Annotated in this window: 39 protein-coding genes and 4 pseudogenes; 24 read left to right on the forward strand and 19 right to left on the reverse strand. The window is 53.6% G+C overall.

All coding sequences use genetic code 11. The features are described 5' to 3' along the window. Nucleotides 1-158: 158 nt before the first annotated feature. Nucleotides 159-536: a TfoX/Sxy family protein gene (locus AC1RMF_RS24705; RefSeq protein WP_493145076.1), complete on the reverse strand. Its 378-nt coding sequence runs from the start codon at nt 534-536 to the stop codon at nt 159-161. A 273-nt stretch (nt 537-809) separates the two neighbouring features. Here AC1RMF_RS24705 and AC1RMF_RS24710 point away from each other — a divergent pair. Together AC1RMF_RS24710 and AC1RMF_RS24715 are read left to right on the forward strand one after the other, a co-directional pair. Continuing rightward, a pseudogene (locus AC1RMF_RS24710) lies at nt 810-1,422 on the forward strand (TMEM165/GDT1 family protein). Beyond that, nucleotides 1,392-2,495, forward strand: coding sequence for an MFS transporter (locus AC1RMF_RS24715; protein WP_493145078.1), 1,104 nt, complete (start codon nt 1,392-1,394; stop codon nt 2,493-2,495). The pseudogene AC1RMF_RS24710 and the gene AC1RMF_RS24715 overlap by 31 nt, the downstream one beginning before the upstream one ends. 183 nt (nt 2,496-2,678) lie before the next feature. Here AC1RMF_RS24715 and AC1RMF_RS24720 read toward each other — a convergent pair whose 3' ends face one another. Further along, nucleotides 2,679-3,845, reverse strand: a complete 1,167-nt coding sequence (locus AC1RMF_RS24720) for a DUF4346 domain-containing protein (RefSeq protein ID WP_493145080.1) — start codon at nt 3,843-3,845, stop codon at nt 2,679-2,681. A gap of 482 nt (nt 3,846-4,327) precedes the next feature. Between AC1RMF_RS24720 and AC1RMF_RS24725 the strand changes: the two genes are divergently transcribed. Beyond that, the gene (locus tag AC1RMF_RS24725) at nt 4,328-4,732 is read left to right on the forward strand and encodes a Cd(II)/Pb(II)-responsive transcriptional regulator (RefSeq protein ID WP_493145082.1); all 405 of its coding nucleotides are present in this window, start codon (nt 4,328-4,330) and stop codon (nt 4,730-4,732) included. 101 nt (nt 4,733-4,833) lie between these two features. On the opposite strand, the gene AC1RMF_RS24730 is transcribed toward AC1RMF_RS24725, so the two are convergent. The 3 genes from AC1RMF_RS24730 to AC1RMF_RS24740 form a co-directional block, all read right to left on the reverse strand. Beyond that, nucleotides 4,834-5,640 (reverse strand): cation efflux transmembrane domain-containing protein, encoded by an 807-nt coding sequence (locus AC1RMF_RS24730; RefSeq protein WP_493145084.1) that lies wholly within the window; start codon nt 5,638-5,640, stop codon nt 4,834-4,836. Nucleotides 5,641-5,701: 61 nt separating this feature from the next. Next, entirely contained in the window at nt 5,702-6,436 is a 735-nt protein-coding gene (locus AC1RMF_RS24735) for a DUF6969 family protein (protein ID WP_493145086.1), read from the reverse strand. Then, nucleotides 6,406-6,612, reverse strand: a complete 207-nt coding sequence (locus tag AC1RMF_RS24740; RefSeq protein WP_493145088.1) for a hypothetical protein — start codon at nt 6,610-6,612, stop codon at nt 6,406-6,408. The genes AC1RMF_RS24735 and AC1RMF_RS24740 overlap by 31 nt, the downstream gene beginning before the upstream one ends. Nucleotides 6,613-6,878: 266 nt before the next feature. Here AC1RMF_RS24740 and AC1RMF_RS24745 point away from each other — a divergent pair, with 266 nt between their 5' ends. The 8 genes from AC1RMF_RS24745 to AC1RMF_RS24780 all read left to right on the forward strand — a co-directional run bounded on the left by AC1RMF_RS24745 (nt 6,879) and on the right by AC1RMF_RS24780 (nt 10,775). Then, nucleotides 6,879-7,304, forward strand: coding sequence for a c-type cytochrome (locus AC1RMF_RS24745; protein ID WP_493145090.1), 426 nt, complete (start codon nt 6,879-6,881; stop codon nt 7,302-7,304). Nucleotides 7,305-7,322: 18 nt separating this feature from the next. Further along, nucleotides 7,323-7,709 (forward strand): thioredoxin family protein, encoded by a 387-nt coding sequence (locus AC1RMF_RS24750; RefSeq protein ID WP_493145092.1) that lies wholly within the window; start codon nt 7,323-7,325, stop codon nt 7,707-7,709. Continuing rightward, on the forward strand, nt 7,709-8,437 hold the full coding sequence (locus AC1RMF_RS24755; RefSeq protein ID WP_493145094.1) for a cytochrome c biogenesis CcdA family protein: 729 nt from the start codon (nt 7,709-7,711) through the stop codon (nt 8,435-8,437). Before AC1RMF_RS24750 ends, AC1RMF_RS24755 begins: the two co-directional genes overlap by 1 nt. Before the next feature lie 34 nt (nt 8,438-8,471). Next, the gene (locus AC1RMF_RS24760) at nt 8,472-8,990 is read left to right on the forward strand and encodes a hypothetical protein (RefSeq protein ID WP_493145096.1); all 519 of its coding nucleotides are present in this window, start codon (nt 8,472-8,474) and stop codon (nt 8,988-8,990) included. Nucleotides 8,991-9,101: 111 nt separating this feature from the next. Continuing rightward, entirely contained in the window at nt 9,102-9,308 is a 207-nt protein-coding gene (locus tag AC1RMF_RS24765) for a YgaP family membrane protein (RefSeq protein ID WP_493145098.1), read from the forward strand. A 2-nt stretch (nt 9,309-9,310) separates the two neighbouring features. Next, nucleotides 9,311-9,877, forward strand: coding sequence for an RNA polymerase sigma factor (locus AC1RMF_RS24770; RefSeq protein ID WP_493145099.1), 567 nt, complete (start codon nt 9,311-9,313; stop codon nt 9,875-9,877). 32 nt (nt 9,878-9,909) lie between these two features. After that, entirely contained in the window at nt 9,910-10,527 is a 618-nt protein-coding gene (locus tag AC1RMF_RS24775) for a class I SAM-dependent methyltransferase (RefSeq protein WP_493145101.1), read from the forward strand. 5 nt (nt 10,528-10,532) lie between these two features. After that, the gene (locus AC1RMF_RS24780) at nt 10,533-10,775 is read left to right on the forward strand and encodes a GDCCVxC domain-containing (seleno)protein (RefSeq protein ID WP_493145102.1); all 243 of its coding nucleotides are present in this window, start codon (nt 10,533-10,535) and stop codon (nt 10,773-10,775) included. 37 nt (nt 10,776-10,812) lie between these two features. Here the strand turns inward: AC1RMF_RS24780 and AC1RMF_RS24785 are convergent, their stop codons facing one another. From AC1RMF_RS24785 to AC1RMF_RS24805, 5 genes are all read right to left on the reverse strand, one after another. After that, entirely contained in the window at nt 10,813-11,940 is a 1,128-nt protein-coding gene (locus AC1RMF_RS24785; RefSeq protein ID WP_493145104.1) for a transporter substrate-binding domain-containing protein, read from the reverse strand. 11 nt (nt 11,941-11,951) lie between these two features. Further along, nucleotides 11,952-12,812, reverse strand: coding sequence for a hypothetical protein (locus AC1RMF_RS24790; protein WP_342616776.1), 861 nt, complete (start codon nt 12,810-12,812; stop codon nt 11,952-11,954). An 18-nt stretch (nt 12,813-12,830) separates the two neighbouring features. Further along, nucleotides 12,831-13,199 (reverse strand): type II toxin-antitoxin system PemK/MazF family toxin, encoded by a 369-nt coding sequence (locus AC1RMF_RS24795; RefSeq protein ID WP_493145106.1) that lies wholly within the window; start codon nt 13,197-13,199, stop codon nt 12,831-12,833. Beyond that, on the reverse strand, nt 13,199-13,459 hold the full coding sequence (locus tag AC1RMF_RS24800; protein WP_342616778.1) for an AbrB/MazE/SpoVT family DNA-binding domain-containing protein: 261 nt from the start codon (nt 13,457-13,459) through the stop codon (nt 13,199-13,201). Before AC1RMF_RS24800 ends, AC1RMF_RS24795 begins: the two co-directional genes overlap by 1 nt. 159 nt (nt 13,460-13,618) lie before the next feature. Continuing rightward, nucleotides 13,619-14,215: a hypothetical protein gene (locus AC1RMF_RS24805; RefSeq protein ID WP_493145108.1), complete on the reverse strand. Its 597-nt coding sequence runs from the start codon at nt 14,213-14,215 to the stop codon at nt 13,619-13,621. A 122-nt stretch (nt 14,216-14,337) separates the two neighbouring features. Between AC1RMF_RS24805 and AC1RMF_RS24810 the strand changes: the two genes are divergently transcribed. From AC1RMF_RS24810 to AC1RMF_RS24830, 5 genes and pseudogenes are all read left to right on the forward strand, one after another. Next, a complete protein-coding gene (locus AC1RMF_RS24810; protein WP_493145110.1) occupies nt 14,338-15,666 on the forward strand; it encodes an HD-GYP domain-containing protein in 1,329 nt (442 codons plus the stop codon). A gap of 285 nt (nt 15,667-15,951) precedes the next feature. Beyond that, nucleotides 15,952-16,518, forward strand: a pseudogene (locus tag AC1RMF_RS24815) (IS6 family transposase); the annotation flags it as partial. A gap of 565 nt (nt 16,519-17,083) precedes the next feature. After that, nucleotides 17,084-17,977: an EAL domain-containing protein gene (locus AC1RMF_RS24820; protein WP_342616781.1), complete on the forward strand. Its 894-nt coding sequence runs from the start codon at nt 17,084-17,086 to the stop codon at nt 17,975-17,977. Nucleotides 17,978-18,020: 43 nt separating this feature from the next. Further along, entirely contained in the window at nt 18,021-19,778 is a 1,758-nt protein-coding gene (locus tag AC1RMF_RS24825; protein WP_493145112.1) for a methyl-accepting chemotaxis protein, read from the forward strand. A gap of 29 nt (nt 19,779-19,807) precedes the next feature. Beyond that, nucleotides 19,808-20,020 (forward strand): hypothetical protein, encoded by a 213-nt coding sequence (locus AC1RMF_RS24830; protein WP_342616783.1) that lies wholly within the window; start codon nt 19,808-19,810, stop codon nt 20,018-20,020. 629 nt (nt 20,021-20,649) lie between these two features. Here AC1RMF_RS24830 and AC1RMF_RS24835 read toward each other — a convergent pair. Next, a complete protein-coding gene (locus AC1RMF_RS24835; RefSeq protein WP_493145113.1) occupies nt 20,650-21,246 on the reverse strand; it encodes an RBBP9/YdeN family alpha/beta hydrolase in 597 nt (198 codons plus the stop codon). Nucleotides 21,247-21,310: 64 nt separating this feature from the next. On the opposite strand from AC1RMF_RS24835, the gene AC1RMF_RS24840 reads away from it, so the two are divergent. Then, nucleotides 21,311-21,769: an Lrp/AsnC family transcriptional regulator gene (locus AC1RMF_RS24840; protein ID WP_493145116.1), complete on the forward strand. Its 459-nt coding sequence runs from the start codon at nt 21,311-21,313 to the stop codon at nt 21,767-21,769. Nucleotides 21,770-22,008: 239 nt separating this feature from the next. On the opposite strand, the pseudogene AC1RMF_RS24845 reads toward AC1RMF_RS24840, so the two are convergent. Next, a pseudogene (locus tag AC1RMF_RS24845) lies at nt 22,009-22,853 on the reverse strand (IS3 family transposase); the annotation flags it as partial. 106 nt (nt 22,854-22,959) lie between these two features. Between AC1RMF_RS24845 and AC1RMF_RS24850 the strand changes: the two are divergent. Then, nucleotides 22,960-24,018, forward strand: a complete 1,059-nt coding sequence (locus AC1RMF_RS24850) for an IS110 family RNA-guided transposase (RefSeq protein WP_493145117.1) — start codon at nt 22,960-22,962, stop codon at nt 24,016-24,018. Nucleotides 24,019-24,250: 232 nt separating this feature from the next. Here AC1RMF_RS24850 and AC1RMF_RS24855 read toward each other — a convergent pair. Both AC1RMF_RS24855 and AC1RMF_RS24860 read right to left on the reverse strand, forming a co-directional pair. Further along, a pseudogene (locus tag AC1RMF_RS24855) lies at nt 24,251-24,523 on the reverse strand (transposase); the annotation flags it as partial. Between the two features lie 212 nt (nt 24,524-24,735). Then, nucleotides 24,736-26,661: a bifunctional diguanylate cyclase/phosphodiesterase gene (locus AC1RMF_RS24860; RefSeq protein ID WP_493145118.1), complete on the reverse strand. Its 1,926-nt coding sequence runs from the start codon at nt 26,659-26,661 to the stop codon at nt 24,736-24,738. Nucleotides 26,662-26,952: 291 nt separating this feature from the next. On the opposite strand from AC1RMF_RS24860, the gene AC1RMF_RS24865 reads away from it, so the two are divergent. Both AC1RMF_RS24865 and AC1RMF_RS24870 read left to right on the forward strand, forming a co-directional pair. Further along, nucleotides 26,953-27,333 carry a hypothetical protein gene (locus tag AC1RMF_RS24865; RefSeq protein WP_493145119.1) on the forward strand — a complete coding sequence of 127 codons (381 nt, stop codon included), beginning with the start codon at nt 26,953-26,955 and terminating at the stop codon, nt 27,331-27,333. 50 nt (nt 27,334-27,383) lie between these two features. After that, a complete protein-coding gene (locus AC1RMF_RS24870) occupies nt 27,384-27,485 on the forward strand; it encodes a hypothetical protein (RefSeq protein ID WP_342616784.1) in 102 nt (33 codons plus the stop codon). 210 nt (nt 27,486-27,695) lie between these two features. Here the strand turns inward: AC1RMF_RS24870 and AC1RMF_RS24875 are convergent, their stop codons facing one another. Further along, nucleotides 27,696-28,103 (reverse strand): bacteriohemerythrin, encoded by a 408-nt coding sequence (locus AC1RMF_RS24875; RefSeq protein ID WP_493145121.1) that lies wholly within the window; start codon nt 28,101-28,103, stop codon nt 27,696-27,698. A 642-nt stretch (nt 28,104-28,745) separates the two neighbouring features. Between AC1RMF_RS24875 and AC1RMF_RS24880 the strand changes: the two genes are divergently transcribed. Beyond that, on the forward strand, nt 28,746-29,909 hold the full coding sequence (locus AC1RMF_RS24880; protein WP_493145122.1) for an FIST signal transduction protein: 1,164 nt from the start codon (nt 28,746-28,748) through the stop codon (nt 29,907-29,909). Next, nucleotides 29,910-32,018 (forward strand): EAL domain-containing protein, encoded by a 2,109-nt coding sequence (locus AC1RMF_RS24885; RefSeq protein ID WP_493145123.1) that lies wholly within the window; start codon nt 29,910-29,912, stop codon nt 32,016-32,018. 74 nt (nt 32,019-32,092) lie between these two features. On the opposite strand, the gene AC1RMF_RS24890 is transcribed toward AC1RMF_RS24885, so the two are convergent. From AC1RMF_RS24890 to AC1RMF_RS24905, 4 genes are all read right to left on the reverse strand, one after another. Continuing rightward, nucleotides 32,093-33,370 carry a diguanylate cyclase gene (locus tag AC1RMF_RS24890; RefSeq protein ID WP_493145125.1) on the reverse strand — a complete coding sequence of 426 codons (1,278 nt, stop codon included), beginning with the start codon at nt 33,368-33,370 and terminating at the stop codon, nt 32,093-32,095. A gap of 273 nt (nt 33,371-33,643) precedes the next feature. Further along, a protein-coding gene (locus AC1RMF_RS24895; RefSeq protein WP_493145127.1) for an IS3 family transposase occupies nt 33,644-34,776 on the reverse strand; the annotation gives its coding sequence in 2 pieces (ribosomal slippage) (nt 33,644-34,524 and nt 34,524-34,776; 1,134 coding nt in all). 39 nt (nt 34,777-34,815) lie between these two features. After that, nucleotides 34,816-35,217, reverse strand: coding sequence for a hypothetical protein (locus AC1RMF_RS24900; RefSeq protein WP_493145129.1), 402 nt, complete (start codon nt 35,215-35,217; stop codon nt 34,816-34,818). Nucleotides 35,218-35,561: 344 nt separating this feature from the next. Beyond that, complete coding sequence (locus AC1RMF_RS24905) at nt 35,562-35,954, reverse strand: response regulator (RefSeq protein ID WP_493145131.1); 393 nt, start codon at nt 35,952-35,954, stop codon at nt 35,562-35,564. Between the two features lie 528 nt (nt 35,955-36,482). On the opposite strand from AC1RMF_RS24905, the gene AC1RMF_RS24910 reads away from it, so the two are divergent. Together AC1RMF_RS24910 and AC1RMF_RS24915 are read left to right on the forward strand one after the other, a co-directional pair. After that, a complete protein-coding gene (locus AC1RMF_RS24910; RefSeq protein ID WP_493145133.1) occupies nt 36,483-38,066 on the forward strand; it encodes a methyl-accepting chemotaxis protein in 1,584 nt (527 codons plus the stop codon). A gap of 613 nt (nt 38,067-38,679) precedes the next feature. After that, a complete protein-coding gene (locus AC1RMF_RS24915) occupies nt 38,680-40,023 on the forward strand; it encodes a sensor histidine kinase (protein ID WP_493145135.1) in 1,344 nt (447 codons plus the stop codon). Nucleotides 40,024-40,421 lie beyond the last annotated feature (398 nt).

The raw sequence follows: 40,421 nt of genomic DNA on the forward strand, positions 1-40,421 counted from the left end.
CTACAAGCGGTATGCCGAGAAATACCTGCTGCCAGAACAAATCGATGGGGTGGATATAGGCGAATTTATCTAAGAGGGACGAACCAGATATGTACTGCGACCGCTGGATATGTGCACACATGCATAGGAACTGGCGATCTCGTCATGTAGAAAATCCATCACAGCTCTTTCCCTGGACTCTGCTTTTCCTTTCTGGCTGGCTTTGCAGCCTTGACAGGCACCTGAACGACGAAGCTCTTTCCCATATCGATCCATGACTTCAATTCGTTGTCCTCGCTCAGCCCAGGACTTTCGACGAAGACATAGCCCTTCATGGGCTTCCCTGTGAAATCCATTTCCCGAGCATGGGGCCTAGGTAAGGACGATTGATGGGCATCCGGTCCAACCCGCACCATAAGTTCGTCTTTGACCACCCCGCACATCATGTTTCCACGAAGGGTGAAGCACACGCCGCTGAACATTCGCTTTTCACCGACATCGGGCTCGCCAGCCAATACCTCCCGGATTCGTTCAACCAATCCTTCATTGCACGCCATGCCCACCTCCCAACAGTTGATATCTGTCTTTCGGAGACTGAGTGTTTTGATCCGATATGTCCCGCCGTCCGCCTGAGTTGAAGCTTTTCGTTTGATACCACGCCCAAGTCGTTGGGGGGTAGCCGCCCCCGGGTGCGAGAGGGCTTGCATCAACATACTTGCCCACCAAGCAAGGCGCTGGTGATTCCATGGTTTGGCAAGACCTTTGACCGATGCGCCTCCGCATGGCCGCAAAGGCGTTCGGTCATCGCGTTCTTCCGGCCCGGAGTTCCCATGCTGCACTCTTTCCTCGTATCCACCAGCGCCGTTGCCTTGGTCGAAATCGGCGACAAGACCCAACTGCTTTCACTGATCCTCGCCGCCCGTTATAGAATTCGCCCTCCCATCGTTCTTGGCGGTTTTGTCGCCACCTTTGCCATCCACGCGGGCGCTGGCGGCACTGGCACCCTGCTTGCGGAATGACGCATCCACTCCGGCGTGAACGGGATCGTCGTGGCGTCACTTGTTTCGAGAACGGGCTGGATTCTGGTGCCCGACAAGCTCGACGAAGGCGAAATCGCTATGCCTAAAAAGGCCATTGCGTGTTTGGCACCACAATCTTCGCCCTCTTCCTGGCAGAGATGGGCGAAAAGACGCAGATCGTCACCATCGCCTTGGCAGCCGGTTTGCCGATTGCCCGCACCACAAGGCCGTTCACATCGTGGTGACGTCCATCAATTTCGTCGTGCTTGGAGGCTTGGCGCTTCGCAATGCCCTCATGAACACCCCGCTCTTTTATTTAATAGCTTGTATGGCTCGCGCGACGCGGGCCATGCGTTCCCAGTGCCGAAATAAAAAGCGAACCGGAAGCGTACGATGCCAACCAGCTCGCTGCCGATGTTCATGAGCACCGTCCTCGGCACCAGCGCGTTCACCGTCGGGATCATCGAAGGGCTCGCCGAATTCACCGCCCTGATCGTCAAGGTGTTCTCCGGCGCGTTGAGCGACTATCTTGGCAAACGCAAGGGACTGGCCGTGTTCGGCTACGCCTTGGGCGCGTTGACCAAGCCCTTGTTCGCCATCGCATCGGGACCCGGCCTCATCGTCGCGGCGCGGCTTCTCGACAGGGTTGGCAAAGGTGCGCGCGGAGCTCCGCGAGACGCGCTGGTGGCCGACATCACGCCAAGCCATCTGCGTGGAGCGGCGTTCGGACTGCGCCAGGCCCTCGACACCGTGGGAGCCTTCACCGGCCCGCTTCTCGCCGTCGGATTGATGCTGCTGTGGTCCAACGACTTCCGGTTTGTGTTTTGGGTGGCCGTGATTCCGGGCATGCTCACGGTGGCGCTGCTGGCCTTCGGCGTGCGCGAACCCGAGCGCCATGTCGGCGAACGCCGGACCAATCCCATCCAACGATCGAATCTCGTCCGGCTTGGCAAGCCCTATTGGAGGGTCGTGGCCATCGGGTCGGTTGTCACGCTGGCGCGTTTCAGCGAAGCCTTTTTGGTGCTCAGGGCGCAGCAAAGCAGCGTGGCCATGGCGCTCGTCCCCTTTGTGATGGTCGCTATGAACCTAGTCTATTCGGCGTCCGCCTATCCCTTTGGCAAACTGTCCGACCGCGTGAGCCACGCCGCGCTGTTGGCCATGGGGTTGGCCGTCCTGGCCGCCTCCGACTTGGTGCTGGCCAGCAGCACCCATTGGACAACACTGCTTGCGGGCGTCGCTCTCTGGGGCATCCACATGGGCATGACGCAGGGGCTATTGGCCACCATGGTCGCCGACACGGCCCCCGCCGATTTGCGGGGGACCGCCTACGGCTTTTTCAATCTCGCGAGCGGCGTGGCGATGCTGGTGGCCAGCGGAGTCGCCGGTTGGCTGTGGGACGCGCATGGCGCGGCCACAACGTTTTTGGGCGGCGCGGCCTTTGCAACCATCGCGTTGTTTGGCCTGCTCTTTCGTCAGGCTTGGCCCAACACGGATTGATTGGACAGTTTCCCATTCATGTAGATCGACATCTCCAACAAGCAACCATCCATCATTGGGAGTGGCGGGGATGTATTTCGGGAAACCGGGCTTCCGGGCCACAATTCGCTTATGTGGCGTTTCGCGCATTTAAAACGCAAATGCCTGGACCTTGGCAGGGATGCCATGCCGCTAATGCACCGATCAGTGGCAACCCGTCGAACATCCGCACGACGAGGCGGCGGGCGGACTGGCTTCTTCATCGCTATTGCCCGGAGCCCTGTCTTGCACGTATTCGCCACCATCGTGCAACGCAGCTTCTGCTCGGCTCAGCTCGCGTCCAAGATAGGCCGCATGGTCAAGTCGGCTAATCAGCCCCGCCGCTATAGCCGACCCATAAAGCGCCGTCGAAGTTTTGCCTTCGAACACGCGGCTCAGCAATCCCGCGTTGGTGTAGTGTTCCAGCGCCAAGCGGTTTCTCAGGCGATCCACATGGACCACCAGATATCCTGCGGGGTCGGACACGAGTTTTTTTGACTCAACCGCCTGCTCCACCTCAATGCTCGTCGCGTCCTGCGCTGTTTGCGTATCCGCGCCAGGGTCCCTTGCGGCAGCCTCCGCAATGCTCGCGGCCAAGGTTTCGACGTTGGTCTCGCCGATCAAGTCGATGACCTCGATCCGGCGCCTAAAAGCATTCACATTTTCCGCGCTCACGTTCTTGATCATGGGGCGTTTGCCCGCGGCGCCAACAATCCGACCGTTCTCGTCAAGGCCGTTGTCCATGAGGCTCACCAGCGACTGCCCCGGCAAATGGCCTACGGCCTTGCGCGTGTCTTCGCCGCACACGAGGAGGAAGCGGATGTTCGGATTGGGCAGCAAGTTTCGAATGACGCGCTCGATGCCAAGATTTTCCGTATGCATCGCGCCAACGATGGCCACGCCAGGCGGACGCGCTGCGGCAAGTTGATCGGCCAGTTCGCCTGAATTCAGCGCGCACACTGCAACGGGCGCTTGGAAACGCAGAACCTGGTAGTCTCCCGGCAAAGGCGGCCACCCTTCCCGAAGGACCGGTTCGGCTGTCGCGCAATGGCTTGCTTCCGCCAGCTCGGGATCAATCTCCGCAGCGGCGTTGGACGCCACTGCCGGCCAGCAAACCTCACAACCGAGGCAGTCGTATCTGACAGGCTCGAACAGGGTCAATGCCTCTTCGACCAAACCGGGAAGCGCGGCCTTCAAAATGGACGAACCATTAAAGCTGCGGACCGCCTCCTGATAGCAACCACAACGGCGGCACTTGGGGTGTTCCATGGCGGCGAGAAGTTCCGCCTTTACGGTGCTGGCCGCCGTCGGTGCGACTTGTGTGTCATTCATCTTGACCATCCTTGTGTTCAAACGTGGCGATAGCTATTCCAAGTCCGTTCGCGCGCGCTGCGGCCACCCGCGACAGCGGATGCCACCGAAGAGGCGCGCCTCTTCTCGCAAAGACGCTTTTGCCCCTGGCGTGGCTAGGCACATTCCGGGCAATAGACGGACTTTTCGGTCTCGTGATCCTGGCTATTTTTTACCTCAGGCTCTTTGCAACCACAGCTTGGTTCGGAGCAACTGGATTTGCCTGCATCCGTTTGCGCATCTTGCTGCTTGGGTTTGCTGGCGCAGCAATGTGGACGTTGTTGAGTTGATCGCGTTTTGCATGACATGGCGGGTCTCCAAAAAAAGGTTGAGAGGCTGGCCAACCAAACACCGGTTTTGAGCGAAGTTCGCATTGCAATTCGAATGAATTTGACTTGCGCAATGCCGCTGCTTATATTGGTCAAGTAAACTGTAAACCCTGAAGCCACACGAGGGTCAACCCCATGCGCATCGGTGAACTGGCAAAGCAAGCGGGCGTCTCCGTGGAGACCATTCGCTACTATGAACAACAAGGTCTGTTGGAGAAGTCCGCGCGGTCCGATTCGAACTATCGGTGCTTCGGCCCGGACGCGGAAAAACGTTTGCGGTTCATCGTTCAATGCCGCGTGCTGGACATGAGCATGAAAGACGTTCAGAGCTTGCTTGCTCTGGCAGACACGCCCGAGGCCAATTGCGGCGACGTGGATGAAATGCTTGACGAGCATATTGCCAAGGTTCGCGAGCAACGGCGCAACTTGGCCAAATTGGAGCGATCGCTTTTGGCGCTGCGCTCCGATTGCCACCCCTCCATGAAAGTCAAAGGATGTGGACTGCTGCGCGACTCGGCGCTGCTCAAACCACAAGCATAAATTCAGATAATGTCATGCATGCCCTTTGACTTAGCAAGTAACCAATTCCGGACGGAATCAACGCCGCCCCAATCGCAGGGCGCGCATGGGCGAAGCGGCCATCACCCGTGGGTGACGCGCGCCAAGCGAAGGATTTTCAAAGCTCCGGCCAACACGATGGAGGCAATCCCTACTCCGACCAGCAAATCCGGAATCGGGGAACCCGTCACAAACACCAACGCCCCCGCCAAGACAACACCAAGGTTCGCCATCACGTCGGTGCTCGTGAATATCCAACTCGCTTGCATATGGACGCCGCCGCCTCGATGCTTTGAAATCAGGAACATCCCAAACACATTGGCGCACAAAGCCATCGCCGAGACGGCCGCCATCGCGATCCCCTCCGGATGGCTTCCAAAAGCAAAGCGCCTCAGCACTTCCGCGAAAACTCCAAGGGCCAGGGCCAATTGCACATAGCCGCTTACACGGGCCGCACGAGTTTGGAAAGACAACGCTTTCCCCACCGCCCAAAAACTGGTGGCATAGACGGCCGCGTCGGCAAACATGTCAAGAGAATCCGCGATGAGGCCGGTCGATTGCGAAGCAATTCCTGCGACTAACTCAACAAGGAACATAGCCGCGTTGATCGAAAACAAGACCCGCAATGTGGAGCGCTCGTCCGCTTCGGAAGACATCGGCATTGCCGACTCAGGTTTGAACTCGCCCGACTCGGCCACCTCGGCCCCGTATTTCAATGGCGCCAAGAGCTCCAAAATATTTTCAGGCGCGGACTCATGCAAAACTATCGCGCGCCGCTTGCTCAAATCGACATCCACGCTTTTGATCGCTTCCCCGGCCAGAGCCATCCTGACAAGGCGCTCCTCGGACACGCAGTCCATTCCGGGAATTGTAAAAACCGTCCGTTGCATTGACACCTCGATATGCGCCTCGATCAACGCATATTAGCTCGTGATCTCCCTTGCGCAATGGTCAGATTTGATTCGGCGCAGATTGAAAGGACAATTTCTCGTCCACATTGATCGCGATCTCCGATAGCAGTTCAAGTTGTTCGTCTGACAAGACGTTGTCACCTTTCCATCCGAACAGCGCCTTGTCACGCTGATTCAGCAAGTCGCCAACCTCCCTCCGATACAAACGGACCAACGATTCGATCACGGCATCGACAGCCTCGTTGCCTGTGTCGAGCTTCAAATCGGTCAGCAGTTCGGCCGTCAGGTCCGCGCTCAGAATCCGGTCTCCCGTCACCCAACTGTTGACTGTGAATAGAGTCGTCGGGATGCCCTTGGCGTCGAAGCCAATGCTCAGAAGATGGCGTGTGTTTTCGGTTGACGCTGGCTCGCCAGTCAACTTCGCAAAAGCTATCTCGCGGGATGACCTGAGCCTTCTCGCCCACAGTTTGCGCCGCGCGAACAAATGGATGTGGCCGTGCTCGGAGGCCCCCGGCCGATCTTCCGGGGAGTGCGAGTGGTAGAACCAATGAAACCCGCTTGCCTGGTCGATCGCGTCTTCTTCTGGATAGTGGCTCCACTGCTTTGGCATCTGCCCGCCAAGCAAATCCCCGAACAGGTGCGCGCCTCGCTCGGCCAATCCCGCGTAGGTTTCAAGCAGGCCCAGGCCAGCCGAGCGTTCTCCGCCGTCCCGTGACGGCAGGGTTCGACGACTGGCCCTGGCCATCAGTTCTTCGGAGCGCACTTCGGGGCGCATTTGGCCTTCTTCATGTCCTTGGCGCAGCACTTGCCCGAGCACTTCGCGCAGCACTTGGACATTCCGGCCTTGGACGCGCACTTGGCGCCGTCCTTCATGTCTTGGGCGGCTGCGGGCAAAGCGAGGGTTGCGGCGGTCAGGGCTGCCAGGGATGCCATCTTGAAACGTGTGTTCATATCGATTCCTTGGGTTCGTTGGTTTGGGTTGCGAGGTTGTGACCCTCGGAAGCTAAGAGGCGGTGACTGCGGCATCGGGTTCGCGGCCATGCAAAAAAAGTTTGAACCCGCACGGAAAACAGCAAAACGTCGGATGGAATGGACTGGCGCAGCTCAAATTTGTAAGGGAAACGCCGCCCGGCCGACAAACCTATAAATATTTCCGCCCCCCGCGAACCGTTTTGGCAAATTGCCGCCTCTTAGCAGGACAACCACCAAGGATCACCATGTCCAAACTACTGACCGCCTTGCTCGCCGCCGCCATTGCCACCCTCGCCATCCCGGCCGCATTTGCGGCGGGCGACCCCGGAGCCCAGATCACCCGACCTGCAGGCTACAAGCCGATGGCTGGGGACGCCGCCCTGGGCGAAAAGCTCTTCAATGACACCAAGCTCTCCACCAACGGCATGAGCTGCGCTTCCTGCCACACCGACCATGGCGCATCCCAGGCCAGCTTCGCCAAGCCCTATCCGCACTCCGTCGCCATGGCCACAGAACAACTGGGCCGCAAAACGGTCTATCTGGATGAAATGATCCAAGGCTGCATGGTCATGCCCATGGCGGCCATGCTATTGCCTTGGGACTCCAAGGAGCTGGCGGGCCTTACCGCCTACCTGCTGACCGTTCAAAAGACTTTCAAACCATCCCACTAACCTTCCAGGAGACTTTCCATGAAACTCATCAAAACCGCTGCCCTGCTTGCCTTGTCCTCGCTCATGTCGCTGGCCATGGCCGGGGATATCAAACCGTTCAACCAGACGGAGTTCGACAAGCTGACCCATGAGGGCAAGCCCGTGGTGCTCGACATCAGTGCCACGTGGTGCCCGACATGCAAGGAGCAAAAGCCCATCATTGACGGACTCATGAAGCAGCCCGCCTACAAGGACGTGACGCTTATGACCTTGGACTTCGACTCGGCCAAACCCACGCTCAAAAGGTTCAAGGTGACGATGCAAAGCACGTTGGTCGCGTTCAAGGGCGACAAGGAAGTGGGACGCTCTGTGGGCGACACCACGCCCGCAGGCCTTGAGGGCCTCATCAAGAAGACGGTCAACTGATGGAGTTCGGTTTAGGCTCCTACGGTTTCGGGCTTCTGGCGGGGCTTCTCTCGACGCTCTCGCCTTGCGTGCTGCCGATCATTCCCATTCTGTTGGGTTCGGCCACCAACGCCCATCCGCGCGCGCCCTTGGCCTTGGCTGGGGGGCTCGCCCTCTCCTACGCCGTCATCGGCACTGGCTTGGCTTGGGCGGGCTCCGCCTTGGACATTGACGCATCCGTATTCCGAAACGTCGGCGCTGCCATCCTGGGGCTCTTGGGCTTCGTGCTGTTGTCGGGCCGCCTGCAACAACGCTTCGCCTCGGCCACCTCCGGCATTGGGGACGCGGGCAACAACCTGCTCTCGCGCATGAACCTCGACGGCCTTTGGGGCCAGTTCACCATTGGCCTTGTGCTGGGCGTCGTGTGGAGCCCCTGCGCTGGTCCGACGCTGGGCGCGGCCGTGGTCTTGGCCAGTCAAGGATCGCATCTTCCGCAGGTGGCCCTTCTCATGGGGGTATTTGGCATCGGGGCGGCCTTGCCCATCGTCGCCCTCGCCTATGTCAGCCGCAGCGCCATGGCAAAGATGCGCGGCAAACTGATGCAGGCAGGCAAGACCGGCAAGTTGATTCTCGGGGCCATCATGATCGCCTTGGCGGCCATGATCCTGTCCGGAGCGGACAAGCCGGTCGAGACCTGGCTGGTGGACCAGTCACCCGCTTGGCTCACGAAATTGACAACGCGCTTCTAATGTTGTTATCTGAACATCAATCGAAAGGACTTTCATGAAAACCGCGAAGACGACTCTGAGCAAGGCTATCGCATTCGCCACCTTGGGGGTCGCATTGACCGCAGGGTCGGCCATGGCCGACCCTCTGAATGTGCAGGCGACCATGGTCCCCAAAGAGCAAATCAAGCTCGACTTCAAAGACGGCTCGGGCCACTTTGTGCTGATGGTCCGGCGCGAAGGCAATGCCGCCGGGACCGGAATCTTAGATGGCGCCCAGTTCGTCGAGTTCGGCCGCCACGACATCGTGCCGGGCGTTTCCGGCGATCCATCGGGCTACCTCGTTGCGACCAAGGGCGAAGGCAATGTCGCCTATATCAAGTGGACCGTGCGCGCGATCTTCCTACCGGGCAAGGACGGCAAGCCCGAGCTCAATGACAACGGATTTTGGGAAGTTGTCTCCGGCACAGGCGGCTTCAAGGGCCTCAAAGGAGCGGGCACCCTGCACATCAAGTCGGCGAATCCCACCGACCGCAACTTCATCCTCGACGGCAATCTGGTCGCCGCGCAGATGTAAACCAAACGGGGCAACATGTTTATTTCATCTCCCGCGAACCGTTTTGCGAACCAACTGCCTCTTAGCAAGCGTGGGCTGTCCTCACACACCAACGGATCAAAGGAGATCACCATGTTCTACGTTAAAAATGTCCCCAACTGGGAGCGCGCTCTGCGCATCGTCATGGGCCTGATGGCTCTGGGGTTCGCCGCCATGAGCTGGGGTTCGCCTCTGGCCATGGGCGCGGGCATTATGGGCGCCATGCTGTCGATGACCGGCCTCTTCGGCTTTTGCCCGATGTGCGCCATGGTCGGCCGCAATCTCGACAAGGGAGCCTGACGATGGCGGCCAGCGGAACCGTCGAACGGGATAGCCTGATAAGCGCCGCGCAGACGGGCGACCCGGCCGCCATTGGGCGACTGCTCGCCGTCTGCCAGGCCGACGCGCGCCGCTACGCCCGCAAGCACTGCCAGGTGAGCGACGTGGACGATGCCGTCCAGGAGTCGCTTCTGGTCATTTCGCGCAAGGTCAAGGGACTCAAAGCCGCTGCCGCCTTCTCGTCGTGGCTCTTCACCGTCATCAAGCGCGAATGCCGCAAGCTCGAACGCATGATGTTCAAGACCGACGAGCTCGACGAGGACAAGGCCGAGCACCAACTGCTTTGCAAGACCGACAACGACCTGCGCATCGATCTGGCCGCTGCTTTGGAATCCCTGCCCGCTCACTACCTCGAGGTGGTGTTGCTGCGCGACTTCGAAGAACTCACCATCGCCGAAATCGCCGAGCGCCTTGGCGAGCAGGACGGTGCCATCAAGAGCCGCCTCCACCGCGCGCGCGAACTAGTGCGCGAATACATGATCGGGTCAGTCGCTCCGCCCAAGTCGACAACGAAGCGCATTGACGGGTAATATAACCACGCATTGACAAACGGAGCTGCGCGATGAAAGAACAAGAATATTGGGAAAAAGTCTACACAACGAAGTCGGCGGACAACGTCAGTTGGTTTCAAGAGCATGCTACGCGCTCGCTTGAAATCATCCGCTCGATCCACCCAAAGCCCGACGCCAGGGTCATCGATGTGGGCGGCGGCGCATCCACTCTGGTGGACGATATGTTAGCTGACGGCTTTGAACACATTTCGGTCCTTGACCTGTCGGCCTGCGCGCTCGAGGTTGCGCGCAAGCGGCTTGGCGTCAACGGCGAAAAGGTCGAATGGATCGCTGGCGACATTCGCCATGTAGAGCTGCCTGAGCAGTCCTACGATATTTGGCATGATCGTGCCGTCTTCCATTTCCTAACCGACCCTGCGGATCGCTTGGCCTACGTCCAGCAAGTCATGAAAACCGTAAAACCCGGAGGGCATGTGATTGTCGCGACTTTCGCTCCCGACGGCCCTGAACAATGCAGTGGCTTGCCCGTCGCGCGTTATAACCACGCCCAATTGCATGGCGAGTTTGGACCAGCCTTTGAGCTGCTTGAACATGCCAGCGAAGAGCATAAAACCCCCTGGGGGGCGCTCCAGCATTTCGTCTATTGCCATTGTCTCAAACCGAACTGACTTGCATGGACGCGACCATCCAAACGAAGTCAGTGTTGACCTGCCCTGAATGTGGCCACAAAGCAGAGCTTGAAATGCCGAGCGACGCGTGCCAGTTTTTCTATGAATGCGAAGCCTGCAAGGCTGTCCTGCGGCCGCTTGCAGGCGAGTGCTGCGTCTTTTGCAGCTACGGGACGGTCAAATGTCCCCCCATCCAAGAAGCATTGGCGGGCGATTTTGCTTCATCGTGCTGCACAGGTTGCGAATGACCTAGCGTGGGGAGACTTGTTTGCTATGGGTTTCCTTCTATTTTGGAATCACCAACTTCTGGCCAACCGAAATGAAGTTAGGATTTGCCAAATTGTTGCGACTTTGAATTTCTGGGTAGCGCTTCTTGTCACTCAAATGGGTCTGAGCAATCGTACTCAAAGTGTCACCACGAACCACCACATAGACCGTTTCGTTGCTGCCGGCAGCCCGGGCGGTAACCACCTTGTTGCTCATAAAGTAAGTTTTGAGCATCTCGGTATATCCGTTTGTGGCCGTCACCTTGCGAATTGCAGCATTCAAGGCTTCAAGCAAATCCCTATCGCCAGCACGAACACCGATTTTGTACTCAATGTCACTACCCGCAATCTTGGGTGAAACGAACTGCATATCAGTACCTTCCAGTTCAGATAAGGCAAAGGGATAGTCATACATCACAGCGTCGACCTGATGAGATTCGACAAAATCCACAATCCACTTGCCATTCTGGTCAGCCTTGTCGGAGAGTTCGACAATCCGTGAATTAGGGAACTTGAGTTTGGCGAAGGCCATGGCATCAGGATCACCCTTGAGTACACCGATGATCTTGCCATTGGCGGCCTCTACAGACACGATGTTGGAACTCTTTTGGGCAATCAACGCATAACCAAAGTCCTTTACGTAAGGGATCGTGTAGACAACGCCCTTCAAATCATCATCGTTGAATGTCAACCCGTCAATGGCAATATCAACCGCGTTTCCATCGAGCAATTGTTTGGGAACCTTTTCATATGCATCCACCTCGTGGCTGGTGTCGAGCTTTATCTGTTGGCCACCAAATTCGCTCTGAGAGAACAGGGCCTTCATAAAGTCCACATTGAAACCTTTGGGGTTGCCGCGGTTGTCGTGGAAATAGAAAGGCTTGGAAGGATTTTGCGCACTCACACGCACCAACCCGGTCTTAAGGATGTTGGATAGTGCACCGCCATTCGGTGTAGACGCGGAATTGCCTGAGACGTTGGGTTTGGCGTCATTCCAATCAGACTCACCACCATTGGATGTGGCGACCGTTGCAGCTCCACCCCTGTGCAGTAGGTGATCGACTTTGGCTTTGTATCCGTCGTCCACAAAGTAACCACCTACCAACACCAACAACAGGATGACGATTCCGGAAAGTACTTTATTCATGGGTTGCTTTTTCAGTTGAGGGATTTGATGTTCTTGGCGCCTTCTGCCGAATCGAGTCCCGGCAAGGACGGGCTAGGCGTGTTGTTCAGCAAATCAGCGCGATTCATCGTGGTGCCACCCTTGGCCACGGAGTCAGCCAATACTGACGCATCCATCTCCGCAAAAGCACGGTTGATGGAGTTCACCACAGCGTCGATGGCGGCATCCGCTTTGAGCTGCTCCATCGGATCCCCACCATCCACTCCACCCAACGCATTTACCTTGATCAAGGCCTGACTCATCTTCCAGTTGGCCGTCAAAAATGCGATTTTGTCATCCATAAGTTTGATGTTTTCGATGAGCTCCTTGTACTTGTCATTCTTGTAGGCCAATGCCTTCTTCATGGTGATCAGTTGCTCCCGGTAGCGGGGTGCGGTTTCAGGATATTTCTTTGCAAAGTCAGCGGTCATTGTCTCAAAATTATTGACTTCGGTGCTGTAGGCAGTGATGCCTTCCAGGTACTTGGCTGCACGCGCCTTATAGGCCTGTGACTGCGAAGTAGCGGTCTCGATCGGATTTTCAGAGGCGGTTTTCACTACTTTCTGAATATGCGAAATCTTCTCGTTATCCAGTGCGCGATACTTTGCATTTGCAACTTTCAAGGCAATTACCGGAGCTGCGTTGTAGCCAATAAAGGCCAACGCACCAAACGCTGCAAGGCCAACAATTCCCTTGATCGCCAGGTAAGCCAACGGCCCCAGCACGGCGCAGACCACCAACATGACGCCGATCTTGACGATCTTGGCTAGATTTTGCTGCTTCAATTCGACTTCATTCATAGAGGCGCCTTTAGGTGTCGGGGTTGTGTTTTGTTTGAATTGTTCAATTGGCATGTTGTGGTCCTTGTGCACTTAGACGCAGATCGAGATGATCCCGTTCAACTCTTCACATGCCGATTCAAATACCGTTGGTGGCACTTGCTTCCACGCGTGCGGTCGAGCGCCACGATCGCGCCACGCGAATGACTTTGGCTGATGCGCCAACACGAAGCAGACCTCACCTCTGGGTGACGTAAATTTGACGGCAAATGGGTTGGTTTCATTGCTGGGTGCATGGGTCATCGGCAATCCGATTACGAGGTTGGTGCGCTCGTTGAACGCCTTGGATGACAACACCAACATTGGATGTTCGTCCTTCATCTCCGAGCCCACCTGCGGATTGAAATCGATCCAGATCATGTCGCGCCGATCTGGCACCCAGAGCTTGCTCGGAGTCGCCATCAGAACACTTCAGCGCCGACACGGCCAGTCGCCATGACTTCGCCGCCGTGAATGACTGGGTCAAACGCCTTGAGCTTTTGGGCCAACGTCAATTTAGGCTTGCCTACAGTGCGCAAGAACACACCACCTTCAACCACTTCCACTTTGATCGGCAGACCACGGGTAAACCGCGCAGCCTTGGCCACTGGGGCAGTGATACGCACCGCAAGGCCGTTGCCCCACTCCTGGACCGTCTGCTCAACTGAAACTGCTACCGTCATTTGGACACCTCTCTGAAATGTTGATACAAGTTTATACGAGCCCACCCTGTGTGTCAACATGTATCAACCACTCTCTGGGAGAAATGCGACCAATAGGCCACGGCAAGCCTCCTTTTGATTCATCCTGGTCCACAGACTCGGCACGACGCAATAACGAAATCACCGTCGGTGAAACTTTGTCTCGTGAATGGCATTTGCGCCGCGCAGCCGTCTTAGGTCTTCTTCGCCAAAGTCATCAAATTCCTCCACGTCAATCGCCCGATCCATCTGCTCTGACAGGCACTCCGTCGACTGCATAGAACGAGGCTGCCTCTGTCCCATGCGTGTCCGTTTTTCGCTCCTTGTGTTCTGGCGTGGACCTGAACGATCTTCTGCATGGCTTTTGGCTTGGCCCAGCAAGGCAACAAAGTGTGCTGCTTGACTGTCGACTTGCATTCGAAACGAATAACCCACTTTGAGTCTGGTGTGTAGCTGGTTACCCTTGAGATAAGCATGCCCTGCAGGCACTGCAACGCCGCCATCATTGGGCGTGAAGACAATGGCCATGTCGCATGTCTGTCTCCAGAGCTCACAATTGAAGAGTTCGGTTTTGTTGCCCCCAAAGACTCGCAATTCCAACGACAACCTGGCGTGCGCGGCGTCGTAAAACAGGGTGGCTACGGCCACCTCCCATTTCACATGCACCGCAGATGGGTCATAGCATCTGTTTAATGGTTTTGTGGCGCATAGCTCAGCGTAACGGAGATACAGTTTCATCGGTATTGCTGGCTAACAAGAGGTCTTGCCATACATCTTTATAGAATCCATCTCAACGTCTGGTTTTCGGACGGATGCTTCATAGATGTTCAAAATGAACTGGCAATAGCACTGAGTAGCACATGACCGATTCTGCAGAGATACAAACAGACAGCAAACATTTCACAAGGGCCGTAACAGATTTCGGAGAGAGAAAACCCGTCTTGGCCACAGCACCCATTTTCAATGACAAGGGCATCAAAGTTGCTGAGAAAGGTGTGGCTATCAACGCCGACATGTACGAGCGCTTGATGCAGCACCGATTGTCAGAGCCTATTGAAAATCTGGTATCGAGCGCTTCCACCGTCGATGGCAAGTTTCTGCGTGAGACTGCAGAAAATCTGTTCCTGCAAATCCCCTTCCTTGCCCGCATGGCCGCTGACGCCGGCATGAGAGAATTGCTGCTGGATGTCGTTTCCAAAATCTCTTTGCCAGCACCCATTGCATTCCAGGTGACTTTATGCAGCGAAGTGCAGTATGACAGTTTCATTCATGGCGTGCAGGTCGCATTGATTTCTGCCTGGCTTGCCAAGACACCCACCTCATTGCGATTTGATGTTGGCATGGCAGCTACCGTAGGGCTGGTACATGATTTGGGCATGCTCCACCTTGATCCGGTCTTGTTGCAGCCAGAACAAGTCTTGAGCCGCACCCTGCGGCGGCAGCTGTATACGCATCCCCTGATCAGTGCGATGCTATTGAAACGTCACCACGAGTTTCCCAAGGAGGCGGTGCGTGCAGTGGAAGAGCACCATGAAAGCCTGAATGGCTCAGGCTACCCGCGCAATCTGGCGGGAGACGCCATTAGCCCTTCGGGTCGCATTCTGGGATTGGCCGCAGTGGTTGCTGCTATGTTCTCACATGAAAGACGCGCACCTGAAATGCGCCTGTCCGTCTTGCTTCGCATGAACATGCACCGTTACGACAGCGTACACGTTGAGAGAGTGATGCGCTTGCTGCGACCGGACCAAGATGCCGCCAATGCGATGAGCCTAGTGTTGGAAGATCCCGTGCAACGCTTGATGGACATCGAGGACGCTATTGCCCATTGGCCCAGCACGCTCATGAAGACGCCCGGCCTACCTAAAGAACGGCTATATGGACTCAATGCGTTGGCAGCACAAACAGCGCAGTTGCAGCGCGCCCTTGCCACGGTGGGTGTAGCCCGGGAGCAACTGGTGCAAATTGGAGATGGCATACAGGACGATATCGTGAAAGTCGAATTGTCTTTGCTTGCCATAGAGGCTGCTTGGCAATTGCGTTCTATGGCCAGACAAACCCGACGCAGATGGCACGCAGACCATGGCGAGGCATACCCTGATGAACTGCAATCATGGTTGGACAGAGTGGATGACCTGACGGACGAGGGGTCCTTTCATTCAGGTGATACGACCAAAACACACGGAACATAAATCGCACCACCTGATTTCAGTGTCGAGCTCTAAGTCGTCTATGTCAGAGTTCTGAAATCGTTGTGAAGCCCCGGACCCGATGACTGCAAACTGGAAATTCAACCTGCAATGTGACGTCGGAACTTTGTTTCCTTGCTGCGACGCGCTCACCCATGAACTCGACCAAGACTGCGCGCCTGACTTTGGCGTATAAGGCCACTTTCGTGTACATCCTCTCTGCTTTTCCAGAACCAATCTGGGATCACAGGATAGGCTTGGGACTGGTAACCACTTACACCGCCATTACATGAGGAAATGATGCAAGAGCGTGGTGTTTTTGTTGACCACTCAACAGTGCATCGCTGAGCTATCCAGATGCTTCCGGTGTTGACGTCAATCTTTCGGCGACGTAAACGACTAGTCGGGCAGAGTAGACGGCTTGACGAGGCCTATATCGAAGTAGCCGGTCAGTGGAAGTACCTCTATCGCGCTGTCGATCGTTCTGGCGACACGGCGGACTTCCTCCTCACTGCCAACTGAGATCTGGCCTCGGCGCGGCGCTTTCTGGAGCGCGCAATCAACCTGGACGAAGTACCTAACTAGATCGCCATCGACAAGAGCGGCGCCAACACGGCCGCCAATGAAAGTGTCAAAGTTGATGCCTGCGTCGACATCCTGATGCGCCAGCATAAATATCTGAACAACTTCATCGAGCGGATCACGCGACCAATGCTTGGGTTCCAAGCATTTTGGAGCGCTAGGCTCATCGTCGCCCGAATCGAAACCATGCATACGATCAAGACGGGGCAGATAAGCCGTCCCACCGGTCAAACCATGTCCGCAGCCAATCAGTTCTACAGCCTTGCCGTCTGATCGTAAGACTAGCTGAGCGCCTTTTTCCGGCCGGACCCCACTTCCTCGACAAAACTCCGAGATTTACAACGCACCACATACAAAGCATTTTTCAACCTGAAGACTAGGACTTGTTCCCCAGGAGAATAGATGTGAAGTTATCAATGGCACTAGCATTTGCAAAAGCTCATTTCGTACATGACTGTTAATGGCCTTCCATCATTTTGATACTGCAGTATCCACGGCAATACTCTTTTCTAACCTGTTTCGAGAGCCAATCTGTGCATTGCATAACGTATGGAGGCAGAGTGCAGTGGCAAGTCAATCTTGTATTTTTTATGTATTGGCTTCGTGTCGCTTCACCAAATACGCCTTACTCGATCTCTGAAGAACGTCTGCAGGCAACGCGATTTGTAATCGTCTCGTAACTTCCCTTCAAGGAGTATCAATCAAGTCATGATAGTATTTACCCTAATAAGTAAATTGATTTGAATCAACTTTTGATAACGTAAGCATGCAGCGCTTGGAACAAGGTCCTATTTCAATTTGGGCATGAAGGTGAGTTCTATCCGAGGGAGGGGTGGTCATGAGTTTTATCAACCAATTGGAGGCGGGTTCCGATGTTCAGCGGGATCTGTCGAAGTTCATTGCTGATTGGAACCCCAATCCAAGTCGGAACGTTCGAATCCTTTTTGACGCCAATTTAGGCTTCTACGCACACCATTGCGGTATTGTGCTGCGGTCGGTTTTTCAGCCAATATTTTCGATATCAAAATCCATCCCAACGGGTCATGAAGCCTTGCTGAGAGCAACGGATGGCTCTGGCTTAAGCATTTCCCCTGAAAGAGTTTTCGAACAGACTGCCGGATTGAAGGACACGATCTTTCTTGATCGCATTTGTCGCATGCTGCATGTCGTGAACTTTTCTCGTCAGGCCCCCGGGGACGTCAACCTGTACCTAAACATGGACGGGCGCAATCTGATGACCATCAACAGCGGGCAGCACGGGCGCTTTTTCGGGCCACTTCTGGAAATGTGCGGCTTACCTCAAAGAGCACTTGTCTTGGAGATTTTAGAGTCACGTATCAGTGACCATGATCGCCTAGTCGAAGCGGTGTCCGCCTATACCAATCAAGGTTTCAAAATCGCGATTGACGATTTCGGTGCACGTGATTCGAACTTCGACCGACTTTGGATGCTGTCACCTCAGGTGGTGAAGATGGACCGCGCGCTTATTGTCAAGGCAGACGAAGATTCGCGCGTGAGGCGAATGCTGCCTAAATTGGTTGAAATTGTGCACGACTTGGAGGCAGAGGTTATTTTCGAAGGCATTGAAACTGAAGCTCAGCAAACCATTGCGAGAGACGCCGGCGCAGATATGGTGCAAGGGTTCATGCATGCCAGACCTTCAGCTGCGATTTTTTGGCCAGCTGAGTCGACTCTGACATTTGGTGCAAGCAACGACCGAAAAGTGGCGTAGCCGAAAAGTCAATGGCCTTCAATCAGTACAAACAGGGAAAATTATGAATTTCAACGATATGAAAATATCCACCCGACTCACCCTTGGGTTCGGCATGATGGCACTCTTGGTCGCTTTCATAGGTGCTATGTCTACCATTAAGGTCTCGACGGTGGAGCAGGTGTTGTCTCAACTTACCGACGACCGTATTCCTAAACTGGAAACACTTCACAAGATCAATGACAATGTATTGCAGATCGGCCTATCGATGCGCAACATGGCCATCATGGGCGATGAGAAGGAGGTGAAGAAGCAAATAAAAATTATTGAGTCCGCACGCCTTAACATTGGCGAAAATATCGACAGACTCAGAAGCTTAGTTAAGAGCGAAAAGGGAAAGGAACTGTTAGCGAACATTGTAAACGCCCGTTCCACCTTTATACCAGCGCAGGATAAGTACATCGATTTGATAGGGGTTGGCCAAACCGAGGAGGCCAAAGCATATCTCCTGACAGAAGTCCGTCCCGCGCAAATGGTGTATCGCAATGCGGTTGATGCATTAATCGATTTCCAGAACACACAGAGCCAGGCTTCGGCCAATGACGCCAACTCCGCAGTTGCAAGCCTCCAGGCTGCTGTATGGTCTTCAGGAACCATTGCGCTGGTGATCGCCGTGCTGATGGCTATTTGGATCATCCGCTCCATCACACATCCCCTCAACCAGGCTGTAAATATTTCGCGTGCCGTTGCAGATGGAGACTTGAGTGTTCAATTCAATGTCAAGGGAACGAGTGAAACCGCACAATTGCTGATGGCGCTTAAGGAGATGCAGTCCAGCTTGGTTGATGTCGTTGGCAAAGTTCGCAAAGGATCAGAAGCCGTAGCTGCCGCCTCTACACAAATTGCACAAGGAAATCAGGATCTGAGCACACGCACGGAGAGTCAGGCGAGCGCCTTGCAGGAAACAGCGGCCTCCATGGAGCAATTGTCCTCTACGGTCAAGCAAAACGCAGACAACTCCAGGCAGGCCAATCAATTGGCTCAGAATGCCAGCACCGTCGCCCTAAGGGGTGGAGAAGTGGTGTCTCAGGTGGTGGACACTATGAATGATATCAATGAATCTTCCAAAAAGATCGGAGACATTATTAGCGTCATCGACGGCATCGCCTTTCAGACAAACATATTGGCCCTCAACGCAGCGGTGGAGGCAGCACGCGCCGGGGAGCAAGGCCGTGGCTTTGCGGTGGTAGCCAGTGAAGTGCGCAGCCTGGCTGGTCGTTCAGCCAATGCGGCGAAGGAAATCAAGAGCCTGATTGACACCAGTGTGGAGCGGGTGGAGCAAGGCACGATGCTGGTCGACCAAGCCGGCGTCACCATGACCGAAGTGGTGAGCAGTATTCGCCGTGTGACCGACATCATGGGCGAAATCAGTGCCGCCAGCCAAGAACAGAGTGTTGGCGTTTCTCAAGTAGGTGATTCCGTTATGCAGATGGACCAGGTCACCCAGCAAAATGCAGCACTGGTGGAGGAGATGGCGGCAGCGGCCGGTAGCCTAAATACCCAAGCAGGAGACTTGGTGGACATCGTAACCGTATTCAAATTTGACCAAGGTCAAAATCTGTCTAACGTAAAGGTGAGCCCACATACTCCTCATGCAATCAAACTCAAGAAAGAGGATCACCGCGGCCGACTGGTGACCCAGGCAAAGCCCGAAGCCAGGACCCGCTTGATCAGCGTTACGAAGCACGCTTCCACTATGCCATCATCTAAGCAAGATAGAACAGCGCTTGCAAGTGCTGGGGATGCCTGGGAATCCTTCTAAACATCGAGCCATTTGCCATAGGACGCGTGATGAATGATCGCCAAAGCATGTCACCATTGAGTCAGCAGATGCTGACATTGTCACGGGCCTTGGAAGATTATCGCGATGCTATGGTGTATATCTCCCTGGCTCTGAAGGACCATGTAACCGAATTTCCACCGGAACAATGCGGCGCCATGTCGGACCTGGTTGAATCTCTCCTCTCCAAGACAATTGCCAGCAGCAAATTGACCGACAGCTGAAGCATGTCGTCTGAGGCGCCAGAGGTGTGCGTTCTCGCACCTACCTACACGGCCTGCAGCTGCGCAGTGTACAAAAGCACAGTTTTCACGACCAACCACGCCTTCAACGAGTGACACGAGGTATTTCCGAACGGCCCCTTCGTCGTGCTGCTGATCGACCGGCCGGCCGGTGTACCGTTGCAAGACCATCGCCCTGGACGGCCAGTCTTACTTGCTCAAGGAGGCCAAGAAGTAGACTGAAGCAAATGCAGCGCAACGAGAGACCACTAACCGAGCCACGGGCAAAGCAAAGGACAAAAAATCATGAAGCGGTGTCGCACACAAGAACTGGCCTTGTACATGAGCCGTGGCAATCGATTAATCAAAGTGCCGGTGGATTGGACACCGCGCCAGGCCGCCACTGTGTTTCGTACTCTTGGCAACTTGCTGGAAATCACATACAAATAGTACAGCGAGCAGACTCAGCCTATTCTACGAGAGGACAGGCGGGCGGTCGCTGGTTCTGTCACACCCGGCAATCTGGGCGAAGAAGATGTGCTGTTTTGAACAGATGAACGGTTGGCCTGGTAGCGGACTTTGATCGAGTTTCGGAGTGGTTATTTCGTCATCTGTTCCGGCGAGTATTTCCCTTATTCAATGCCACTTAATTTTTCCAACAACTTGTAGCCTTCCGACCAATCGCCCAGACCACTGTTTGAATTCAAATGCCCGCGTGGCCCGGCTTCCACATACAGGCTGCCCCAGGCCTGTGCACAGGTACGCGCAAAAAGCGCGCTTCCATACGGGTCGTCAGTGCTGGTAACCAATGTGCTGTGAAAAGGCAGCCGCTGCATTGGCAGAGGCGTAAAACCGATTGATGAGGAGGCCGGATAGGCAGGCGAATCCGGGGCAGGTACGGCAACGAGCAATGCGCCTCGAATTCGCCGCGATATGCGACTCGCCCAGTGAACGAACGCCAAGCAACCAAGGCTATGGGCAACGACCAAGGTCTCGGAACCCAGTTCAGAAATTTGTCGATCAATGGCCAATACCCATTCGTCGCACACAGCATTATCCCAATCGTCGACACTCACTCGTTGCCACGGTGGATTGCGCGCCTGCCAGATGCTCTGCCAGTGCGTAGGCCCCGAATTTCCGTGGCCAGGTATAACGACAACAGGACAATCCATTTCATACACTCCTTTAATATGCGCATGATTGTAAAAATATGCCCCTTCGGTTGCCATCGGAAAATCAAGGAAAGCTTACGCAGCCAGCAGCTGTTTCATTGAAAAATATCTCATTTCGCAAATGAAATCAAAGAAAATTTCGCTCGATAGATTGGATTGGAAAATTTTGGAATTGCTGCAATCTAATGCCCGCATATCCAACACTGAAATTGGCAAAAAAGTTGGCCTGTCTCAGCCAGCTGTCACCACACGGATTCAACAACTTGAAGCGCAAGGTGTGATCGAAGGGTATGGTGCAAGAATCAATTTGAGTCTGACTGGATTGCACACATCGGCATGGATTCGCATACGTACCACACACGCTCAAATCAAGCAATGCCTACAAACCTTCGCGGCAATGCCCGAGGTCATTGAAGCGTACCGAATCACTGGCGAAGATTGTTTTGCAGTTCGTGTGGTTGTCACCCAAATGCCTCAATTGGAAGTGGCAATTGATGCACTTGCCAAACTCGGAGCAGTATCCACCTCGGTCGTGCTTTCCAGTTATCCCCCAAAAGTCGTCCGAGCCCCGGAGCTTTAGAATTTCAGGAGGCCTTCAAACTGAAGGAAAGGGAGTGCTCAAATGTCTGCCCTAATTGCCGCCTGCCAACCTACTTGGTTTGCCCCCTCTAACCTGATGTGAACCTACGCCAGCATCTTGGTATGGTGGCCTTTTTTCGAAAAGTGTTCGGCATTGCCCAAAAAGTGCTCTTATTGACAGGCGTTAACAGCACCCGCAACGACACGACGTCCCCCCATTTTCAGTAGTACTGGGCTTTGGAGTCCGGGGTTAATTTAACTGGTTTTTGAAGCAATGTTTTTGCATAGGCTGTCGGTGTTAGGCCACCCAGTGATTTCTTCGGTCTCTCCTCGTTGTATTCCCTGCGCCAAGCTTCAACGATCACACGGGCATGTTGCAGACTTGTGAACCAGTGTTCGTTCAAACATTCATCCCGGAACCGTCCGTTGAATGATTCGATGTAGGCGTTCTGGTTGGGCTTACCCGGCTCAATCAGGAACAGCTGAACGCTACGTGCGTGCGCCCAGGTCAGCATGGCCCGACTGCAGAACTCTTTCCCGTTGTCTGTCCGTATCGCTCTGGGCAACCCTCTGGTGCTGGCTAATTGCTCCAGGATGCGCACCAGTTGGTTTCCACCCAATGCACGCTCTGGCACGATCGCCACGGCCTCGTGGGTTGCGTCATCCACCACCGTGAGACTCTTGATGCTGCGCCCCTCGGCCGTGCGGTCAAACACGAAGTCCATGGACCATACCTGATTGGCGGCCGTCGGCCGCTCCAGGGGATGCCCGTCGCTCATCGGGATCTTCTTGCGCCTGCGCTTCTTCACTTGCAGGCCAGCCTCAGCGTACAGGCGGTCCACGCGCTTATGGTTGACGAGCTCACCGGCCTGGCGCAGCTTCAGATAGATCATGCCGGCGCCGTAGCGCCGATGCCGTTGGGCCAGGGCAATGATCTTCTCCTTGAGTGCGCAGTTGCGCTCCGGTGCGGGCTCATAGCGGTAAGCGCTGGCGCTCATGCCAATGACGCACAAAGAACGACGTTCGCTCAGCCCTTGGCTGACCATGTGGCGCACCAGTTCACGTCTGGCCGGTGCGCTCACCACTAATGAGATGGTCCGCCCCGCCCCCTGATGGGGTGATCCGCGAAACAGAATACCCATTCTCGCGGATGTGGCTAGTCTTCCGTTGCTTATTCCGAAGGAGATTCACATGAGCAATCAAAACGCAGTTGCCGTGACCTACGGCATTGATTTAGGCAAAACCTGGTTCCATGTCGTTGGGGTTGACGTTCATGGAAATCCCGTCACCAAGGGGCGTTTCAGCCGTAGCGCGATCCAAAACTTCTTCGTAAATGTGCCTACTGCGAAGATCGGAATGGAAGCCTGCCCTGGCTCCCAGTGGCTTGCGCGCAAACTGCAGGCTCTTGGGCACGAAGTTCGCATCATCCCCGCCCAGTTTGTCAAACCATATGTCAAGTCGAACAAGAATGACACCGTGGATGCTGCCGCCATCGCCGAAGCCGTTACGCGCCCGACGATGCGATTCGTGCAGATCAAGCACCACGAACAGGTGGACTTGCAGGCCTTGCATCGCAGCCGGGAGTTACTGGTTTCCACCCGTACCCGTCTAGTCAACCAAATGCGGGCGTTTTGCCTGGAATACGGCATTGCATTGAGGCACGGTGTTGGCGCCTTCAAGCTTGCCCTGCCGGTTGTGCTGGCCGAAGAGACAAACGATCTGTCCCCCGGGATGCGACAGCTGCTTGGCGATCTGAATAGCGATCTCCAAACATTAGAACAACGCATTGCTGCTTTGACACGGCAAATCAGCGCAATTGCCCACCAGTCGGATCGTGCGCGACGCCTGACCACGATCCCCGGCATAGGCGAATTGACAGCCTCGGCACTGGTCGCCGCGGTGGGCGATGGGCGCCAGTTCAAAACGGCTCGCGATCTAGCAGCCTGGATTGGACTGACCCCGGCGGAATATTCCACGGGTGGAAAAACGCATTTATTGGGCATTAGCAAGCGTGGTAACAACTATGTCCGAAGGCTTCTGATTCATGGATCCCGCGCATGCGTACTACACTTGGATCGATCCCGTGATCGACTGGGCCGGTGGCTCACCACCCTAGAACAGCGAATGCACCCCAATAAGGTTGTCGTCGCATTGGCCAACAAGTTGGCGCGCATCGCGTGGGTTGTTTTGACCAAAGCAGGGGCGTTGTACGAGCGACGCGATCCTAGCCTGGTGCCCCAACCAACCTGATAAATTGAATTCTTGTCCACCTTCTTGGTTTGCTCGGTTCTAAAGTGATGACGAAACAGGCGATCGGCGCAGCGTAAGCCCGGCAAAAAAAGCGGACCCCATCAGTCCGAACCATTTATTGGGAACCCTGCGCGCGAATCTCATCATGGCCTGGCTGCAACAGCAGTCCACCCGCGAGAGGCCGGATACATTTGTGCAAACTGTCTTCGTCAAAACCTGGGCCTTGCAAAGGCGGGGCGGACCATACATTTTTTCTCAAGGCTTCTTTCGTCACCTCGTTCTCCAGCATGGCTTCGGCCAGCAGCCGCTTGAGGCGTGCGTTTTCCGTTTCGAGTTCCTTCAGGCGCTTGGCATCGGACACGTTCATGCCGCCAAACTTGCTACGCCAAAGGTAATAGCTGGCCTCTGAGAAGCCATGCCTGCGGCACAGTTCGGCTACCGCCAGGCCCGCTTCGGCTTCGCGCAGGAAGCCAATGATCTGTTCTTCTGTAAATCGCTTCTTCACGTCCAATCTCCTGTTTCATGGGATTGGACTCCAGAGTTACGTGCTACTCAAATACGGGGGGACGTCGGACACACAATTGTTTTTCCATACGGAACGTCTTATAGTGTTCCGTATCGAATCGATGAGGCATAACAGGATGCCCACAACCGAAGGCCCGGTCTTGCATGAGAACACCTTGATGCGCGCAGATAGGACTGCATCCAGAATTTTCTCTACTTTAAGTTTCCATTGGAATAGACGCACGCGAGATTGCGCCCTGCTGCTTTTGCTTGGTACATAGCTTGGTCCGCCTGTTTTAGCAACATCTCGGGCGATTGCGTGCCGCCAACGAAAATTGTGACGCCAATGCTGGTGGTTACAATATGCTGCCTTCCTTCAAGAAGTATTGGTTCGCGCAAAGTGCTCAACAGTTTCTCGGTCAGTACGTTGACATCCGTTGGAGCTTCCTCCAATGACTCATGCAGTTGATGGACGACCAGTACGAATTCATCTCCACCTAATCGCGATACCGTATCACTCTGGCGCATGCAAGACAGCAGGCGACGAGCGATTTCAAGCAACAACTGGTCGCCCGCATCGTGGCCAAGGTTGTCATTGACCCACTTGAATCGATCCAAATCCAAAAACACCACGGCGCCCGGTTTGCCTGAGCGGGCACTCGCAAGCTGTGCTTGTGCCAGGCGATCCATTAGCAAACGACGATTTGGCAATTTGGTCAACGGATCATAAAAGGCAATTTCAGCAATCTGAGATTCGGCCAGTTTGCGATCTGTCACGTCCAAGTACGTTCCAACGATAGTTGTTGGCAATCCCTCTGAACTGTAACGGGTCACTTTCCCTCGGCTATGAATCCAAACCCAATGCCCATCCTTGTGCTGAACACGATAGTCCATAACGAGCGAATCGGATTGACCCAGCCCATGGGCCTTTCCCAATTCACGAGCAACTGGCCGATCATCCATATGTATCCTGGAGGACCAAGCCGCGATGTCATCGACTGGGTCTTCTGGACCCAATCCAATGATTTCTTGTGCCCGCGCGTTGACCTTGCGTTTACTTGATTCAATGTCCAATACCCACATGCCTAGGTCAGCGCCAGCCAGAGCCATTTCGAGAATTTCTGCGTGTTCACGTGACTCTTGTTCCCTCAGGCGCATGAATTCGACCAATGACTTTCGCCGTCGCTGTAGCAGGATCAACGTAACAATAACCAGGCTGGCTAGAACTCCATACATAGCCACATACTGTGCCAACTCCTGGCGCCACGGCTCCAGCACCGCCTGAAGGTTGCGACTAACCGTCAGTACAAACGGTATGTCCATGTGCAGGGATTCAGGACGCGTCGTAAGAAGCACCACGATACGATCGACGCCAGTGGCGTCAACCACACCAGTAAACAAGCTCTCTGTGCGTCCGCTGTCTTGATGGTGGCTGAACATTGAATCCGGTCCTGCCACCTTCATGCCTTGGGTCACTTGGTTATCAGGAACACTCATGAACATTTTTCCAGATCCATGAATCAGGGTGGTGCGCATGTCGTCGGCATACAACACAGAACGCAATACCACCTCAAAATAATCTGGCTCAAGCAAGGCTACGATGACGCCACCGAACTGCCCCCTTTCGTTCTTCCAAACTTTGACCAAACTGATAGAAAAAAGCTGGGTGACTGTCTGAAACGGTTCTGAGACAAAAAGCGCGTCAGCCGATGGATTGGCCTTCGCTGTCTGAAAGTATGCGCGTTGACTGGCATTGAAATCCATCAATTCCTTTCGACTGGATGCCAGAACATTACCAGCCTCATCGGTCACGATCATAGAACGCACACCAGGCATTGCATCGCTAAGCGCGCCCAAGCGACGCGAGCCATGAGTCGCCATGCCCGAGGCCATTAGAAACGCCATGTCATCGCGAACGCTGCTTAGTGCCGCATCGGCGCCGACCAGTTGTCGCGAAAGATTGTCGTTAACGACGTGTGCAAGTGCACGTAGACGATCGTTTTCTCGTGACAGCGTGAGATCGTGGCTCCGCTTTAGCGGAATGCAAATCCCCACTCCCAAGACAGCCAAGAGCAACAACACCGCAATCCACTGTAGACGTTGCTGCTGCGCATATTCGGAAATAAGGCGTTTGGTCATTGGGGATCCGACGGACACAAGAAGGGCTGACCAAGTAATGTTTTGCTTTCTGCTGCACAGACAGACGCTGGAGTTTTTGCCTGGTTTTGCGATGTCTGATGGAAATTGTACGGTCAGGGGCAGATTGCGCACGACGCAATTAACGCCCCTTCACGCGCTTATTCAAGCATTTACCAGGAGGCGCTTCCGACGAACTTGATCCTATCAAGACGTCAGCACTCACCAGGCGAGCTAACAGGTCTCACGTTGCTTACACATGTGGCCTAGAGGCAACCCGTTGGGATGCACGACATGCTTACCGTCACGCAGATTCAGCTGGCGTTCCATGAGGCTGCATTTAGAAGTGCTCACCAGATTCGATTTTACAATTCGTGCCCCATTAAGGTATTGCCAAAGTATGATAAATGGTTCATGATTCTTCCGGGCCGTAAAAAGCCCCACGTCTCCTTCCCTGACGTGCGCCATAGCCATATGGATTTGACCCAGCCCAAAGGCTGGGTTTCTTTTTGGCAACTAACCTTAAATTTGTTTTTCGTTGTGAAAGCCAACCGGTGCATGGATATCGCCTTTGGTAAATTTGAGCTCCAGACCTACTGGGGTAGGGCTGAAATCATCGGAGGTTTGAAGCCCATGAGAACCGTGGGCAATGGCGTAAAAAAGATTCGAATTTAGGAGGCATTCAGTGCGTTGCGTATGCTGCCAACTTTGCAGATGCCGTCTATGTGCTTCATCGTTTTCAAAAGAAAACAGTGAAGACCAGTAAGGCTGATTTGGACTTGGTCTCTAAGCATTGCCATGATTTATTGAAGGCGCTTGGTCTATAAGCAATCAACAATATGCCAATGTCTAGGATTGCCATCGAAGACACCCAGGAAGAAGCGAAAAACCTCAGGCTGCGTTCGGTTCTGACCTCGCCCTGAGTTGAATTCGGGCTTAAATCAGAACGATCATCTGTCCGGGTTTTGGCCTAGTGTGCCCCTCCTTCTATTACATTTCGGCCAAATTGCAGTTACCTTGAAAACCTAGTAGATCCATCACTTAGTCTTCCTTGCCATCAAGGTGTCTCGGAATCTCATGTCCGATTTAAGAATGTGAAACAGCCACCAATTCCAAATAAAATCGGCAACCTCTTGCTTCTTTAGATGACGGCACATTGCTGCCTCAAGATAAAGCGTCAGTGTGCGAATAAATTCTAGGTGACTACTCTTCTGTGCTTCAATTTCTGGATAGTGATTTTTCTCCAGCACAGTTTCCTCCAAATTGAAATGCTTTAGCGCATACTGCATCAGATCATTGAGGACCGCATGAAAGTGCTCGTCGCCCTGAATTCCTTCCGCACATTCTCTGGCACGCGCGCACAATTGAAGAAACGTCCGGTTCTGTATATCTAACTCGACGTTCCCAACGCAGTATTCTGGTTTCCAAGTAAAGTCTAATTCCATTTGTTTTAGTGGATGGAATCACCCTCTTTCAATACATTTTACTGTAATCGTACAGTGCATCACTGTCTACCTTTATCTGAATTTTACGGCAACACTTAAACGTTTTCATGCGTAAGATCGCCCCATATATAACCAGAAAATACAATCGCGTGCAAAGGAGTTATTGTATTCAGTTGAAAAGTCGTGAGTCAAATCAAAAATTGAATTCCGATTGAAATCAACGTTGAATTTTGATGAGGAAGCCGCCGCTTGGGCTAGCCAGGCGTTATAGCCGCTGTGTGACCGTTATAGGTAATGGCAAATGTTTCCAAAGGGAGATGTGCCAACGGTGGATATGCTGCTGCACTGACACTGTAGCCCATATGCCCATGGCAGCATTCCTCAGACGAATTAAACGCAGGACAACTGCGCGAAATGGTAACGCGATTGATGCGGCAACAGCGCCACAGGAATATGCATTCATCGGCGTACTCAAAATTTAAGTTGCTTGCACAGTAATATCCCTCTGAATTATGCTTTCTATTGAACTCGCAGCTTTGCTGACTGACAGAGATGGGCCTACCTCTGTCATACTGAGGTGGCCTCTTCTTGTAGCATTCAAGACGAGCGTGCATGGTCAGGCAAATACAGGGGAGAGCAGATATGCGTATCTCGCAGCAAGTCTTTACAGCCGAAAGTCTGCAGCAACTTAAGTTCGACAATTTTTCCAAAGACCATTCCAATCAACTTGTTCTGATTTTTGGAAGCCCGAACTTGTTGCGGGACAGGGCCAATTTCCGAGACATTCGCCATGCGTTCCCTAAGGGATTAATTGTAGGTTGCTCCACCGCCGGCGAAATACATGACACCAATGTGAGTGACGACACCTTGGTGGTGACGGTGGTGGACTTTGAGCACACCTGGCTGCATATGTCCAAGGTGGAAATTGTTGAGCCTCCCGCCAGCTTTTCGGCGGGACTGGCGCTGGCTGCCTCTTTGCCAGCGGAAGAATTGGTGCATGTACTGGTGTTTTCGGACGGATTGAGAGTCAACGGAACCGCTTTGGTGCTGGGTATGAAGAACAAGCTACCGGCGCATGTCGAGATAACCGGTGGCCTGTCCGCCGACGGCGCCGACTTTTTAGAGACTCTGGTTTGTGCAAATGATGTGCCGACCGAAGGCCTGATTGTTGCGGTTGGCCTGTACGGCTCCAGGATCAAGGTTGGTTACGGTTCGCTAGGTGGTTGGGACCCTTTTGGCCCTGAGCGCGAGATTACCCGCTCCGAGGGAAATGTACTGTTTGACTTGGATGGCAAACCAGCGTTGGACCTGTACAAGCTTTATCTGGGTGAGCAAGCAGCTGGACTGCCGGCAACCGGATTGTTGTTCCCGCTTTCCCTGCGTTACCCCAATCACAACGGGGGCAGTGTTTCGGCCTCAAGCGGTGTCGTCCGCACCATTCTCGCCATTAACGAGGCCGACAGAAGTATGACTTTCGCAGGCGACATGCCGATGGGGGGCCATGTGCGCCTGATGAAGGCCAATTTTGAACGCCTGATTGACGGCGCGTGTGGCGCGGCCAAGATCAGCGCGGCACCCATGCAGCATGAATCCGCACAATTGGCCCTGCTCATCAGCTGCGTTGGTCGCAAGCTGGTGCTCAAGCAACGTGTCGAGGAGGAGGTTGAGGGGGTACGCGACGTACTAGGTATCAACACCGTTTTGGCGGGATATTATTCCTACGGCGAGATTTCCCCGCATAAGCTCGGAGAGTCGTGCGAGCTACACAACCAAACCATGACCATCACTACGTTCATTGAATCCTGAATGCTGCATCCTCTACTTCAACGTCAAATCAAGCGGCTCTATGGCAAGAGGGAGGATCTTTCGGTTGGTATGACTGCGCTTTTCGAGGCTATCAGCGAGGCCTACTATCAGGCCGATACCGACCGTGTCATGGTAGAGCGTTCGCTCGATCTGGCGTCGCAGGAAATGTTGGAGCAGAACCGCAATCTGTCCAAAGAGTTGGAGGCCCGGCGAGCCGCTGAGTCGCAAGTGGTGCGGTTGTCCAATTTCGATGAATTGACAGGACTTCCCAATCGAAATTTGTTGGATGACCGTGTGAACCAAGCGGTTGCCGTGGCACGCAGGCAGCAGCGTCACTTTTTGGTTTTGGTAGTTGGGTTGGACCATTTCATGTCAATCAATGACAGCCTGGGGCATGCAGCAGGCAACGAAATGCTGAAAATCGTCAGTACGCGGCTTAGCTCTTGCACTCGCGGAAGTGACACGGTGGCGCGCTTGGGAAATGATGAGTTCGCACTGGTCTTGCTCGATTCGTCTGAAGCTGAGGCCCAAGTCCAGCAAAAACTTGCTGACGCAGATGCGTACGCGTCTGATCCCTATTTGGTTGAAATCCTCCACAGAGTTTTGAAGACCGTCTCCGAGCCGGTGATGCTGGCAGGACGGGAGCTGCAAGTTACCTGCAGTATCGGCGTGAGTTTGTTCCCCCAAAATGGGAAGGAATGTGAGGCTTTGCTGCATGCGGCGAGCACTGCCATGAACAGTGCCAAGCGATTGGGGCGCAATACGTTCCAGTTTTACACGACTGAGTTAGGCGCAAGAATTGAGGCGCAACTGGCCGTTCAGGGCCAGCTTCGACTGGCGGTCGAACGCAGCGAATTCGTCTTGCATTACCAGCCGCAAGTAGACTTGCGCAGCGGCAAGGTTATCGGTGTAGAGGCTCTGGTGCGCTGGAATCACCCTGAGCTGGGTCTCGTGCCGCCTTCTCAATTCATAGCCTTAGCAGAAGAGACTGGGCTGATTGTGCCGATTGGGAGCTGGGTGATTCGCACTGCATGTGAACAATGCAAGATATGGAGGGAAGCGGGACATGGTCTGCTTCGCGTGGCGGTAAATCTGTCTGTTCGGCAGTTCGAGCAGCTCGACTTGGTGGAATACATCACTTCCATACTGGCTCAGACAGGAGTGGAGCCGCAATTGCTTGAAATCGAGCTTACAGAAAGCCTGTTAATGACTGACGTCGAGCGGGCCAAAGATGTCTTATGGCGCCTGAAGGCACTTGGACTACAGATGTCCATTGATGATTTTGGAACCGGGTACTCAAGCCTTGCGTATCTGACGCAATTCCCAATCGATTTTCTGAAGATTGACCAGTCGTTTGTACGCAATATTGGAGCGAATAACAACGCAGCCATCGTTAAGGCAATTATTTCAATGGCGCATAGCCTGGGCATGTGTGTCATCGCCGAGGGTGTGGAAACAGAGGCGCAGTGCGAGTTTCTGCGACTCAACATGTGTGATGAAATTCAAGGTTATCTCTTCAGCAAACCGTTAGACGCCAGACAAATTGAAGATATGGTGATCCTGGATAGGCGGCTACCCCCAGAGTTGTTGCATTTCGAAAAACCGAAGCGGACGGTGTTGTTGGTGGACGATGAGCCGTTTATTGTCAATGCACTAAAGCGCCTACTAAGAAACATCAATGCGCAGATCTTTACAGCCGACGGAGGACAAGCCGGCTTGGAAGTTTTGGCCAAGTATTCCATTGACGTGATCGTATCTGATCAACGCATGCCTGGCATGACGGGAATGGAGTTCTTTAGGATCGTAAAAGATAGGTATCCCGATACAATCCGAATCGTCCTCTCTGGATTTACGGAGTTGAATGCGATAACTTCCATGGTGAACGAAGGTGCAATCTATAAGTTTTTGACTAAGCCATGGGTTGATGAGCAGCTTCTGCTTGCAATTGAAGAGGCCTTCCAACACAAAGAGTTGGCAGATGAAAATCAAAGGCTAAATCTTGAAGTGCTCACCTCGAACTTGGAACTGGCTGTAGCCAATAAAAAACTTGAGGAGGCGCTGCACATGAAGCAGCTTCAAATCGAATCCCTTTCGGGGCTCGACTTCTAGTCTAAGGTTTCTTACTTTTCAACACTTCCAAAGTTCAAAGTGTGTTGACGCCGTGTAGCGGTGGGTAGCACTTTCTAAGTAGCCGATGGGGCCAGAAATGACGTGTCCAATGCAGCTAGATCATGGCGCAACGATGGCGAAGTGTACGCGTCTTCGGCGCGAACTTCATTGCGTCCTTCTGCCTTAGCGCGATACAAGGCCTTGTCCGCGCGGTCAAGCGCTGCTTCAAAGCTGTCACCTACGCTGGGGTTCCAACGGCTGACGCCTATGCTGACGCTGACTTTCACTTTTGTGCCACTTGACAAGTCTATCTCCGTGTTAGCGATGCGTACTCGCATGCGTTGGGCGGCTTCCATGGAACGAGCTTCGTCCGCACCAGCCAGCAAGATGGCAAATTCCTCACCGCCCCAACGGGCCGCACAGTCCTCGGTGCGCATGCTCTCGGCTAGCACCGTCGCAACACGCTTGAGCACCAAATCGCCACCACCGTGGCCATGCTGATCGTTTATGCGCTTGAAATGGTCAATATCAACCAGCCAGACACTTAGTGGCATTTCTCTTCGACTCTGCATTGCTGCCAGCCGTGACGCCGCTTCGTTCAGTGAGCGGCGATTGAGTAGGCCTGTGAGCCAGTCGTGCATTGCCATGCGCGCCAGAGCCTGCGCAAACTGGTGCAACTTGGCGGCCAGTGGTCGAAAGACCAGCAGGGCCTCGCCCAGCAAAACGACTACCAGTACCAGCAAAAGTGCGGTCTGTATCTGGCGAAGATCCTCAACGGCGGACACATTTTGTCGCTCGTACTCCAGCACAGCACTGTTCAATTGAACCAGCAACTGATTAGAAGCCGCCTCCACAATTCTTTTGTGGACTGCAGAGGCCAGAATTTCTTGCCTATTAGGGACAATTTGCAACAATAAACGTGCATCTGCTATGTAGGACCGCACCAAAGGATCAATGCCACTAAGCGGTGTGAAATACAGTTTCTTCAATTGCGGTGAACCCGGCCTCGGAACTCCGCCGGTTTCGTCTCCCAAGGTGAGTCGCTCATGAGCCTTGGCCATCTCATCAATGGCAGTTTCGAGTTGTTCGCGCAACTTTGCGTCAAACTTCAGCCCGTATTCCATCGACAAAAAAGCAATGCGCTGCGACAGCATGCGCTGACGTCCACTCAAGTTAATCACCGCGCTAGATTTCTTCTGCTGCTGAATAACCTCAAGGACGAAATAGTGGGCACCCAAAGAAAGTATGCCAATGATGGTTAGGCAAACCACATATGCCAGCGTCAAACGATGACCCCGTACGACATTGAATTGCTCCCATACTTGGGAGTCTTCTGCGATTGTTGCACTCATGGCATCAAACCAGCAAGCAGCGATATAAGGCCATCGCCAAGTACACTAAATTGCCTTTTCATATTGCAAATCTTGTTCACTTCTCGTCATCTCTAAACAGTAGACCCCTCATAAAATCACAGCAATATTCATGCCATCGGGCGGGCGTTAGGGGTTCCTCGCATAAACCGGTGCAAATTTCAAATGCCAACCCGCCACTAATGGTAAGTCAGAGGTGGTCCCGTTTCTTTGAACACTCAAATCGATTTGATAAGTGCAGTCCGGGGGTGACGGCTATGCTGCCTTCTTGAGGTCCGGCAGGGATTTCAAGTAAACCGTTTCCGGGGTACTGGCCGCATGCGTCGAATGCGGCCGGGTGCAATTGTAAAAGCTCGGATATTTACCCAAGCTTGTCCGCGCTTCGGTGACGCTGGAATATGCCTTGAGATAGACCTCCTCGTATTTGACAGAACGCCACAGACGCTCGACAAACACGTTATCCCGCCAGCACCCCTTGCCGTCCATCGAGATCGCAATATCGTTGTCTTTGAGCAGCTTGATGAAGTCATGGCTGGTGAACTGACTGCCCTGATCGGTATTGAAGATTTCAGGTCGCCCCCAACGGACAATGGCTTCTCTGACGGCTTCAATGCAGAAGTCCACATCCATGGAGATCGACAAGCGCCACGCCAGTACCTTGCGGCTGTACCAGTCCAGCACCACCGTCAGATACACCCAGCCCTTGGCCATGGGGATGTACGTGATGTCCATCGCCCAGACCTGATTGGCGCGCTCAATTTTCAGGCCCCGCAGCAGGTAGGGATAGTCCTTGTGGCCGGGGTGCTTCTTGCTGGTGTTGGGCTTGCGGTACAGCGCCTCAATGCCCATGCGGTGCATCAGTGTGCGCACATGCCGACGCCCCGCCACCATACCTTCGCTGCGCAGCATGTCGCGCAACATGCGGCTGCCAGCAAACGGATAGTCCAGATGCAGCTCGTCGATGCGGCGCATCAGCTTGTGGTCTTCAGCGCTGCATTCCTGTGTCTGGTAGTAGACGGTGCCACGGCTGATATTGAGCAACCGGGCTTGGTGCGTGACGGCCAGGTCGTGATCGCGGTCGATCATTTTCTTCCGCTCAGCAGTCCCGCTTTGCTGAGCGCGCCTTGCAAAAAATCCTTCTCCAGCGTCAGTTGCCCGATCTTGGCGTGCAACTCCTTGAGGTCCACGGTAGGCTCCTCGGGGCGGCTGTCAGCGCCAAAGACATCGGCGGCCCGGTCCAGCAGCATCTTGCGCCATTCGTTGATTTGAGTGGGATGCAGATCGTGCTTCTGCGCGATCTCGGCCAGGGTCTTTTCGCCGCGAACGGCCTCAAGTGCTACCTGTGCCTTGAATGCCGGTGAATGATTCCGGCGGGGTCTTCTGCTCATGTCTTGCTCCAGTCTCAGTGGGCCTATTTTGCGGCCCGTTTACGGGGAGACTGCGCTTATCAATCTGTTCAAATTTGCGGGACCACCTCTCTTTTGGTCGGCAATCCCCGCAAGCTTGGGTAACCGATCATCCAACATTGCTCTGTTGGGCAGCCCGGTTTGCGTATCGTAAAAGGCAAGATAGTGGAGCCGTGTTTCTCCTGCAATGCGTTGCTGCTCGGCCCGCATGTGCTCCAACGAGAACGAGATGTCGTCCGCCACTTCGATCAGAAGTTTGCTGACGTCTTGGTCAAATGCATCTATGTCTTTGCAGAACAGGAGTAGTACGCCAATAACTTCCTGTATTTCCCAAAGGGGCATTCCCGCCATGGAGCGAAAACCGTGAGCTTGCATAGCAGCGTAGAAATCCTGTCCAATTTTTTTGCATGCAAATCGTTGCAAATGACAGGCTCTCCTCTTTCCAGTGCTTCATTGGCCGCCGCCACCAATAACTGACTCACCTCGGGAATATTCGTAATATGGCCACAGTCCGCCATCTGCTTGAACTGGCGCGAGTTCGGAACGACCAGTCCTATCCAAGCATATTGAAATAACCCAGATTCAACGGCGATATTACAGGCATCGACGTACAAGCGATCTGGCGATTCAGCGCGCACAATCGTGCGATTGATGCGACTCAACATCGTCAAGAATCGATTGACACGACTCAAATTCGTAATTGAGTTGATCATTTTTAATCATTCCCTCCCCGCGGTAGCACATTAGTCTATTTGGAAGTGCGTGATCTACTGCATTGATATAGCCAGCAATTTGGATATTAGTTTTGACAATTCCCAGCGGTCTACCGGTTTCATCACCACCTCGTCTACACCCCAAGAGGCCATGCGCTGGAGCGCCGATACGTCGTACAAAGCACTGACAACTATGATTGGCAGCGAAGCCGTTAAGGGATTGCTCTTGAGACGGCGCACAACCTCAAAGCCATCCAAACCGGGCATCATCAAATCCAGCAAAATGACATCAGGTTGTTCGGATGCTGCCAGTGCAACTCCAGTCTCACCATTGGATGCCATCAGCGCGGTGTGACCATCAGCTTCAACAAAGATTTCAAGCAACTTGCGATTCGACTCATCATCTTCTATGACCAGAATCTTCGCGGGTCGTTGATTTGTCAACATGTGCGCCCTTCATTCGAATGTGCAGGATAAACCCAGTCGACATATGCACGCAGAAATTGAAATTGATAAATTCATTCCACGGTGCCATTTCATTCTAGGCACTGAGCACGCCAATGTCCACGGATTCGAATTGGATGATCTTTTATTTGTGGATGGGTTGGAGAATTCATATAGGCGAAGGCCCATTCTTTTTGCTGGGGGAATATGACTTGTTCCCGCGGGGAATAAGTGCGGACTCAAATTTTTCGGCTATTTGAATTTCAAAACTGGAGAGCGGCTTCTTCACACCTTGTCTGCGCTTTGACCATACATATACTTTGCACCCCAATATCCGCTATTGGTAACTGCTTTGTAATGTTGAATTCGCAATTGATGCAGAATCGGGTTAGTATTTACCCTAACAAGTAGTGCGTTTCTCGAAAGACCAATTTGGTGGCAGGTGTCACTGACACGGCCACTCTCAACAGTTTTTTTGAAGCGCACGGCATCTAACGATAATTTTTCAGCAGCCCGGGAGGATGTTTCATCATGAGAATCTCGACCACAAAAGTCAGCACACGGTTAACTGCAGCTTTTGCTGTCATGATATTAATTACCGCTGCAATGGCAGCCTTGGGTGTCTGGCATCTTCAAACGCTCAAACGCGACAGCAAGCAAATTGCAACCATCCACAATCAACGTAACACGCTCGCTTTGCGCTGGTCTGCGGCCATCAATCTCAACTGGCTGCGGCTGCATGCGTTGCTGAAGACATCAGATACCGCCTACATTACCTCGCTGCAAAAAGATATTGCCGATACTGTCAACAACATCAACGTCGTGCAAAAGGAGTTGGACGCGCTCATCAATGATGAACAAGGTCAAGCGCTGGTTGATCAGGTTGGCAAGTCCCGTCAACGCTACCGTGACATTCGTGATGCTCTTTTGAAGAGGAAACTGGCGGGCGAGGATGTTGGTGCGGAAGTGGACCGTGACCTGCAGCCCCTTGTTCAGGAATACCTCAAAAATGTGGATCTAGTGCAGGCATATGTGCAGGAGCGATTGTCATACGCCGAGAAAGAAGCCGAGCACACGGCTGATTCCAGCCAGATATTTTTGAGCATCATTTCGGGCGTATCGATTGCATTGGGCCTGCTCCTGGCTACGTGGGTCACGCGCTCGGTGACCCACCCCTTGGGTGGTGAGCCACACGAGGCAGCCAGGGTCGCACAAAGCGTAGCATCGGGTGACCTTAGCGCAGAAATCAGCTTACGGCCGGGTGACACTGTTAGTCTGATGGCCCAACTAAAGGCCATGCAAGCCGGTTTGGCAAAGGTTGTCAGCAATGTGCGCGAGCATTCTGAAGGTGTTGCCGTGGCGAGCGCTCAGATCGCGGAGGGAAACCAAGATCTCAGTTCACGAACAGAGAATCAGGCCAGTGCACTTGAACAAACCGCTGCTTCAATGGAACAACTTGGCGCTACGGTCAAGCAAAACGCCGATAGCGCCACCCAAGCCACCCGTTTGGCCCGCAACGCCTCTTTCGTGGCGATCCAAGGTGGGGAAGTCGTGGCCCGCGTTGTGGACACGATGAAAGGCATCAACGACAGTTCGAAGAGAATCTTCGACATCATCAGTGTCATCGACGGCATTGCTTTTCAGACCAACATCCTAGCTCTAAATGCGGCAGTAGAAGCCGCCCGAGCAGGTGAACACGGCCGTGGCTTTGCCGTGGTTGCCACCGAAGTCCGTGGCCTGGCCGGCCGGGCTGCGGACGCTGCCAAGGAGATCAAGACCCTCATTGGAACCAGTGTGGAGCGAGTAGAACAAGGCACAGCACTGGTCCACCAGGCCGGTGAAACGATGAACGAGGTGGTCAGCGCCATACAAAGGGTGACCGACCTCATGACAGACATTAGTACTGCCAGTACGGAACAAAGCCAAGGCGTTGCACAGGTCGGTGAGGCCGTCACTCAAATGGACCAGGTCACGCAACAAAACGCTTCCTTGGTTGAAGAGATTGTCAACGCCGCCGGTGCCCTACGTTTCAAGTCTCGTGACCTGGTCGACCTAGTGTCTGTTTTCAAACTAAGTGGACAACTTGGCATTTCAATCAGAGAGTCCGCAGGATGATTACTTGGGTAGTGCAGAACGCTGGCACAGGCAGGTTCGCGCTTTTTACTTGTCGCCGTTGGTCCCCCCCTCTCCTTCTGATGGGACCGTTTGGATAGTGGCATTTGGTTGCACCAGCGCACTGCGCTTCTTGGTCTTTTTTTGCGAAGAGGCCAACCGGCAGCTGTCCCCAATCTTTTCCCTTATGTGGGCATGTTGTGTAGTTACAGCGAATCTACAGTTTGCTGCGTCCGGAGTTTCCGAGCATTGATCACAAGACATGTAATGTCTGAACACAGAGGCCGTTTTGAAGTTCCGCTGGCGCTGGAAATCTAAGCACCCGCCATCGAGGTGCTTGCCGTTACAACTGGGCAATTCCATTTTGACCGGCGCGGCGCATTAAATGTTTGATGGTAGCTGATGACCTTTGCCATGAGCAGTTGTGAGATCATCTTGGACTAGGGAATCTCATGGAAGTACCGTTCAAATTTGCAGATCCATTTCTGATGGTCGATATGCATCATATTTATATTCGACGCGTTGCGGAATTCAAGAAATATCTCTGCACGTTGAAAGGAAGGGTTCTCCTGTTACGAACCTGATATTCTTATGACCCAACCGATGGAGGCAGCTCATGAATACCAAAATAGCCCCTGGCAAAGACTGGCTTAATGAACCAGACGAACGTAAGCTCAGTAGCTCAAGCACGGCATTTCATATCCAAGCGCTGGTATTTCGCACACTCATCGACATCATGCCTGATCGGATCTACGCCAAGGACATCCATAGCCGGTTTATCTTGGCCAATAAGGCCGTGGCTAATCTGATGGGGAAGAGAACTCCTGAGGAGATGATTGGAAAAACAGATTTCGATTTTTACCCCGTGGAGCTTGCAACGGAATATTTTGCCGTAGAGCAGGAGTTAATCCGATCGGGCGAGCCTTTAATCTCTTGTGAACAGCAGGTCCCAAATTTGAATACAGGTGAAATTGGATGGCTGCAAACGACCAAAGTGCACCTGCGTGATGGGGAAGGCAACGTGATTGGCCTTCTTGGCCTCGCACGTGACATTACGGAGCGCAAACGTATTGAAGCCGAGTTGCTGAGCCGCAATATTGAACTGACTTACCTCAACGAAAAGCTTTTCAAAGCCCAGGAGCAACTAATCCAGTCGGAAAAAATGGCCTCCATTGGGCAACTCGCGGCAGGAGTTGCGCACGAAATAAACAATCCCATTGGGTATATCTCTTCCAATTTCGGCATGCTGGAGAGCTACCAAGCCAGTCTTTTTGAAATGCTGCTGGCTTATGAGGCTTGTGAGACATCTGTAAATGATGACGAGAAAACCAGAGAATTGAGAGATTTGCGGAAAAGATTGGAAATTGACTTCCTCGTGCAAGATGTACCGGACCTAATGAGAGAGTCGCGTGATGGTATTGAGCGCGTCAGAAAAATTGTGCAGGATCTGAAAAATTTCTCGCATGTTGACTCACAACTAGATTGGCGTGCCAGCGACCTGCGTCAAGGAATAGATTCAACCCTGAATGTGGTGAATAACGAAATTAAGTACCACGCTGACATCATCAAGGAGTACGGGGAGATTCCGCTGGTCGAGTGTGTTCAATCTGAGATCAACCAGGTCGTTATGAATCTGGTCATCAACGCTTCGCACGCTATCAATCAGGAGCGCGGGAAGATCTATATCCGTACGGGGTCTGATGGCAATCAGGTCTGGATTGAAGTGGAGGACACAGGTTGCGGCATTCCAAAGGAAATCATACCCCGCATCTTTGATCCATTTTACACCACAAAGCCTGTGGGCAAGGGCACCGGACTCGGTTTGTCCTTATCCTACGGTATTGTGCAAAAACATCACGGCAACATTGAAGTGCAGACCGAAGTAGGAAAGGGCACGTTGTTTCGTGTAACTTTGCCCGTCAAACAATCTAAACCACTTGCTGAATCCGCCTTTCAATGAATAGAGATAATCTCCAATTCTTAGTTGCAACGGTGTTAGATGCGTGGAATATTACACATGGAAGAAAGACGGACTTTTCGATGATAAGTGAGAACCAATTCAGCGCTTATTTCGCGGTTTTCTTGCGACAATTTAGTGCAATTAACTTGAAGGATGATACGAATTGTGAGTGAAATATGACAACGTGCTGGCTGATATATGTGCTGGCGTTGTTTTGCGTTTTTTAAGGACAAGCTATGCTGCATTCCGAGACGCCTACCAAAAACACTGTGCAAGGCCTGGCAGCGTTGGACCCGGCTGATTTTTTTGACGGTAGTCCTATAGCAACATTCGTTGTCAATTCCAGGCACCTTGTTACGCACTACAACCAAGCCTGTGCCACCCTGCTTGGAGTTCCA

Source organism: Rhodoferax sp. GW822-FHT04A08, assembly GCF_058801025.1.

Bases quoted from the DNA above. Each gene is read 5' to 3' on its own strand.
- AC1RMF_RS24830 (WP_342616783.1), top strand. From the start codon at position 19,808: ATGAATGATCGCCAAAGCATGTCACCATTGAGTCAGCAGATGCTGACA.
- AC1RMF_RS24910 (WP_493145133.1), top strand. From the start codon at position 36,483: ATGAGAATCTCGACCACAAAAGTCAGCACACGGTTAACTGCAGCTTTT.
- AC1RMF_RS24735 (WP_493145086.1), bottom strand. From the start codon at position 6,436: ATGCGCCCCGAAGTGCGCTCCGAAGAACTGATGGCCAGGGCCAGTCGT.
- AC1RMF_RS24755 (WP_493145094.1), top strand. From the start codon at position 7,709: ATGGAGTTCGGTTTAGGCTCCTACGGTTTCGGGCTTCTGGCGGGGCTT.
- AC1RMF_RS24875 (WP_493145121.1), bottom strand. From the start codon at position 28,103: ATGGAATTAGACTTTACTTGGAAACCAGAATACTGCGTTGGGAACGTC.
- AC1RMF_RS24750 (WP_493145092.1), top strand. From the start codon at position 7,323: ATGAAACTCATCAAAACCGCTGCCCTGCTTGCCTTGTCCTCGCTCATG.
- AC1RMF_RS24740 (WP_493145088.1), bottom strand. From the start codon at position 6,612: ATGAACACACGTTTCAAGATGGCATCCCTGGCAGCCCTGACCGCCGCA.
- AC1RMF_RS24885 (WP_493145123.1), top strand. From the start codon at position 29,910: ATGCTGCATCCTCTACTTCAACGTCAAATCAAGCGGCTCTATGGCAAG.
- AC1RMF_RS24795 (WP_493145106.1), bottom strand. From the start codon at position 13,199: ATGGCGACTCCGAGCAAGCTCTGGGTGCCAGATCGGCGCGACATGATC.
- AC1RMF_RS24880 (WP_493145122.1), top strand. From the start codon at position 28,746: ATGCGTATCTCGCAGCAAGTCTTTACAGCCGAAAGTCTGCAGCAACTT.
- AC1RMF_RS24835 (WP_493145113.1), bottom strand. From the start codon at position 21,246: ATGGCAACCGAAGGGGCATATTTTTACAATCATGCGCATATTAAAGGA.
- AC1RMF_RS24705 (WP_493145076.1), bottom strand. From the start codon at position 536: ATGGCGTGCAATGAAGGATTGGTTGAACGAATCCGGGAGGTATTGGCT.
- AC1RMF_RS24890 (WP_493145125.1), bottom strand. From the start codon at position 33,370: ATGAGTGCAACAATCGCAGAAGACTCCCAAGTATGGGAGCAATTCAAT.
- AC1RMF_RS24805 (WP_493145108.1), bottom strand. From the start codon at position 14,215: ATGAAACTGTATCTCCGTTACGCTGAGCTATGCGCCACAAAACCATTA.
- AC1RMF_RS24865 (WP_493145119.1), top strand. From the start codon at position 26,953: ATGCTTACCGTCACGCAGATTCAGCTGGCGTTCCATGAGGCTGCATTT.
- AC1RMF_RS24915 (WP_493145135.1), top strand. From the start codon at position 38,680: ATGAATACCAAAATAGCCCCTGGCAAAGACTGGCTTAATGAACCAGAC.
- AC1RMF_RS24765 (WP_493145098.1), top strand. From the start codon at position 9,102: ATGTTCTACGTTAAAAATGTCCCCAACTGGGAGCGCGCTCTGCGCATC.
- AC1RMF_RS24785 (WP_493145104.1), bottom strand. From the start codon at position 11,940: ATGAATAAAGTACTTTCCGGAATCGTCATCCTGTTGTTGGTGTTGGTA.
- AC1RMF_RS24775 (WP_493145101.1), top strand. From the start codon at position 9,910: ATGAAAGAACAAGAATATTGGGAAAAAGTCTACACAACGAAGTCGGCG.
- AC1RMF_RS24810 (WP_493145110.1), top strand. From the start codon at position 14,338: ATGACCGATTCTGCAGAGATACAAACAGACAGCAAACATTTCACAAGG.
- AC1RMF_RS24800 (WP_342616778.1), bottom strand. From the start codon at position 13,459: ATGACGGTAGCAGTTTCAGTTGAGCAGACGGTCCAGGAGTGGGGCAAC.
- AC1RMF_RS24780 (WP_493145102.1), top strand. From the start codon at position 10,533: ATGGACGCGACCATCCAAACGAAGTCAGTGTTGACCTGCCCTGAATGT.
- AC1RMF_RS24820 (WP_342616781.1), top strand. From the start codon at position 17,084: ATGAGTTTTATCAACCAATTGGAGGCGGGTTCCGATGTTCAGCGGGAT.
- AC1RMF_RS24840 (WP_493145116.1), top strand. From the start codon at position 21,311: ATGAAATCAAAGAAAATTTCGCTCGATAGATTGGATTGGAAAATTTTG.
- AC1RMF_RS24905 (WP_493145131.1), bottom strand. From the start codon at position 35,954: ATGTTGACAAATCAACGACCCGCGAAGATTCTGGTCATAGAAGATGAT.
- AC1RMF_RS24860 (WP_493145118.1), bottom strand. From the start codon at position 26,661: ATGACCAAACGCCTTATTTCCGAATATGCGCAGCAGCAACGTCTACAG.
- AC1RMF_RS24850 (WP_493145117.1), top strand. From the start codon at position 22,960: ATGAGCAATCAAAACGCAGTTGCCGTGACCTACGGCATTGATTTAGGC.
- AC1RMF_RS24745 (WP_493145090.1), top strand. From the start codon at position 6,879: ATGTCCAAACTACTGACCGCCTTGCTCGCCGCCGCCATTGCCACCCTC.
- AC1RMF_RS24720 (WP_493145080.1), bottom strand. From the start codon at position 3,845: ATGAATGACACACAAGTCGCACCGACGGCGGCCAGCACCGTAAAGGCG.
- AC1RMF_RS24730 (WP_493145084.1), bottom strand. From the start codon at position 5,640: ATGCAACGGACGGTTTTTACAATTCCCGGAATGGACTGCGTGTCCGAG.
- AC1RMF_RS24715 (WP_493145078.1), top strand. From the start codon at position 1,392: ATGCCAACCAGCTCGCTGCCGATGTTCATGAGCACCGTCCTCGGCACC.
- AC1RMF_RS24760 (WP_493145096.1), top strand. From the start codon at position 8,472: ATGAAAACCGCGAAGACGACTCTGAGCAAGGCTATCGCATTCGCCACC.
- AC1RMF_RS24770 (WP_493145099.1), top strand. From the start codon at position 9,311: ATGGCGGCCAGCGGAACCGTCGAACGGGATAGCCTGATAAGCGCCGCG.
- AC1RMF_RS24790 (WP_342616776.1), bottom strand. From the start codon at position 12,812: ATGCCAATTGAACAATTCAAACAAAACACAACCCCGACACCTAAAGGC.
- AC1RMF_RS24725 (WP_493145082.1), top strand. From the start codon at position 4,328: ATGCGCATCGGTGAACTGGCAAAGCAAGCGGGCGTCTCCGTGGAGACC.
- AC1RMF_RS24825 (WP_493145112.1), top strand. From the start codon at position 18,021: ATGAATTTCAACGATATGAAAATATCCACCCGACTCACCCTTGGGTTC.